Genomic DNA, 55154 nt, shown 5'->3' on the forward strand with positions numbered 1-55154 from the left:
TGTAGGACTTCCAGTTCGTCGTGCGGTAGCGTACAGCCTCAGGGTTGCTCATGCATACACGCTTACCCTACCAGCCAGCCCACGTGAATCCCGCGGCAGGCTGGAGTTTTGCAACAACGCCCTTGATACCCAACAGCAGATCCTGATCGAACAGCGCGTCACCAATGACGGGAAGTCGGCCGTCATCGCCTATCTTCTCCTGGTGTTTCTGGGAGCCTTCGGCGCGCATCGCTTCTACCTCGGCAAGACCGGCACGGGCGTTGCGATGCTGCTGCTGTGGATCGTGGGCCTTCTGACGCTTGTGCTGGGTGTGGGCCTGATCGCGTTGGCGGCGGTCGGCATCTGGGCGTTCGTCGACCTGTTCCTGATCCCCGGCATGATCCGCGAGGATCAGGAGCGTCTGAGGGCGCGGCTAGCCTTCGACATGAACCTTCGCCCAGCGCCGGCGATTCCGGCCTGATCGGCCACAGAACCGTCTGCCTATGCGGCCGGACCAGGCGCTGTAGAGCGAGGCTATGGCGTCACTCGGCGCGTTCAGCCAGCGTCTTTGTCTGGCCCATCCGGTAAAGCTGTACTTCGCGCCACAGCTTCAGCGACGGCTTCATCAGGAACAGGACCGACCCGATGGTGAACAGCCAGGTCGCGAGGGTCTGCAGGCTTTCGAAGAAGAACAGGATCGAGCCGATCAGGAAGGACACCGCCGCGCCGAAGTCGACGCAGGTGTGGGCCAGCTCGACCCGTGCATAGAGCCGGCGCGTCGCCGCGTTGGCGTCGCGCCGGTGATGGCGGAAGATGCCCGACCAGAAGCTCACCGGCTGAGGCCGCCGGCGATCGTCGGTACGTCGCCCGCCGCGAAACCGTAATGGCGCAGCCAACGCAGGTCGGATTCAAAGAAGGCCCGCAGGTCGGGGATGCCGTATTTCAGCATCGCGATGCGGTCGATGCCCATGCCGAAGGCGAAGCCCTGCCACTGGTCGGGATCGACGCCGCCATCGCGCAGGACGTTGGGATGGACCATGCCCGACCCTAGGATCTCGAGCCAGGAATTGCCCTCGCCGATCTTCAGCTGGCCGCCTTCCCAGGAACAGCGGATGTCCACCTCGGCCGAGGGTTCGGTGAAGGGAAAATGGGACGCGCGGAAGCGCAGCTCGACCGATGGGACCTCGAAGAAGGCGCGACAGAATTCCTCGAGCGTCCATTTCAGCTGGGCCATGCTGATGTCGCGGTCGATGGCCAGCCCCTCGATCTGGTGGAACATCGGTGTGTGCGTCTGGTCCATGTCCATGCGATAGACGCGGCCCGGCGCGATGACGCGGATCGGCGCCCCCTGCGCCTGCATGGCGCGGATCTGGACGGGCGAGGTGTGCGTGCGCAGCACATGCGGCGGGCGGTCGTCGCCCGGCGCGCGATGCATGAAGAAGGTGTCATGCTCCTGCCGTGCGGGATGTTCGGGCGCGATGTTCAGCGCGTCGAAATTGTACCAGTCGCTTTCGACCTGCGGACCCTCGGCCACGGCAAAGCCCATGTCGGCGAAAATTGCGGTGATCTCGTCGGTGACCTGGCTGATCGGATGGATGATGCCCTGGCGGCGCGGGCGGCCGGGCAGCGTCACGTCCAGCCATTCATCCTTCAGCCGCGCGTCCAGCGCCGCATCCTCAAGCGACAGCTTGCGGGCGCGCAGCGCGGCGTCGATCTCGTCCCGGATCTCGTTCAGGACGCGGCCGGTGGTCTGGCGCTCCTCGGGCGTCATCTTGCCCAGTTCGCGCATCTTCAGGCTGATCTCGCCCTTCTTGCCAAGGGCGGCCAGGCGCACCTCCTCGATCTGGGCGGGGTCGGCGGCGGAATTGATGCGGTCAAGCCATTGCTGGCGCAGCGGGGTCAGATCGTCCATCGGGGGGCCTCATTCCAGTTGGCCCCGCGTTAGCATGGGCAGGCGCGCGGGAAAAGCCTGTCCCCCGCGCACGTCGGTGTCACTTCCAGATGCCGAAGGCCACGCCCTTCGACAGGTTCGGATGGTCGGCAATGTGGAACCGCGGCTCGTGCCCGGCCTTGCGCTGGCGCAGATAGTCGCGGGTCAGCGTTACAACCGTTCCCGACAGCAGGACGATGGCAATCAGGTTGATCGTGGCCATCAGGCCCATGCTGGCATCGGCAAAGTTGAAGACCGTCGTCACCGCCTGAAGCGATCCCCAGATGACCATCGCCAGCGCCGCCAGCCGCAGCACCAGGATGCCCGCTGGACCCGCGCCCAGATAGACCAGCGAGTTTTCGGCATAGCTGTAGTTGCCGATGATCGACGTGAAGGCGAAGAAGAAGATCGCCACCGCAACGAAGATGTGCCCGAAACCGCCGAAGTGGTCGGTCAACGCCGCCTGCGTCAGGTTCACGCCGGTCAGCTGATCGGACGGCATGACATCCGCCAGCAGGATCATCACGGCGGTGGCCGTGCAGACCAGGATCGTGTCGATGAAGACGCCAAGCGCCTGCACGAAACCCTGCGATGACGGGTGGTGCGGGTTCGGCACGGCCACCGCTGCGATATTGGGGGCCGAGCCCATGCCGGCCTCGTTCGAGAAGAGGCCGCGCTTGATGCCGTTCAGGGCCGCCGCCATCACGCCGCCGGTGACGCCGCCCACAGCCTCCTGCAGGCCGAAGGCCGAGCGGACTATGCCCAGCAGGATGCCTGGCACCTCGGTCACGTTCATCACCACGATGATGACCGCCGCCAGAAGATAGAGCCCCGCCATGATCGGGACGACCAGCTGAGAGATGCGCGCGATCTGCGGGATGCCGCCGAAGATGATCACGCCGGACAGCAGCGCCACGCCAAGGCCCACCAGACCGGCACTGAGGCCGAACGACCCCTCGACCGCCTGCGCGATAGAATTGGCCTGCACGGCGTTGAAGACCAGCCCAAAGGCGATGATCAGCGCCACCGCGAACAGCGCCCCCAGCCAGGGCAGTCCCAGCCCGTGCGAGATGTAATAGGCCGGCCCGCCCCGATACATGCCATCGCGGCCATGCACCTTGTAGAGCTGCGCCAGCGTCGATTCGGCATAGGCCGTGGCCATGCCGACCAGCGCCACCATCCACATCCAGAAGATCGCGCCCGGTCCACCAAGCGTCAGCGCCACCGCGACGCCCGCAATGTTGCCGGTGCCGACGCGGCTGGCCAGCGACACCGCCAGCGCCTGGAACGGCGAGATGCCGTCCCGGTCGGTCACGCCGGACCCGCGCACGCAGCGCAGCATCTCTCCGAAGTGGCGGAACTGGATCATGCCCAGCCTGGCGGTGAAGTAGATGCCGACGGCCAGAAGGCCATAGATCAGCACGTACCCCCAGAAGATCGTGTTGAGGAAATCGATGATGGCGGTCATGGCGCCCTCCGCTGCCTGTTCATGCGCAGTCTGTAACAGGCACGTGATCAGCCGCAACCTTTAGTCGCGCGGGCGAACCGTCAGCCAGACTCCGCCATGGGGTCGCAGGGTCAGGATCATGCGCGGCTGCGGGCTTTGACCCGCGATGCGGTCGAAGCGGAAACGGGACAGCAGGGTTGCCAGGATGATCACCGCTTCCTGCAGGGCGAAGCTGGCGCCGATGCAGATGCGCGGCCCTGCGCCGAAGGGCAGGAAGGCATAGCGGTCCGGCGTGGTCAGGAAGCGGTCGGGGTCGAAGGCATCGGGGCGATCCCACAGCAGATGGTGCCGATGCAGCGCATAGATCGGCATCATCACCGTGTCGCCGGGCCGCACCTGCCGCCCGCAGAGCGTATCGGGCGCCTGCGCCGTGCGCGACAGGAAAGCCGCCGGAGGGTAAAGGCGCAGCGTCTCGTTCACGATCCGCAGCGTCAGTGGCAGCACGCCGACATCTCCCGATGTGGCGGCGCGACCCTGCAGTACGCCGCGCGCCTCTGCCGCCGCGGCCTCTTGCACCTCGGGGGCGAAGGCCATCAGGTAAAGCGCCCAAGCCAGCGTCAGCGCCGTCGTCTCGTGCCCCGCCACAATGAAGGTCAGCAGGTTGTCGCGCAATTCGGCCCGGTTCATGGCGCGCCCGGTTTCCGGGTCCTGCGCGTCCAGCAGCAGGTCCAGAAGGTCCGGGGGGCCGTCCTTCTGCGCCGCCTGCGCGCGTGCGGCAATGGCCTGGTCGGCGATCGACTTCATGCGTCGGATCCCCGCCCCAGAAAACAGCCGCCCTGGCCGCGGCAACCAGGCCGGCAGCCCGATCACGTCCATCAGCGACAGCTTGGCCGTCTGCGCGATATACGCGTCGATCGACTGGTGCACCGCGTCGCGGTCGAAGACGCCGTCGCCAGAAAATGTCACGTCAGAGATGACTTCAAAGGTCGCGGCCACGGTTTCCTCGAACACGTCCACCGGCCCCCGCGCCGCCGCCAGCCGGCGGCACGACGCCTCGGCGGCGGCGGTCATGACAGGCCCCAATGCCTCGACATGGCGCTGTGCGAAGGCTGGCGCGGCGGCCCGGCGCTGCCAGCGCCAATGCGCGCCCTCGGCCACGAACAGGCTGTCGCCGATGGCCGGGTTCAGGATCAGCTTGGTCGTGACCGACTTCGGATAGTCATCGACGCGCTCTTTCAGGATGCGGCGCAGGCTTTCGGGGTCCATGACCATGTGCCAGCGCAAGCCGGTCTTGCCAGACACGATCGGCTGCCGCGTCGCGATCCCCGGAATCAGCTCCAGCACGTTGCGCCGCGCCGTCGCGGCCGTGCCGAGGATGCCCAGAGGGCGCATGGCCAGCGCCACCTTGGCTGGCTCGGCTTGCGGCGGCATGGGCATCTGGCACCTTTACTTAGCAGGATCACCCCAGGCTGGGGCCGCGCGGCGCGGCGGTCAATCGCCCCGATGTCGCGGCCCGCGCCCCTCAGGCGGTTGCGCCCAAAGCGACCTGCGCGTGCTGGACCACGCTCCAGTCCTCGTGCGCCTTGCGCCGATAGACCGAAGTGCAGGCGGCGTCGAAGCGCGTCTCGCCCTTTTCGGCCCTGACACGATAGCCGACGACGATCAGCCCTTCCTCGGGTCGAGAAATGGTCTGGTCGGAGAACGACACTTCGTCCCAGTCCGGTGTGCCGCTGACGGCGTCGATGGCGTCCTGGCCCTGCACCAGGAACGGCTCGTGGCTCAGTGCCATGACACATTCAGGGTCGACCCGCTCGTGATAGCGCTCCTCGGAGGTCTGCCACAGGCCCTTCTCGAAATCCCACACGCGTTGGTCGTCCATCCTAAGCTCCTTCGGTTTGCCTCGACCACAACCGCGGCCGGTGAAGGCGGTTCCGGAGGGCGGATGCGACAAAGGCCCGCCCCCTTGCGGGAACGGGCCTTCGCGAAGCAACCGGAATTGCGATCAGGCGGCGGCTTTGGCCTGGGCCACGATGGCGCCGAAAGCCTCGGGCTCGTTCACGGCCAGGTCGGCCAGCACCTTACGGTCAACCTCGATGCCGGCTTTCGACAGCAGGTTGATGAAGCGCGAATAGGTCATGTCGGCGTCGACCAGACGGACGGCCGCGTTGATCCGCTGGATCCACAGGGCGCGGAAGTTGCGCTTGCGGGCCTTGCGGTCGCGGGTGGCGTACTGGTTCGCCTTGTCGACGGCCTGCGTGGCGGTGCGGAAGTTCCGCGAACGGGCGCCGTAATAGCCCTTGGCTTGATCAAGGACCTTCTTGTGGCGGGCGTGGGTAACCTTGCCGGATTTAACTCGTGCCATTGTTCAGTCCTCGGATCAGCGGTTGTAGGGCATGTATTTCTTGACGATCTTGGCATCAGCGTCCGACAGGACGGTGGTGCCGCGCGCGTCGCGAATGAACTTCGTCGTGCGCTTGATCATGCCGTGGCGCTTGCCGGCCTGGGCGGACTTTACCTTGCCCGAGGCCGTGAACGAGAACCGCTTCTTGGCAGCGGATTTGGTCTTCATCTTCGGCATTTTCATCTCCTTCATCAGAGTGAACGCGCGACTCGGCAATGCCATATCGGCCGGCCGCACGGGAACGGAACGCGCCGTATAGGCGCGGCCCGGAAAAATGGCAAGAGGTCAGGCGCCGTATTGCCCCGTCACCCGCCCGAAGGCGGCCGGGATATCGCCGGGCGCGAAGGGCTCGGGGCTCAGCGCAGCGCCGGCGAACAGGGCCACGATGCCGGCCACCAGGCAGATGGCCGCGGCGCGCGGCGGCCGCGTCTGCAAAAGCTGCACCACCGCCACCACCACCGAAAGAACGCAGAGCAGGACGCCCAGCACCAGAAGAAGATCGGACATGACTGCCACCTTGTTGTTCGTCCTGTCCGGGTTATTCCGGGTCGGTGGCGTAAATCAAGCGTTCATCGCAGGGGGCAATGCGCAGGATGTTGGTAGTGCCGGCCACGTTGAACGGCACGCCCGCCATGACCACGACCTTGCGCGATTCGTCCGCGAAGCCATAGTCGCGGGCGGCGCGGGTGCCGTTCACCACCGCCTCCTTGAAGCGCGACAGACGGGGCACGATGACGCAATGCGTGCCCCAGGTCAGCACCATGCGGCGGGTCACCGACTCGATCGGGCTTAGCGCGATGATCGGCACGCGCGGGCGTTCGCGGGCCACCAGCCCGACGGTGGTGCCCGATTGCGTAAACGCGCAGATCGCCGCCACGTCGGTGGTCTCGGCGATCTCTCGCGCGGCGGTCACGATGGCGTCGGGGACCGACGACAGAGACGCCTTCCGCGCCGCTTCAATGATCGAACGATAATTCGGGTCAGCCTCGACCGACCGGGCGACGCTGTCCATCGTGCGCACCGCGTCGATGGGATAGCTGCCGGCGGCGCTTTCGGCCGACAGCATCACCGCGTCTGCGCCTTCGTAAATGGCGTTGGCGACGTCGCTGACTTCGGCACGCGTAGGCATCGGGCTGTCGATCATCGACTCCAGCATCTGTGTCGCCACGATGACCGGCTTGGCGGCGCTGCGGCACAGGCGCACCAGCCGCTTCTGGATCGGCGGGACCGAATGCACCGGCAGTTCGACCCCCAGATCGCCCCGAGCAACCATGATGCCGTCGGACGCCTTCAGGATCTCGTCGAAGGCCCGGACCGCGGCCGGCTTCTCGATCTTCGACAGGATCGCCGCACGGCCCTGGGCCAGGGTCTTGGCCTCTTCGACATCCTCGGCCCGCTGCACGAAGGACAGCGCCAGCCAGTCGACGCCCAGTTGGCAGGCGAATTCAAGGTCGGCGCGATCCTTGTCGGACAGCGCCGCCAGCGGCAGCACCACGTCGGGCACGTTCACGCCCTTGCGGTCGCTGATCGTGCCGCCCACGGTGACCGTGCAATCTGCGAAATCGGGGCCGCACTTCTCGACCCGCAGGCGGATCTTGCCGTCGTTCACCAGCAGCTCGGACCCCTCGATCAGCGCGGCGAAGATCTCGGGATGCGGCAGCTGCACCCGATGGCTGTCGCCCAGCTCGGGCGACAGGTCAAAGCGGAACTGGTCACCCTCGTCCAGCTCGTGCGCGCCGGCCGTGAACTGCCCGACGCGCAGCTTCGGCCCCTGCAGGTCGGCCAGGATCGCGATGGGCCGGCCGGTCTCCGCCTCAATCTCGCGGATGGTGTCATAGCGGGCGCGGTGGTCGTCATGGCTTCCATGGCTCATGTTCAGGCGGAAGACATCGGCGCCAGCGTCGAACAGGGCCCTGATCACGTTTTTCGAGGACGATGCCGGTCCCAGCGTTGCCACGATCTTCACATTGCGATGCCGTCTCATCATCCTGCCCTCGTCTTTCGTTTAGCGCTACCTATGCCGCAATTGCCGCGCGGCGGCAACTGGCGTCTGTCCCTCAAGCGTCGTACACAACCTGCACCATGACCGATGACCTTTCCATGACCGACCGCCCCTTCTGGTCCGAGGGAGAGAGCCGCCCCTCGCGCTGGCTGATCACCTGCGACCACGCCACGAACCGCGTTCCCGACTGGATCGGCGGCGGCGATCTGGGCATCGCGCCCGCCGACATGGCGCGCCACATCGCCTATGACGTCGGCGCCGCGGGACTGGTGCGCAGACTGGCCGCGCTGCTGGACGCGCCCGTGATCGGGTCCGACTTCTCGCGCCTGGTGATCGACCCGAACCGAGGCGAGGATGACCCGACCCTGCTGATGCGCCTCTATGACGGCACGGTCATCCCGGCGAACAAGCATGCCGACGCGGCCGAGCGACTGCGCCGACTGGACCACCTGCACCGCCCCTATCACCGCGCCCTGGCCACGCTGGCCAACCGGCACGAAGACCGCTGCATCTGCGCCGTCCACAGCTTCACCCCGCAACTGCGCGGACGCCCGCCACGCCCTTGGCAGATCGGCATCCTCTACTCCCACCTCGATGCGCGACTGGGCCCGCCGATGGTCGCCGCCTGCCGTGAAGAAGGTTGGATCACGGGTGAGAACCAGCCCTATGACGGCCACCTGCAAGGCGACTCGATCGACCGTCACGCCCTGGCTCGCGGCCGCCCGAACCTGCTGATCGAGGTCCGCAACGACCTTATCACCTCGGCCGAGGGTCAGGCGCTCTGGGCCGAGCGCCTTGCCCCGGTGATCGACCAGGTCCTGGCCCAAAGCGCGCTCTAGCCCCGGCCCGGCCAAAGCGCGCTGATGCAGCCCTCGACGACAGCGGGGGGTCCGGGGGGCCGGCCCCCCGGCCGTCGCGGGACGCAATCACACCGCCAGCTTGCGGCTTTCCTCGATATAGATCTCGCGCAGACGCTTCGCCACGGGGCCGACCGTCCCGCTGCCGACCGCCGCGCCGTCGATCTCGACCACCGGCATCACGAACGCCGAGGCCGAGGTGACAAATGCCTCGTCAGCCTCCTGCGCCTCGGCGATGGTGAAGGCGCGCTCCTCGACCTTCATCTGCGCTTCCTGGGCAAAGCGCAGCACCGCGGCGCGGGTGATCCCGTGCAGGATGTCGTGGCTCAATTCCCGAGTGACGATGGTCCCGTCCTTGACGATATAGGCGTTGTTCGAAGTCCCTTCGGTGACCTTCCCGTCCTCGACCATCCAGGCGTCGTCCACCCCCCGCGCCTTCGCCTCCATCTTGGCCATGGACGGGTAAAGAAGCTGCACGGTCTTGATGTCGCGACGGCCCCAGCGGAGGTCCTCGACGCTGACGACCTTCCATCCGGTCCTCGCTGCAGGCGCGTCCGCCAGACCCGGCTTCGCCTGCGTGAACATCACGACCGTCGGCACCGTGTCCGCCGGGGGATAGGCAAAATCGCGATCGCCGGGGTTGCCGCGCGTCACCTGCAGATAGACCAGGCCGTCGCCGATTCCGTTTCGGGCGACCAGCTCCCGATGCGCCGCAAGATAGTCCTCGTCCGAAAGCGGGTTCGTGATCGACAGCTCGGACAGCGACCGCTTCAGGCGGACCAGGTGCCCGTCGAAGTCGATCATCTTGCCGTCCAGCACGCTGACGACCTCATAGACGCCATCCGCCATCAGGAAGCCCCGGTCGAAGATCGACACCTGCGCCTGATCCTCGGGAAGGTATTCGCCGTTCACATACACTGTCCGCGCCATGTCTGCCTCCGTGCCGTCGCATGTCACGCCCGGTCCTGCGCCCAACGCGGCGCTGCGTCAAGAACCGCCCGCCGATGCCGCGGCGCAGAAAAAACAGTTGCCGCGTCAGTCGCGCAACATTATTGCTGATAGTGAGCGCAGAAATGAAGAACTGGACCCGACGGATGAGCTTTCGCACCCAACCCCTGCCCCCGGCCCGCCTAAACCGCTGCCAGCTTTTCGGTCCGGGTTCGCGTCCTGCCCTCTTAGAGAAGATGGCGGCCTCGGCCGCCGACGTCATCAACCTAGACCTCGAGGATTCGGTCGCGCCCGCCGACAAGGCGCAGGCGCGCGCCAACATCATCCGGGCCATCGACGACGTCGACTGGGGCAACAAGACGCTCTCGGTGCGCATCAACGGGCTCGACACGCCCTTCTGGTACCGCGACGTCGTCGACCTGGTCGAGCAGGCTGGCGACAGGCTCGACCAGATCATGATTCCCAAGGCCGGCTGCGCCGCCGACATCTATGCCGTCGACGCCTTGGTCAGCGCCATCGAATCCGCCATGGCCCGCGGCAAGCGCCTGGCCTTCGAGGTCATCATCGAAAGCGCGGCCGGCATCTGCCATGTCGAGGAGATCGCCGCATCGTCTGACCGGATGCAGGCGATCAGCCTCGGCGCCGCCGATTTCGCCGCATCGATGGGCATGGCAACCACCGGCATCGGCGGGACGCAGGAAAATTACTACATGGTCCGCGACGGCCAGAAATACTGGCCCGATCCCTGGCACTGGGCCCAGACCGCCATTGTCGCGGCCTGCCGGACGCATGGGCTGCTTCCAGTCGACGGACCCTTTGGTGATTTCAGCGACACCGAAGGCTTCGTGGCGCAGGCCCGCCGCTCGGCGACGCTCGGGATGGTCGGCAAATGGGCGATCCATCCCAGCCAGATCGCCCTGGCGAATAAGGTCTTCTCGCCCGACGAAGCAGCCGTCGCAGAAGCGCGAGAGATCCTCAGCGCCATGGAGAAGGCCAAGGCCGAAGGCGCCGGGGCGACCGTCTACAAGGGCCGACTGGTCGACATCGCCTCGATCAAGCAGGCCGAGGTCATCGTCCGCCAGGCCGAACTGATCTCTGGCTGACGGCCGGCAGGCGGTTCAGGCGCGGCGCAGCTTTCGGAACCCGGCCGAGGCGCCCCAACCGGCCGCCACCGCCACCGCCAGCGACATCAGCCCGTAGAGGAACGGCTGGTCGAAGGCCAGCCGATAGAGCCATCGTTCCAGCCCCACCTTGCGGACCTCGATCGCGGCGCGATAGGCGTCGATGACCTGCCCGTCCCGCAGCAGGAAGATGCGCGTCTTGTAGTCGCCCTCGACCAGGTTGGCGGGCAGGCGGATGTCGGTGCGGAACAGCGTATCCTCGACCAGCGTAACGGCCCCCTCGTCCAGCCGGTAATGGCCGTTCTGCTGGCGGATGCGGATCAGCGCCTCGGTGAAGGGCACGCTGTCGGTCACGTCGGGCGCGCCGGCGAAGGCCCGCAGCGCCAGCGGAAGCGAGATCCGATAGCGGTCGTCCCAGTCTGGCGCCAGGATCTGGTCCAGCGGCCCCGTCGTGGCGACGGCGTAATAGCTGGGAGCGGCCCCGACCTCGACCTGGGCCGCGTTGATCCAGATGCCCGCACGACGCTCCTTGCGCCAGATCGTCAGCGGCTCGGACGGGGCCTCGATGGTGACGATCACGTCCAGGGGTTCGTCGGGGATCGGGGTCTCGCGCTTGATGGCGCCATAGATCAGGATGTCGGACCCGTCGAAGCTGGTGGTGATCGCCACCGAGCTGTCCGAAAGTCCCGCGACCACCTGTTCAGGCGGCGCGGTGGCGTTTTCCGGCACCGCCGCGCGGGGGCGGCCGGGGTCGGGAAACAGCGGATAGGGCTCTGGCGCGGCAAGCGGCGGCAGAAGCCCCGCGCCGGGGTGCGTCGGCATCGTCGACTGTGCCAGCGCGCCCACGGGACCGAACACCACGGCGCAGACCAGCAGCGCGCGCATCAGCTGTTCCTCGACGCGATGGAATAGATGTCCTCGGGCCGCAGGAACAGGTCCAGCGCCAGCCGCCCGCAGACCGCCAGCACCAGCAGCGCCAGAAGGATGCGCAGCTGTTCAGCCCGCAGCCGCGCCCCAAGCGTCGTGCCGACCTGCGCCCCCAAGACGCCGCCGACGATCAGCAGGACCGCCAGCATTACGTCGACCGTGTTGTAGCTGACCGCATGCATCAGCGTCGTGAAGGCCGTCACGAAGGTGATCTGGAACAGCGAGGTTCCGACAACCACCTTGGTCGGCATTCCCAGCAGATAAATCATCGCGGGCACCATGATGAAGCCGCCGCCGACCCCCATGATCGCCGCCAGGACGCCCACCGCGACCCCTACCAGAAGCGGCGGGATGACGCTGATGTAGAGCCCCGAGACGCGGAACTTGACCTTCAGCGGCAGCCGGTGCGCCCAGCTGTGCTGGTGCGACCGCCGCCGCGTCGTCGCCTTGCGCGACCGCATCAGCGCCCTGACGCTTTCCTGCAGCATCATCGCGCCGATCAGCCCCAGGAAGACGACATAGCAGAGCTGGACGACAAGCTCGACCTGGCCGATGCTTTGCAGCAGGTTGAAGACGATGATGCCGAGGCCGGACCCCACGAGGCCGCCGGCCAACAGGACACCTCCCATCCTGAAGTCGACGGTGCGGCGCTTCATGTGCGCCAGCACCCCCGACACCGAGGACGCGACGACCTGGTTCGCGCCCGTGGCCACCGCGATGGCTGGGGGAATGCCGATGAAGAACAGAAGCGGCGTGATTAGGAAGCCGCCGCCGACCCCGAAAAGCCCGCTCATGATGCCGACGATGCCGCCCAGTCCCATCAGGGTGAAGGCGTTGACCGAAACCTCGGCGATCGGAAGATAGATTTGCATCTCGGCGCGGCCCGTGTCGTTGCCGCCAGCATGCAACGCTGACCGGGTCCGCGTCAAACCGCTTTGGACGCGGATCGGGCGGCATGAACGGGTTGAAGCGAAGCCGGGGCACAGCTAAGCAAGTCAGGTCACGACCGCGTGCAGGGCGGACTTCCGCTTAGGGGCCGCGGCAGCGATCCACCAAGGGGGCCTGATGCGCATTCTCATCACCAATGACGACGGCATCAACGCACCGGGTCTCGAGGTCCTGCACGAGATCGCGACAGACCTCGCCGGCCCCGAGGGCGAGGTCTGGACCGTCGCCCCCGCATTCGAGCAATCGGGTGTCGCGCATTGCATCAGCTATTCGCATCCGACGATGATCGCCCGCCTGGCCCTGCGTCGCTATGCCGCCGAAGGCAGCCCCGCCGACTGCATCCTGGCCGCCCTGGGCGACCTGATGACCGACACCCCGCCCGACCTGGTGCTGTCCGGCGTGAACCGCGGCAACAATGCCGGCGAGAACGCGATGTATTCCGGCACCATCGGCGGCGCGATGGAGGCGGCGTTGCAGGGCCTGCCCGCCATAGCCCTGTCGCAATACCTCGGCCCGCAGACGGCCGATCTGGCCGATCCGTTCGAAGGTGCGCGCCGCCACGGCGCCACGGTCATCCGGCAGCTGCTGGACCACGGCGACTGGACGTCGGACGCCGACTTCCGGCTGTTCTACAACGTGAACTTTCCGCCGCTTGCGGCAGCCGACGTGCGCGGCGTCCGCGTCGTCCCGCAGGGCAAGCGGCAGGGGTCGCGATTCGGCGTCGTGCCCTATACCGCGCCCAACGGGCGGCGCTTCATGTGGGTGTCGGGCGGGTCCCAGCAGGCGCCGGCGCGCCACGGCACCGACGTGGCCGCAAACCTCGACGGCTTCATCTCGGTCACGCCAATGCGGGCCGATCTGACCTGCCACGCCTCGCTTCGTGATCTTGCCGCGGCGCTGGACGACACCGACCTGACCGCACGGGCAGCCGAATGAGCGACGAGGACAGCCCCGCCGAGCGCAAGATGCGCTTCCTCTTCCAGCTGCGGTCGCGTGGCGTCACCGATCCGCGCGTGCTGGAATCGATGGAGGCGATCGACCGGGGCCTGTTCGTGCGCGGCCAGTTCGCCGACCGCGCGTATGAGGACACGCCCCTGCCGATTCCCTGCGGCCAGACGATCAGCCAGCCCTCGGTCGTGGGGCTGATGACGCAGGCGCTGGAGGTCGGCGCCCGCGACACCGTGCTGGAGGTGGGCACCGGCTCGGGCTATCAGGCGGCGATCCTGTCGGGACTTTGCCGGCGCGTCTATACAGTCGACCGGCACCGCCGGCTGGTGCAAGAGGCCGAGAGGATCTTCAGCGACCTGGGGCTCTACAACATCATCGCTCAGGTCGCCGACGGCTCTCGCGGGTTGCCGGACCAGGCGCCCTTCGACCGAATCCTGGTGACCGCCGCGGCCGAGGACCCTCCCGGCCCGCTGTTGGCACAGCTGAAGATCGGCGGTATCATGGTGGTGCCTGTCGGGCAGTCGGACGCGGTACAGACGCTGATCCGGGTGACCCGGACCGAGGACGGGTTCGACTATGACGAGCTTCGGCAGGTGCGGTTCGTTCCGCTGGTCGAGGGGTTGGGCCAGACATGACCCCCGGCCGTCCAGAGGCAGGCTGAGGACAGGACCATGAGAACAGGTTTTCCCGACACCGCCGTTGCGCTGGCGGCACTGCTGGCACTGGCCGGATGCGGGGCCCACGGCGTCTTCGACCCCGATCTGCGCGGGCTGATGGGCGGGCTGGACACGGCCCCCGCGGCGGCCTCGGCCGGACCGCGACCCGAGCCAGATGCCCGCGGCGTCATCACCTTCCCCTCGGGCCAGGTGGCAGTGGCGCAGGCGGGCGACACGCCTGCGACGGTGGCGGCGCGGCTTGGCCTGCAGCCGGATGCGCTGGCGTCGCACAACGCCCTGCCGCCGGATGCGCCGCTGCGGGCGGGGGCGGTGCTGGTCCTGCCGCAGCAGGTGGCCGCCGTCGCCACACCGGGCGCGTCCATCGTGACGGACCCCTTCGCGAACCAGGGCGCACCGGAGACCGTCGCTCCCACTGGCGCCCCGGCCAGCACGCCTGCCCCGGTAGATCCGCGCGAACATGTCGTGGCCTCGGGCGAGACCGCATGGTCCATCGCGCGCCGCTATGGCGTGACAGTCCAGGATCTTGCGGCCTGGAACGGGCTGCCGGGAGACATGGGTCTAAGGGTCGGCCAGCGGTTGATCGTCCCGCAACCGGGGCAGCGGCCGGATCGGCTGGCCACGACGGCCCCCGGCGCCGGCAGCCCGACACCAGAGCCGCCCTCGGCCTCAGACCCCCTGCCGGACGAGGAAACGCCCACGGCCGGGGCAGCCGCACCCGCCGCGCCCACCACCGACCTTGGCGCGACCCGGACTGCCGCCTCGAGGAGCGGAGGGCTGCGGATGCCGGTGAACGGTCCGATCATCCGCGTCTATGACAAGGGCGAGAATGACGGCATCGACATTGCCGCCCCCAGCGGCACCCCGGTGAACGCTGCAGGGTCCGGCACGGTGGCGGCGATCACCCGTGACACCGCCGGAACCCCGATCGTGGTCGTCCGTCACGACGGCGACCTGATGACGGTCTACGCAGGCCTTGATGACGTCAGCGTGGTTAAGGGCGACAGCATCGGGCCAGGGGAAAGTATTGGCACCGCCGGCAATGACGGCTTCGTCCATTTCGAGGTCCGCCGCGGGTTCGAAAGCGTCGACCCTGAAAGCATGCTGAACTGACGCTCGGCCATCACAGCCGGTCGTCGACGGCCGTCGCGACCTCTCGCCGGATGACGGCGCGGATGTTGCTGGAGAAGCGGGCTCCCATCTCACCCTGAAGCTCCTCACGGATCATCTCGTTGAGGCGGTCACGAAGGGTTCCCTCGTCCAGCATGCGCTGAACGCTGCGTGTGGCAGCCTCTTCCGGGCAGGCGCGGGGCGTGGCAGGCGCGGGGGTTTCGGGCTCCACCCGCGGGGCAGCAGGCAACACCGGTTCCGCAGGGACGGCAATTTGGGTGTCGACCCTCGCCGCGCGGGCAGCGGCGGCAGCAAGTTCGGCGCTGGTCGGAATGCGGGGGGCCTGCAGCTTCCACAGGATCCACTGCCACCATCCGCCGATTACCGATCCCAACGTCAATCGCGCCATTTCGGGCGCTGGCACTGATGCAGGTTCGGCATGTGGCGATGCCCCGCGCGGGGCCGGGCTGCGATAGGGTACGATGGGTGAGATCGGTGGAAGCACCTCGAAGGTCACGTGCTCGTCGCGAAGATCGCTCAACGGCAACGGACCTGATCCGAAACGGCGCGACAGGAAGGTCTCGACGTCCTCCTCGACCACGGTCGCAGGGGTGTCGTCGATCAGGCGGCGGATGTCCTGCAGGGTCGCGTTGATGCGGGCAACTTCCGGCGCGGCCCGGGAGCTTTCGGGCACCGGGCGCATGGCATCGTCGAGCGGGGGTTTGCGGCGCGGCCTAGACATGGCGCACCGCCGAGGCGTCAGTTGCGGCCGATGGCCCGGAGGACGCGGTCCAGGCTTTCGCCCTGCTTGCTGGTGTAGGGCGCGCTGCGCACGGCCTTGTAGTACTGCGAAGGGTCATAGGTCGGAATTCCCAGGTTCAGGTTTTCTACCGTCAACAGACCCATAGCCGAAAGAAGTTGATAATGAGCTAACTGCAGGTTGCTTTGCGCCGTCACCCGGTCCGCCCGCGCCTCGAGCAGCGTCTGCTCGGCGTCCAGCACGTCCAGCGTGGTGCGAGCGCCCAGCAGGGCCTCCTCGCGCACGCCCTCGTAGGCCTGCTGCGCCGCCCCGACCTGTTCGTCCAGCGCGGTGATCTGCGCTCGCGCAACGGCGATGTTGGCCCAGGCCTCACCCACCGTCTGGTTGATCTGGCGTGCCGTATTCAGCAGCGCCGCCCGCGCCTGGTCGCGCTGCGCCATCGCCCGGCGGTGCGACGCCGAGAGCCGGCCCCCAGAATAAAGCGTCTGGCTCAGCTCCAGCCCGACCGAGGCCGTGTTCTGGTTGCTGGAATCGCCGCCCAGTACGGCCCGTGGGGCGCGATCGATGCCGATCCCGGCAGTCCCCGACAGTATCGGGTTCCGCTCGGCGGCGGCGGCCGCCACGGCGATCTCTGCCGCAGCGGTCTGGCGCTGCGCCTGCAGGATTGCGGGGTGGTTGCGCTGCGCGATCATTCGCGCCTCGTCCACGGTCGGCGGCAGGCTGGGCAGCGGCGGCGGGGCGTCCAGCGTGCCCGCCCGGCGTCCGGTGATCGCGAGATAAGCCTCTCGGGCGACTTCGAGCTGGCCGTTCGCAGCAGCCAGCGCCGCACGTGTGGCGGCCAGCTGCGAATCGGCAAGCGCGACATCGGTCACGGTGATCTCGCCTACGTCGAACCGGTCCTGGGCCGCCTGCCGCGTCCGGCCCAGAACCTCGACCGAGTTCTGCTGCAGCGAAACCTGCTCCAGCGCCTCGAGGATCTGGAAATACGCCTGCGTCGCAGTCAGCAGGACGTCCTGCTCGACCCCGACAAGGGCCTGGCGGGTGGCCAGCACCTGTTCCTTGGCGCCATCGATGGCCAGCTGAGACCGGCCGAAGTCGTAGAGCGTCAGTGACGCGTTCAGCGCCATCGAGGTCGAGCGGACGGTGCTTCCCCCCTCGATCCGCTGCGCGCTGTGGCGGGCGACCCACTGCACGACCGGGCGCAGCGCCGCGACCGACGCGGCCACGTCCTCGTCCGCGGCGCGCAGGACGGCGCGGTTCTGTTCGATCAGCGCGGAATGGCGATAGGCGGCGACCATCGTGTCGGCCAACGATTCGGCGCGCGCCGGCAGCGCCGCGGCCAGCGACAGAAGGGCCAGGCCGGCCAGGCGCGCCAGCCGGCTCATAGCGAGAACCCGCGTTCGCGTTGGAACCCCGGCAGCATCGGCGCATGGGCGTTGAAGGCATAGCGCCAGGTCACATGCCCGCCCGACAGCGTGCCGATCCGCGCGACGCCCAGCGAGCCTTCGCGGAACAGCGCGGCGATGCGGCCGCCTTCGCGCAGCTGGCCGATGATGGCGGGGGGCACCTCCTCGACGGCGCCCTCGACCAGGATCACGTCATAGGGACCCTGCTTGGGGGCGCCTTCGGTCAGCGCGGCCTGCAGCACGGCCACGTTGAAGATCCCCGCATCGGCCAGCCGCCGTTCCGCCTCTTGCGCCAGTTCGGCGTCATCCTCGATGGCGACGACCGCCTCGGCCATGCGGGCCATGACCGCGGCCGAGTATCCATAGCCGCAGCCAAGGTCCAGGACCAGTTCGTCAGGCTGGATGTCCAGTCGGTCGACCAGCTTCGACAGCGTCCAGGGCGAAAGCATGACCCGGCCCTGCCCGATCTCGAGGTTCTCGCCGGAATAGGCGACGGACCGGCGGTTGGCCGGCACGAAATCCTCGCGCGGAATGGTCAGCATCGCCTCGATGACGGGAAGGTTGGTGACATCGGCGGGCCGGACCTGCGTGTCCACCATCATCGTGCGTCGCGCGGCGAAATCGGTCATTCTCGGGGAACCTCTGCTCGAGCTCTTTGCATTCTTATTGCCATGTTTTCCCACCCCCGGCAACGTCGGACATCGTCCGGCGGGGCATCTGCGGGGCATCCGGCGGATCGCGTCTTGCAAGCGGCGCGGCGATCAATTATCACACCACCACTCTCGACGGCGGTGGGTTGGCGGAGAGGTTACGCACCGGATTGCAAATCCGTGAAGACCGGTTCGATTCCGGTACCCACCTCCAACAAACCGATGCGAGGGTGTCTTCCGCATGCTCTATGAAGCCACGACCCGCCTTGCCGAGGCCGCGCTGCGTTGTCGCGCGCGATTGGGGGGTTCGGCGGCGCTGAGCGAACGGCTGGTGCGCGGCGACCGGCCCGGACGTGCACGGATCTGGCTGCATGCCGCGTCCGTGGGCGAGCTGACCTCGGCCCGCGTGGTCGTCGAGGCGCTGGCGGCCCGCCACCCCCTGCAGGTCACCACCAACAGCGAGACGGGGCGCGCGCTGGCGCAAAGCTGGGGACTGCCCGCGCGACTGGCACCCCTGGACCTGCCGGGCGCTCTGGACCGCTTCCTGGCCGCGACCGAGCCGCAGCTGGCCCTGACCGTCGAGGGCGAATACTGGCCGCTTCGGTCGCGCAGGCTGGCCGAACGCGGCGTGGCACAGGCGATGATCGGGGCGCGGATGTCCGAACGCTCTGCCGGGACATGGGGCCGGCTGCCTGGCGTCATCGGGCCGATGCTGGGCCGCATTGACGCGCTGTCGGCGCAGGATCAGGCCAGCGAGGCGCGGCTGCTGACCCTGGGCCTTCCGGCGCGGGCCCTGCTGCCGAGGCTGGATCTGAAGCTGCTGGCGCCTGCCGCCGAACTGGCGCCCGACGACGACCCGCTGCGCGACCGGACCATCCTGGCGGCCTCGACCCACGAGGGCGAGGATGCGCCGATCCTCGACGCCTTCGCGCATCTGCGCGGAAAGCACCCCGACCTGCGCCTGATCATTGCGCCCCGCCATCCGCAGCGCGCCGAGGCGATCGCGGCGCTGATCGCCGCCCGCGGCCTGTCCTTCGCGCGCCGCAGCCAAGGTGCCGCCGGCGCCGCGGATGGCGCGGTCCTTCTGGCCGACACACTGGGCGAGATGCCGCGCTGGTATGCCGATGCCGGGATCTGCCTGGTGGGCGGCAGCCTCACCGATCATGGCGGCCATACCCCGTGGGAGCCTGCGGCCCGGCGCTGCGCTCTGCTGCGCGGCCCGCATCACGGCAATTTCATCGAGGCTTTCGATGCGCTTCAGGCGGCGGGCGCGGCGCAGGCGGTCAGTGCCGATACGCTCGCGGACGCGCTGGCCCGGCTGATCGACAAACCGACGCTGGCGCGCGACATGGGCCGGCAGGCCCGCGAGGTGCTGCAGGCGCGCGCGGGCGATCCGGCGGCGCTGGTCGCCCGCCTGGACGATCTTGCGCAGGGCCGCGCCAGGCCCGATATGAAGGGCAGATGACAGGAGCGTTTCGATGATCCGCTATGCCTTGCGCTGCGAACAGGGACATGACTTCGACGGCTGGTTCCGCTCGTCCGGCGGGTTCGAGACGATGCGCGATGCGGGTCAGGTCACCTGTGCGGAATGCGGGTCGGCCAAGGTCGATCGCGCCCTGATGGCACCTGCCGTGACCGAGAAGCGCGCCCTCCTGACCACCCCGCGCAACAAGGCCGAGGCCGCGCTGGAGGCACTGCGCCGCAAGGTCGAGGAGAATTCGGACTATGTCGGCCTGCGCTTCGCCGAGGAGGCGCGCGCCATGCATGACGGCGACCGCCCGGCCCGCGCCATTCACGGCGAGGCCCGCCCCGACGAGGCCCGCAAGCTGATCGAGGATGGCGTCCCCATCGCCCCCCTGCCCTTCATCCCCCGCCGCCAAGCCAACTGAGCCCGACCGCGCGCAAGCCGTTGCGGCCTCTTGCTCTTTGACGCGGCAGCCCATAGAAGCCCCGCCGACACCAAACCCCTGGCTGGAGGCCCGTGATGCCGCTTCTGGTGATGAAATTCGGCGGGACCTCGGTCGCCGATCCCGACCGGATCAAGAACGCCGCCCTGAAGGTGCAGCGCGAGGTCGAGCGCGGCTATGACGTCATCGTCATCGTCAGCGCCATGTCCGGCAAGACGAACGAACTGGTGGGATGGGTCGAACAGACCTCTCCGCTGTTCGACGCGCGCGAATACGACGCGGTCGTCAGTTCCGGCGAGAACGTGACCGCCGGCCTGATGGCGCTGACGCTCCAGGAAATGGGCGTACCCGCGCGCAGTTGGCAGGGCTGGCAGGTTCCGATCAACACCACCGCCGCCTATTCGGCCGCGCGCTTCGTGGACATTCCCAGGAAGAACATCGACCAGAAATTCGCCGAAGGCTTCAAGGTGGCGGTGGTCGCGGGCTTCCAAGGCCTTTCGCCGGAAGGCCGGATCACGACGCTCGGCCGTGGCGGGTCCGATACCACCGCCGTGGCCTTCGCCGCAGCTTTCGGCGCGGAACGCTGCGACATCTATACCGACGTGGACGGCGTCTATACCACCGACCCGCGCATCACCTCGCGCGCCCGCAAGCTGGACCGCATCGCCTTCGAGGAGATGCTGGAGCTGGCTTCGCTTGGCGCGAAGGTGCTGCAGACCCGGTCCGTGGAGCTGGCGATGCGATACAAGGTGCGGCTGCGGGTGCTATCCTCGTTCGAGGATACCGACCAGAACTCGGGCACGCTGATCTGCGATGAGGATGAAATCATGGAATCGAAAGTCGTCAACGGCGTCGCCTCTTCGCGCGACGAGGCCAAGATCACGCTGGTGACGGTCGAGGACCGGCCCGGCATCTCGGCCGCGATCTTCGCGCCGCTGGCGGATGCTGGCGTGAACGTGGACATGATCGTCCAGAACATCTCCGAGAAGGACTATGAGGATCATCCGGGTTCGGTGACCGACATGACCTTCTCGGTGCCGATCAACCAGGTGGAACGCGCCAAGCGGGCCATGGAGGATGCGCGCCAGGCCGGGCACATCGCCTATGACGAGTTGGTCGTGGACACCGAGGTCGCCAAGGTCAGCGTCGTCGGTATCGGCATGCGCAGCCACACCGGCGTCGCGGCCCGCATGTTCAAGGCGCTGGCGGACGAGAACGTCAACATCAAGGTCATCGCCACATCCGAGATCAAGATTTCGGTGCTGATCGACAGGAAATACATGGAATTGGCCGTGCAGGCGCTGCATGATGCCTTCGAGCTGGAAAAGGCGTAAGCCCTTCCGGTCCGGTCCCTGAAGGGGGCGAGGCAAGGTCAGAAGGCGGGCAGGCGATGCAGGATCGCACCGATAGCGACTCTCGCAAGCTGCTGCGGCGGCTGAAGGAGATCCTGGCCGCCGCTGGCGGAGGCCAGGACCGGCTTGACCAGATCACCCACCACATCGCCGATTCGATGGGGACCGAGGTCTGCTCGATCTACCTCTTCCGCGATGCCGACACGCTGGAGCTGTGCGCGACCGAGGGCCTGCGCCCCGAGGCCGTCCACCAGACGCGGCTGCGCCTTGGCGAGGGATTGGTGGGCCGCGTGGCCCGCACCGGCCGCCACGTGAACACCGCCGATGCGCCATCCTCGCCCGGCTTCCGCTTCATGCCCGAGACGGGGGAAGAGGTCTTTCCTGCCTTCCTGGGCGTGCCGATCCAGCGGGTTGGCGAACGTCTGGGCGTGCTGGTCGTGCAATGCGCCGCCGCGCGGCAGTTCACCGACGACGAGGTCTATGGCCTCGAGGTCGTCGCGATGGTCTTGGCCGAGATGACCGAGCTGGGCGCCTTCCAGGGCAGCCAGTCCGACAGCATGCCCCCCGCGCACCGCTTCCCCTTGATGATTCGTGGAGCCACCGGCCAGGAAGGCGCCGCGCAGGGCCGCGTCTGGCTGCACGAGCCGCGCGTGGTCGTCGCCAACCCTGTCGGCGACGATCCCGACAAGGAACTAGCGCGGCTTCACGATGGCGTGGACAGGCTGCGCAGCACCGTCGACACGATGGTCGCCGCCGCCGACATGGACGGCGAGGGCGAACACGCGGCGGTCCTGGAAACCTATCGCATGTTCGCCCACTCGCGCAGCTGGCTGAAGCGCATGGAGGAGGACATCCGTCTTGGCCTTTCGGCCGAGGCTGCGGTCGAGAAGGAACAGTCCGCCGCCCGCGCCCGGCTGGAGATGGCCGCCGATCCCTATCTGCGCGACCGCCTGCACGACCTGGACGACCTGTCGAACCGCCTGCTGCGCATCCTGACCGGCCAGGGCATCGACACCGGGGCCGCGATGCCCGACGATCCGATCCTGGTCGCGCGCAACATCGGCCCGGCCGAGCTTCTGGAATACGGCCGGCGCCTGAAGGGCGTGGTGCTCGAGGAAGGGTCCGTCGGCAGCCATGCCGCCATCGTCGCGCGGGCGCTGGCGATTCCGCTGGTGATCCATGCGACCCGCATCACGGCCGAGGCGTTGAACGGCGACGCGATCCTGGTCGATGGCGATCAGGGCGTCGTCCACCTGCGCCCCGAGGAGGCCGTCGCCAAAGCCTTCCTCGACAAGATCGCCATGCAGGCCGAGGCGCAGGACCGCTATGCCAGCCTGCGCAACCTGCCAGCCACCGCGACCTGCGGCGCGACGGTGCAGCTCTACATGAACGCCGGGCTGATGGCCGACCTGCCTTCGCTGGACGGATCAGGGGCCGAGGGCGTCGGCCTCTTCCGGACCGAGCTGCAATTCCTGATCCGCAGCCACGTCCCCCGCCGGGCCGAGCTTGCGGGGCTATATGCCCGCGTCATGGACAACGCCCATGGCAAGCCGGTGATCTTCCGAACGCTGGACATCGGCTCGGACAAGGTCCTGCCCTACATGAAGCCCCAGGACGAACCGAACCCGGCGATGGGATGGCGCGCGATCCGTGTGGGTCTGGACAAGCGCGGCGTGTTGCGGATGCAGCTGCAGGCGCTGATCCGGGCATCGGTCGGCCGGCCGCTGCACGTCATGTTCCCCTTCATCGCCGAGATCGGCGAATATCAGGATGCCCACCGCATCCTGATGCAAGAGCTGTCGCGCGAACAGCGTCTTGGCCACCCCATGCCAAGCGACATCCGCGTCGGCGCCATGCTGGAGACGCCGTCACTGGCCTTCGCCCCCAAGCGCTTCTTCGAGATGTGCGACTTCGTGTCGATCGGCGGCAACGACCTGAAGCAGTTCTTCTTCGCCGCCGACCGGGAGAACGAACGCGTCCGCCGCCGCTATGACACGCTGAACGTGGCGTTCCTGGCGATGCTCCGCCAGATCATCGCGCGCTGCGAGGAGGCGCGCGTGCCGCTGTCCTTCTGCGGCGAGGATGCCGGGCGGCCGATCGAGGCACTGGTCTTCGCGGCCCTCGGCATCCGGCGGCTGTCGATGAGGCCCGCGTCGATCGGGCCAGTCAAGCACCTGATCCGCCGCGTGTCGCTGTCCGAACTGCGCGCGGTCATCGACGAGGCCGAGGCGCAGGGCCTGACCTCGGTTCGGGGTCCGGTGACTGCCTGGCTGGCAAGACAATAGGCATTTGTCGCGCATCGGCGCTTGCCCGCCCGGCCGATATTGGCCGATAAGCTGACGTGTTGGTGAGCGCGCTTGCTGCATCGCGGCGGCCCGCGTATATTCCACAGGATTTTCTCGAGACATCTCCGGACATGAAGCGTCGTCAATTTCTCAATGCTGCCACTGCATTGGCCGCCGGTGGAGCGCTTGCGGCGGTCCCGGCCAATGCACAAACCCCCGCCCCACAGCCCGAGGGCTTCGGCCCGCCGATGCCTGAACCCTTCGGCTTCGAGCAGGTGGCCGCACTGGCGGCCGAGCGGGCGACCCAAGTCTATGTCCAGCCTGTCTCGGAGCTTGTCGGAAGCTTCGCCGACCTGAACTATGACCAGTATCGGGCAATCCGCTTCCGCCGCGACCGCGACCCTTGGGCTGCCAGCAAGGATTTCGGCATCGACCTGCTGTCGCCCGGCAGCATCTTCTATGAGCCGGTGCAGATCAACCTGGTGCGAGACGGCATCGCGCGGCCGATCCCCTTCGACCCGGCGCTGCTGGACTTCGACCCGTCGCACTTCCCTGACGGCCCCGACCTTCGGACCATCGGCAACATGGGCTGGTCGGGCTTTCGCGTCCGCACCTTCCTGAACCGCCCCGGCGTCATGGACGAGTTCCTGGTCTTCCAGGGCGCCAGCTATTTCCGCGCCGTCGCGCGCGGCACGCTCTATGGCCTGTCGGCGCGTGGCCTTGCCATCAAGACCGGCAGCCCCGATGGGGAGGAATTCCCGCTGTTCACCGATTTCTGGGTGCACGAACCCGAACCCGGTGCCGATACCGTCCGCATCCACGCGATCCTTGACAGCAAGTCCGTCGCGGCGGCCTTCCAGTTCGACGTCACGCCCGGCGCGGTGACCATGGTCCGCACGCGTCTGGCGCTGTTCCCACGCGTCGATCTGCGGGAAACGGGCCTTGCGCCCCTGACATCGATGTTCTGGTTCAGCCCGGCCTCGCGCCGCGCCGTCGATGATTACCGCCCCGCCTGCCACGACAGCGACGGGCTGCAGATGCATACCGGTGCGGGGCAGAGCCTGTGGCGGGGCCTGATGTCGCCGCGAAACCTGCAGATCTCCAGCTTCATGGACCGCGACCCGAAAGGCTTTGGCCTGATCCAGCGGGCACGCGATTTCGAGAGCTATCAGGACGCCGAGGCGATGTACCATCTGCGCCCGTCGGCTTGGATCGAGCCCGAGGGCGACTGGGGCGCCGGAGAGGTCCGCCTGGTCGAGATCCCGGTCGAGAACGAGTTCAACGACAACATCGTCAGCTATTGGGTCCCGAAGGACGTGCTGACGCGCGGCGAACGGCGGGAATTCAGCTATCGCCTCAGCTTCGCGGCGCTGCCGCCGAGCGACCTGCCACTGGCCAAGGTGCGCCAGGTCCGGTCCGGCCGGTCCATCAACGTCGAGACGACGCGCAGCTACATCATCGACTTCGACCTCGGGATGTTCCGAGAGACGCTGCCGAACTTCCAGGTCAGCACCTCCGAGGGCCGGATCGTCCATTCCTACATCAAGCCCCTTCCGGACCAGAACGCCCTGCGCCTGGCCTTCGAGTTCGAGCCGGGGAACACCAAGCTGGCCGAGCTTCAGGCCGTGCTGACCGATCCGGACGGCCTCGCCCTCAGCGAGACCTGGCTGACGCGCTGGACGGCATGACCACCGTCCTGGACATGGCGCAGGCCCTGCGCGTCGAAGCCGACTTGCCGATCGTGCCTCCGCCGGCGCCGCTGGCGATGCCGGTGCAGGATTTCGGCCGTGCGCCCGAGGGTGGTCCGGGGCGCCGGAACGACAACATGCGCGTCTGGATGGCGCGGCTCGTCGCCTTCGGCGGCACGGCGGCCCTGGCCGTGACCGGCTTCTGGCAGATGCTGGCGGCCTTCGGCACCGATCCGACGGCGATGCAGATCGCGCTGCTGGTCCTGTTCGTCCCGACCTTCGCCTGGGTCGGATTTTCCTTTTGCAGCGTGCTGGCGGGCTTTCTGGCGCCGCGCCTGCTGACGCCCGACGGGCCGAACCACGCCCGCGTCGTCGTGGTCATGCCGATCTATCACGAGGATGTCGCCGTCAGCACCGGCCTTCTGGTGGCGCTGTCGCGCGAGATGGCGGCGGCCGGCATGGCCGATCGATCCGAGATCTTCGTTCTGTCCGACACCCGCGATCCGGCCATCGCCATCGCCGAGACGCAGGTGATCCATCAGGCGCGCGACCTGTCGCCGCTGACCATCTGGTATCGCCGCCGCTTGACGAACGAGGATCGCAAGTCCGGCAACATCGCCCAGTTCCTGCGCCACTGGGGCGGTCGCTACGACCAGATGGTCGTGCTGGATGCCGACAGCGTCATGTCCGGAGAGACGGTGCGCGCCCTGTCGGCCCGCATGGCGGCGGAGCCCCGCCTTGGCCTGATCCAGACCATCCCGATGCTGGTCGGCGGAGACACGATCTTTGCCCGCCTGACCCAGTTCGCCAGCCGCGTCTATGGCCCAATGATCGCGCGCGGCGTCTCGGCCTGGTCGGGCAGCACCGGCAACTATTGGGGCCACAACGCGATCATCAGGGTCGAGGCCTTCGCACAGGCCTGCGGACTGCCCCGCCTGGCGGGACAGCCGCCCTTTGGCGGCACGATCCTCAGCCACGACTTCGTCGAGGCGGCGGCGCTCTGCCGCGCGGGCTGGGGCGTCCGGCTGGACCACGACCTGCGCGGCAGCTTCGAGGGGTGCCCGCCCACGCTTCTGGACATGGCCGCCCGCGAACGGCGTTGGGCACAGGGCAACCTGCAGCACGGCCGCCTGCTGGGCATCCGCGGTCTGCGCGGCGTCAGCCGGGCGCATTTCATCATTGGCATCATGGGCTTCCTGATGAGCCCGCTGTGGCTGGCGCTGATCCTGGTGGGCCTCGTGCTGTCGGCGACGGTGCTGCTGTCAACGCCCGAATACTTCCCGAACGCCTACCAGCTGTTTCCCGAATGGCCGGTCTTCGACAGCCGCCGGATGCTGTGGCTGTTCGTGGCCGCCATGACACTGCTGCTGCTGCCCAAGTTCATCGCCACATTCCGCGCCTGGATGCGCCCGCTGGCGGCCAACAGCGGCGGCCGCGTGCGGATCTTCGCCAGCGCCCTGTTCGAGACCGTCCTCTCGGCGCTGATCGCCCCGGTGCAGATGCTGGTCCAGACGCGCCAGATCTTCGAGATCCTGTCGGGCCGCGACAGTGGCTGGGACGCGCAGACCCGCGCCGGCCGGATGCCGCCTTGGGGCACGGTGCTGCGCCACCACTGGGCGCATGTCGCCCTGGGCGTGCTGACGCTGGTCGTGCTGACGACGTTCTCGCCCGCGCAGCTGATCTGGCTGTCGCCGATTCTGGCGGGCTTGATCCTGTCACCGCTGACCTCGCGCCTGTCGGCAAGCCCTGTCTTCGGGCGTTGGGCCAGGCTGCGCGGCCTACTGGTCACCCCCGAGGAGCGGACGCCCCCCGCCATCCTGACCGAGGCCGCGGCCATCGCCCGCAGCCTGCCGCACCCCGTCGGCGGCCGTGCGGGCCTGCTGCGCCTTGGCAGCGACCCTGCGGCGCTGGACCGCCACATGCGGATGCTGGCGCCCCTGCCCAACGACCTGCCGCTGGCGCTGCGCCTGGCGCGCGTGACGGCCGCGGCCAAGATCGGCCACGCGGCCACGCGCAGCGAAGCGCTGGAATTCCTCGACCGCGCTGAAACCGACGCGATGCTGCTGGACCCGCAGCTGCTGACCCGCTGGAGCAGACTGCCCGAATGAACCGACTTATCGCGCTGGATATGCTGCGCGGCTACGCGCTGCTCAGCATCATGGTCAACCACATGCCGATCTCGGTCATGCGGGGGATCACGCTTCCCAATTTTTCTATCTTCGACGCCTCCGAATTGTTCGTGCTGCTGTCGGGGTTCCTGGTCGGCATGGTCTGGCGCAGCGTCGAGGCGCGCAGCGGCCGTCGCGCGGCTCAGGCCCGCTTCGCGCGACGCGCCTTCGAGGTGTGGCGCGCCATGATCATCGGCGCGGTACTGGTGGCGCTGCTATCGGCGGCATTGTGGGCCAGCGGGCGTCCGCACACGGCGATCTGGAACCAGTATGCTGTATGGATCCTGTCGAACCCCCTGGGCTTCATGGCGACAGTCGGCACCTTCTGGCTGCAGCCGAACATCATCGACGTCCTGGCCGTCTATGTCGTGCTGATCGCATCTGCCGTGGTCGTGATGCCGCTGATGCTGCGCTGGCCGCTGGTCGCCGCAGTGGGGTCGGTCCTGCTGTGGTGGCATGCGCCGCAGCTGAACGCGCTGATCCCGAACCACCGCTCGGCAGGCGGCTTCCTGTTCAACCCGTTCGGCTGGCAGATGCTGTTCTTCACCGGCGCCGCGATGGGCGCGTTCCGTCCGCAGCTGATGACGCGGCTGTGGCCGTGGCGGCATCTGCTGACGGTGCTGGCACTTGGCATGTTCGCCTTCGGCTGCGCCATCGTCATCGGCGCCCGCATCGGAGAGCCTGCCCTGGCCCTGCGCGAGGCGCTAAAGTCGGTCTATGGAGAGATCGACAAGTGGAACCTGGACGGCACGCGCTATCTGGCGATCATGGCGGCGGCCTGGCTGGTCTCGGTCCCGCTGGCGGGCGTCATGCAGTGGCTGGCGGCCAGCCGCCCCGGCATCGCCATGCAGCAGATCGGGCGCGGCGGCCTGTGGTCCTTCATCGCCTGCGCGCTGCTGTCGGTGCTGGGCGATGCGTTCCAGATGACGCCGCCCGACCAGCCGACGTGGCAGCGGCTGGCGGTCGATCTATGGGCCTGCCTCGCCCTCTGGTGGGTGTCGGCGCTGTGGCTGGACTACGGTGCCCCGTGGCAGCGGGCGCGCAAGGACCGTCAGGCCGCGCGGCAGCAGACGAAACTTGCTGGGGGCCGGCCCACACCTTAGAGCGCATTGCATCTGAGCGGCTTCATATCCGGCGGCTCTGGAGGATCGCAGCAGTCCTCATCGCTGAAAGGATCGCAGCCCTGCCGGTCAGCGTACCAGAGAGCCTCGCAGGTTCGCGAGGCGGCTCTTCGGATCAGGGCCTTGAGCTTTGCAAATGTGAGTGCGTGGACGCCGTTGGTCCGAGTGAACGCCAGAATGATCTCGATTGGGTTCAGATCCGGGCTGTAGGGAGGCAAGACCAAGAACCACGCGCCGACGGCGCTCATGGTCGCCACGGCCGGTCGGGTTTCGCCATGGAACTCGTACAGTTCGCGGTTCATTGCACCGTCGAGCACCCCAGGGCGCGTCCAGCCGGTGATGGCGCAGGGCGGCGATGAAGGTCCGGGTGTTGCAGTGGCCGAAGGTCGCATGGTCGACAAGGCGCGCCTTTTGGATGGCCATCCGGTGGTCCTGGCCATGTTCGTCTTCGGCGACGTCTCGTCGATGAAGCCGAGGCGCGTCAACGCGCTGCGCATGAACGGTTGGCGTCCTGTGATCCAGATATGGCGTGCCTGCCGGATCTCGGGCCGCTTCTGCTTGAGGGCTTGCAAGTCCCTTTGTGGGTCAGCCCGAGGCCGCGCAAAAACCGCCGAACCGAGACACGGTGAATGGCGATGCCGTGATGATCTGCAAGTTCGCCCATCAGGTCGTTCGGGGTCGATCCGGAGAGTGTCCTGAACTTTGTGTATCCGGCCCGGTCCATGCGGTTTGGGACACTCAAGCGTCGAAGCGTTCGCTAAACGTTATGGCGAACTGATTGCGGACTGCAAACCACTCGCGGACATTCCGGCCGTCCTTCTCGTAGTTTCGGATGGTCAGGTAGATCAGCTTGGTCGCCGCCTCGTCTGTCGGGAATGACCCACGGGTCTTGATCGATTTCCGGATCACCCGGTTCAAACTTTCCATAGCATTGGTGGTGTAGATGATCTTGCGGATCGCCGGATCGCCGGATCGCCGGATCGAAGGCGAAGAACGGGATCACCTCGCCCAAGCTCGACGCCACGCCGGAGCGATAGACGCGTATTTCCCGGCCCATTTCTCCTCGAAATCTTCGAGTTCGGCGGCGGCCATGTCGGCGGTCGGGGCGCCGTAAATCCGGCGCAGGTCGGCGGCCACAGCCTTGCGGTCCTTCCAGGAGCAGAAGTTCAGGCTGTGGCGCGCCAGATGCATCGAGCCATGGAAACGCCACTGGTCCGAGTGACCATGGCGAGGACCATGGCAGGCGGGAAGGCGGCGGTGATAGCCTCGGGGAAGCCCTTCAGCCCGTTCACAACCGTGATCAGGATGTCCTGGACGCCCCTGTTCTTCAGCTCGTTCATCACCGACAGCCAGAATTTGGCGCCTTCGTTCTCGGCAATCCACAGGCCCAGAACCTCGCGCAGGCCGTCTCGGGTGACGCCGAGGGCGACATACACGGCCTTGTTCTTCACCGTTCGGCTGTCTGCGTCGCGGACCTTCACCCGCAGCGCGTCGAAGATGGAGGAGGATCAGGAAATGGGGGCGGGGCCCCATTTTCCCGACGGCGGATCGGATACATCCGCTCCAGCGCCCGGCTCTGCCGTTCCCGAACCTCGTCCAGGACCGCATCGGTGACGCGGCTAATCAGGTCAGGCGACATCTTCAGACCATAGAGATCGAGCAGATGCGCCTGGATGTCCCGCACCGTCAGCCCGGCAGCATAGAGCCCGTCCGCCATGGGCCTCGGTGGCGGCCTGCATGGCGAACTCTTGTCATCCATCCCGTCAATCCCGGTCTGGCCCTTCTTCACCAGCCCGGGCCCAAAGCTGCTGTCGCGGTCGCGGGGCACAGCCAGCGGCATCTCGCCGTCCCGCCCCTTCAGCACCTTCGTCGAAGTGCCATTCCGGCGGCTGCCTTGGCCCCATGGAGCTTCTTTGCCCTCTTCATAGCCCAGATGCGCCGTCAACTCGGCCCCCAGCATCCGCTCCATGAGCCTGATCTTCAGCTCTTTCATCAGCCCGGCATCGCCGAGCAGGTCCTCAGGGCGCTCTACGCCCTTCAGCAATTCGTCCAGCAGTTCCTTGGAGATCGTCATGCATGCTTCCTGTCGAAGAAGCATGAACCAGATCACTCATACACAGAAAATCTGACACTCTCCATCGGGCTTCGCCTTCATTCGCGCGGTGATCCGGTCTCCCACACCAACCAATTTTCCATGACCACCGCCATGGCCTTGGACAGGCGGGGCCAACCTGCCCGTCTCGCGCTTCTGGATCACCATGTCGTTGACGAACTTCACCAAAACCCGGAACCGCGCAGCGGCTGGACGGTACGAGCTCCCTTTTTCCACAAACGTCACGACGCGCTGTCGGAATGCCATGGGACGCGGTCTGCCCGTATCATCCCTTCACCTGTCATGCAGCCAGGGAACCACAGATCGAGCCACAGAGTCATCCTGAAGCGGGAAAACCGCAATATGGTCTAGCAGCCCACCGTTCGTGTCGACGCGTTGGAACGGCTTCCGTGTTGTTCGGACCGGCGGACGTCAGTGTTGTTCGGGTCGTCTCCACGCGTGAGACGCGCTCCCCGAGCCCGATAGCGGGCTCATGCTGCCAACAGCCGGGGCCGGCGAGGTCGTTGGCGGCCATTGTCAGGATGAAGCGGAAACGCACCCCGCTTGACGGCGCGACAGACGGTCTGGGCCATGCCGCCGACAGTCTTGGCCTAACCAAAAGCCTCTTCGATCCGCTTGCGGCGCTTCACGAAAAGCGCATAGCCGTCGTGCCGGGTGGTTCGTCCATCGATCGCTGAGTGCCGCGATTTCTGCGCGACATGCGGGGTCACGCAGGCCTGCCGCAGATCGGCCACGAACTCGGCCGCGTCGAACCCCTTGTCTGCCCCGAGGGTCAGACAAGGGGTTGATCCGGGGGTATGGCGCTGGATCATGTCCAGCGCTGCCTCGCGCTCTGCCTGGCCGTCGTTTTGAACGATCGACCCGTGCCGGTTTTCCATCAAGGTATGGCCCATGAAGCACGCCATCGCGCCAGTGCCGGGCGACTTCTTGTAAAGCCGGGCCTCTGGGTCGCTGGTCGAGGCATGGGTCGCGTTGGTGCGCTTCTCGCGCCGCGGACCTCGACCTCGTTGTTGCGGTTGCGGCGGTTGTTGTGGGGCATCGGGGCGGTCGCGGCTTGGGTCTCTTCGGGCGCATTCTCGGGGGTGGCGTCTGGTGCGGGTGGATCGCCCGGCCCATCGCCATCGGGCGGGGTGACGTCGGGCTTCGGCTGAAAGCTCTTCATCGACGCCCAAGCCTTGACCAGCGTGCCATCGACCGAGAAGTGATCGTCCGACAAAAGCGGCGCGACTTCACGGTGCGCCAGGATCGCCGCCATCACCTTGCGCGACATCTCCGTGGTCAGCAGCCGGTCGCGGTTTTTCGTGAAAACCGTCGGCACCCAGGCCGCATCATCGATGCCCAGCCCCACGAACCAGCGGAGCAGCAGGTTGTACTGCAGCTGCTCCATCAACTGCCGCTCGGAGCGCACCGAGAACAGGATCTGGATCAGGCTGGCCCGGTTCCGTCACTTCCAGACGGTCTGCTCCGAGATGCCATAGCGCTCCGTCACCCTCCAGGCCGGTTCCGTGCTCGCCAGAATCGCGGCCCAGATCTTCGGTGTGGTCGTTGCCTGCTTGTGAAGAGAGATTAGCATCCTCGCTTCCCGTCCCAAAACTCGCCCAGGATCGATCTTGCAACGAAAAGTGTGGTCCGGCGAGGGTCTATGTGATCATCCCGGATGGAATACCTATGTCGCTGCGATCAACCGGCTGAAGGCGGAACGCGGAGCGCTGGTTTGGCGCACAATTGAATGGCGCCCGACATCTATTACGGTATTTCCGACTTGGCGGGCGACCGCCTTCAACTCGCCATCGAGGCGACGCGCGTGGATGCCGACACTATCGTGCGACGCGGCGTGCATTTTGCGGCCGAGATCTCGAAGATCCTGAACCCGGCCAAGGCCGTCCAGATGCCCGACATGGAGGCCGGCTGTTCGCTGGCCCAAAAGCTTCACCGCAGACGGCATTGCACGGACGCGCGTCCGGTATCGCGGCACCCCCGTCGTCAGCTATGTCAACACCACCGCCGAGGTGAAGGCGGCGTGGGACATCTGCTGCACCTCGTCAAATGCCGCGCAGATCAGCGGCGATGCCCGGGGACTCGGTCATCATGACGCTAGCCAAGCGGCTGGCGCAGAACGTGGCCGCACACGTGCCCAAGAAGCGGATCGTCTGGTGGGACGGGGCCTGCGTCGTGCATCAACGCCTTAACCTCCAGATGTCGCCGGCTTGCGCGTCAGCAGGCCGACGCGGATGAGGGCATCGCCGGTGATTTGGCCCCGCCTGCGGATGACGCAGGCGTCGCCTTCGCTTCGGCAGGCCTGATGCTGGCCCGCATGGCGCGGGGCCTGTGGCCGGGCCCCGCTCTCCCGGCCGCGATCTTCAACCGCGACCAGTCACGTTCCACGCCGCGGCGCCTCAGGCTTCGAGCGTCACAGTGCCGCGAGGGTTCGAGCAGCAGGCAAGGATATAGCCCTCCTCGACCTCGTCGTCGCTGATGCCGCCGTTATGGACCATGTGCACCTCGCCCGACAGCTTGCGGATACGGCAGCTGCCGCAGACCCCCATGCTGCAGCCGAAGGGAATGGCGACGCCGGCGGCGCGGGCGGCGTTCAGGACCGTGTCGGCGGCGGTGCAGTCATGCGTGATGCCCGAATCGGCAAAGACCAGCTGCGCGGTCTCGGCCAATGCCTCCTCGGTGGTGCCGCTTTCCACCACGGGCAGCTGCCCCGCCTCGGGTGCGCCGAAGCTTTCCTGGTGGTAATGCGCCATGTCGAAGCCCAGCCCCGCCAGCGCCTCGGAGACGGCCTGCATGAAGCCTTCGGGACCGCAGCAGAAGACTTCTCGTTCAAGATAGTCGGGTGCCATCAGGCCCAGCATCAGCTGGTTGAAGCGGCCCTTGTAGCCGGTCCAGGGCTGGTAGATGTCTCCCTCTTGCACCACCCATTTCAGGTCCAACCCCTCGATCCGGGTGGCCATGTGTTCCAGGCGGCGCTTGAAGATGATCTCGGAGGGGCGCTGCGCGCAGTTCACGAAGACGATGTCGCAGTGCCGGCCCAAGTCGTAGATCTCGGTCGTCATAGACATCATCGGGGTGATCCCCGACCCGGCCGAGATGAACAGGTATTTCTTTGCCGGAAAGTGCGTCGAGGTGAAGCGCCCGGCCGGCCCCTTGACCTTCAGCCGCGTGCCGGGACGGACATTGTCGATGATCCAGCGCGTCCCGATTGAATCGGGCTGCGCCTTGATGGTGATTGTCAGCGATTTTGGCCGAGAGGGCGAGGACGAGATCGTGTAGGTGCGATAGAGCGGGCCGCCCGGCACCGGCAGTTCCAGGGTGAGGAATTGGCCGGCCAGGAACTCGAACGGGCGGCCTGACGGCGCCTGGAAGCAGACCGTTACGACATTGGGCGATTCCGGCAGGATCGAGACGCATTCGAGGGGTTCGTCGTCGGTCCACCGCGCCGTTGCGGCCTGTTGCTGGGCGTCGAGCATCTGTACTTTACTCCGCTGCCATGGACAGGCCGGGCTGCCGGCTGCGCATCCGGTCCAGGTACCAGTTCACGAACTGGATCACGCCATCCTCATGCTTGGGCGAATACGGCCCCGGCTGGTAGGCGGGCGAACAGATGCCCTGCTGGTTGTGCTCGACCACGCGGCGATCCTCGTCGTTCGTGTGCTCCCACACCGTGGTCAGGTTCTTCAGGTCATAATCCACGCCTTCGACCGCGTCCTTGTGGACCAGCCAGGTGGTCTGGACCTCGGTCTCCATCGGGCTGATCGGGGTCACGCGGAAGGTGATCGAATGATCCGTCAGGAAGTGGTTCCAGGTCGTCGGATAGTGGAACATCAAAAGCGTGCCGGCATCGAGGAAGGGCACCCGGCCCAGGCGCTTCTGGACGGCAATCTTGCCACTGACGGTATAGCTTTCGGCCCCGTCCAGAAGCGGCATCCGTGCGACGCGGAACTGCCCGTCTTCGCCCATCCTGAAGCGCGAGGGCGCGCCGGCGCCTTCCAGGCGGTTGAAGTGGCTTTCGACCTTCTCGGGGAAGGTGCCGTCGGGGCTGACGCCGGTGATCGAGGGGTCCTCGGGATAGGTGCGGCAGAGGTCGGGATGGTTGCCGGCGCAGTGATAGCACTCACGGTTGTTTTCCCAGACCAGCTTCCAGTTGCCGTTCTCGACGATGGTGGACTGGAAGGCGATCTTGGCGTCCGACAGGTCATGCACGCCCAGATAGGGCGCGACGGTGCCGGCGAAGGTGTCGAAGTCGGGCGCCTGGTCGGCCAGGCAGATGTAGACGAGGCCCGCCACCGTGCGGCAGTGCACAGTCTTTAGGCTGTGCTGGGAGGGGTCGAACTCCTCGCCCATGTCGCGGGCCCAGACCAGTTGGCCGTCGAGGCCATAGGTCCACTGGTGATAGGGGCAGGTCAGCTTCGCCACCTTGCCTTGCGCGGCGGTGCAGATGACCGAGCCTCGGTGCCGGCATGAGTTGTGGAAGGCGCGGATCTCGCCCTTGTTGTCGCGCAGGATGATGACGTCGAAGGCGCCGATCTTCATGCGGCGGAAGCTGCCGTTCTTCTCCAGCGCGGCTGCGGGCGTGGCGAACAACCATTCACGGTAGAAGATCGTCTCCATGTCGTGCTCGAACACCTCGGCAGAGGTATAGAACGCCTGCGGCAGACCGTGGCCGGGTTTGTGCTGCGCAAGAAGGTCGGACAAGGACTGGGGATGGCCTGGCATGGCGGGCTCCTGAGGGGCGGGTTTCTCCGCACGAAGCCCAAGCGACGGTGTCTTGACAATGCGGGAAATTCTCAGCTGACATTAGAGGAGGTAATCTCAGGACTGCTGTCGCGTGGGTGCGACAATTCATGCATCGGATGCGACATCATGCCCAAGCCCTACGACCTTCCACCGCTTGGTGACCTGGCCTGCTTCGAGGTCGCTGCCCGTCATCTGAGCTTCAAATGCGCGGCAGGAGAGTTGAACGTGACTCCTGCCGCCGTCAGCCACCGCATCAAGGCGCTGGAGGAGGAACTGGGCCAGCCGCTGTTCCTGCGCCAGTATCGCGGGGTCGAACTGACCGAGGCCGGCGCGCTTCTTTTTGTCGCCCTGCAGCGCGGGCTGGAAGGAATCGCCGAAAGCGTCGGGCGCATCCGCAATCGTTCGGTCCGGTCCGGAGTGTCGATCGCGGCCACCACGGCGGTCAGCACGCTGTGGCTGATGCCGCGGCTTGCGGGCTTTCTGGCGCTTCACCCTGATGTGGCGCTGTCGCAGGTGGTGCAGGACGGGCCGGTGCCCGAGGGGGTCGATCTCAGCATCCGCTATGGCGACCCGGCCGAAATCCGAGACGAGACGGTGGTCCTGATGCGGGACCGTATCCTGGCGCTTGGTACGCCTGGCTTCGCGGCACGCCACCAGGTCCATTCACTGGAGGATCTGGCGCGGGTGCCCCTGATCCACACCAGGTCGGATGAACCCGAATGGACGACATGGCCCGACTGGTTCCGGCGTCTGGGCATGACCGAGCCGCGCGGGCCGCGCTTCACGCTGAACAACTATCTCGTGTCGCTGCAGGCGGCCGAGGACAATATCGGTGCGGTGCTGGGATGGGAGGCGCTGATCGCCCCGCATCTGCGCAGCGAACGGCTTTGCCCGCTGGTGGCGGACGCCCTGCCCTCGCCCTATCCGTTCTATCTGCGCATCCACGGCCGGCCCTCGGCAAATGCGCGGCTGCTTGCGGATTGGCTGGTCGCTCAGGGGGGTGGTGTGGCCTGACGAAGGCCCGTCGGTGGGAAGGACCAGCGAACAGACCGACAGCCGCCGCGCAGGGGCTCGCCTTCTGATTCACCTTTGGGTCCCACGCCCATGTCGTGAAGCCACGGCCGCAGAACGGCCATGGCTTGGATTAACGTCAGCTAAACTGTTGATCAGCTTCTGGGCTTGCTGTTCTCGGGGTCGTAGAGGGGGGCGTAGCCGACGCCGGCAACCTCGACGGGGTAGATCTCGTCGAAATAGCTGACCGTCAGCTTGCGGCCCTTCTCGCAGTAGTCCCAGGGCAGATAGGCCAGCGCGATGTTCTTGCCGATGCTGGGACCAAAGGCGATCGAGGTGGTATAGGACCGGCGGCCCAACTGATCGATCAGCACCTCGCCCGTGTCGGGGTCCATCACCGGCAGCGTGCCGACCGGATAGCGGGCGACGCCCTGGCTGTCCACGTTGTCGGTCATCACCAGCGTGCAGAGCATCGCGGGCTGATGCTCACGCTCGCGGTATTCCACGTGCTTCGCCTTGCCGCAGAAATCGGCCTCCTTGACCTTGGGACGGGCCAGGTCGGCTTCCAGCAGGTTGTACTGGGTCAGCAGATCGGCGTTCTGCAGGCGCAGCGACTTTTCAAGCCGGCGCGAGTTGGCATAGGTTTCAACCCCCACCGCCATGACGCCCGCACCGCGCAGCGCATCCCAGACCGCCAGACCGTCGTCATAGCGCATGTGCAGTTCCCAGCCCTGCTCGCCCACATAAGAGATGCGGAAGGCCATGACCTTGCGGCCGGCGATCTCGATCTCGCGGATGGCGGCGAAGGGGAAGTTCGCCACATCCAGTGCGTCCGGATCGGCCACCACCTTCTTGAGGTTTTCGCGCGCGTTCGGACCCCAGATGCCGATGGTGGTATAGTCCTCGGTCACGTCGGTGATGGTGACGTCAAGACCGCGGTCCTGCGCCACGCGGCGCATGTGGATCAGATCGCGCGGGCCGGCATCGGCCCCGTTCACCAGCCGGCAGCGGTCCGCCATGCGGAAGACGGTGAAGTCCGCGCGGACCATGCCCTCTTCGTCCAGCATGTGGGTGTAGATGCCCTTGCCGATATTGGCGTCGCCGCCGATCTTGGCCGCGCAGAGCCATTCCATCAGCGCGACGTGATCGGGACCGCCGATGTCGGTCATGTGGAAGTGCGACAGGTTGATGATGCCGCAATCGGCGCTCATCTCAAGCTGCTCGGCATTGGACACACGCCAGAAGTGGCGGCTGTCCCATTCGTTCTCGCGCACCGGGACCTGGTCGGCGTATTTCTCCAACAGATGCTCGTTGGCGGCATAGCCATGCGCACGCTCCCAGCCGCCCAGCTCCATGAAGTAGCCGCCCAGCTCTTTTTCCCGCTCGTGGAACGGGGACCGGCGGATGCCGCGGGCATTGGCGAAGGGCTCGCGCGGGTGGACCGGCGGGTTGTAGATCTTGGCGGCTGTTTCCTCGCAGCGGCCCCAGATGTAGTCCTCGGTCAGCTGGAAGTCGTTGAAGCGCGCGTAATCAATGCCGTGATGGTCGATCTCGGTCCGGCCCTTCGTCATCCAGTCGGCGATCAGCTTGCCCATGCCGGGGCCGTCCTTGACCCAGATGGCAACCGCGTACCACAGGCCGCGCAGCTTGCGGCTTTCGCCCATGGAGGGGCCGCCGTCGGTCGTCGTCTGCAGAAGGCCGTTGAACGAGTGGCTCTCGTTGAAGCCCAGCTCGGCCAGGATCGGCGTCAGCTCCATCGCGCGTTCAAGGGGCTCGATCACGTCGTCCAGCACCAGGTCGCGCTGCGAGGGCGACAACCGCGCCTCGTGCTTTTCCAGCAGCTCGCGCGGATGGACCATCCGCACGTCTTTCTCATAGTAATAGCCCCACTCAATCTGGCCGCCCTCGGTGGTGTTGGGATCGCCTGTGTCGCGCAGGTAGGCCGAGTTGCCCTGATCGCGCAGCAGCGGGCGCCCGATTTCCAGGCCGGTGCCGGCGAACTCGTCATAGGGACCGAAGAAGGTCAGCGGGTGATCGACCGGCATCACCGGCAGGTCCTCGCCCGCCATCTCGGCGATCAGCCGGCCCCAGAGGCCCGCGCAGACCACCACGTGATCGGCCATGATCGTGCCGCGCGTCGTGCGCACCCCGGTGATGCGGCCATTCTCGTGCAGCAACTCCAGCGCTGGAGTGTTGGCGAAAGCCTTCAGCTTGCCTGCAGCCTCGCCCATGTCGACCAGCTTTCCCGCGACGGTCTGCGAGCGCGGCACCACGAGGCCCGCGTCGGGGTCCCACAGCGCGCCCTGGATCTGGTCTTCCTCCAGCAGCGGGAACTTCTCCTTGGCCTCGGCCGCCGAGATGATGGAGACATTGGTGCCGAACGCCTTGCCACTGTCGACGCGGCGGCGCAGTTCGGCCATGCGGGCGTCATCGCCCACGCGCGCGACCTCAAGGCCGCCGATGCGCTTGTAGTTGCCCAGCTTCTCGTAGAAATCCATGGAATACATGGTCGTCCAGCAGGACAGCAGGTCATGGCTGGTCGCATAGCAGAAGTCCGAGGCATGCGCCGTCGAGCCGACATCCGTCGGGATACCGGACTTGTCGATGCCCACGATGTCGTCCCAACCGTTCTCGATCAGGTGGTGGGCGACCGAGGCACCCACGATACCGCCAAGGCCGACGATGACGACACGGGCGTGCTGCGGAAATGAGGACATCTTCTTGATCCTTGCGGCTGTGATGGCGCGGCGTCTGCGCCGGTTCTTTGAGTTGTTGGCCCGCCGCGCAAGCGGCGGGGTCGATGGCGCGGGTCGCACCTTTTTGCCCCTACGGCAGGGCGGCGATTCAGTCCAGCATCGGCGACGGAAGCCCGGCGCGGCGGAAGGCCGCAAGCATCGTGTTGTGCATCAGGGTCATGATGGTCATCGGCCCGACCCCGCCCGGCACCGGCGTAATGGCCCGCGCACGCTGGCTGGCGGATGCGAAATCGACATCGCCCACAAGACGCTTCTCGCCGTCGCGAATGACGCGGCTGGTGCCGACGTCGATCACGGTGGCGCCCTCCTTGATCCAGTCGCCCTTGATCATCTCGGCCGAGCCGACGGCCGCCACGACGATGTCGGCCTGCCCCACCTTGGCGGCCAGGTCGCGGGTGCGCGAATGGGCCATGGTCACGGTGCAGTTTTCCGCCAGCAGCAGCTGCGCCATCGGCTTGCCGACCAGGATCGACCGGCCGACGACGATGGCGTCCAGCCCTGACAGATTGCCCAAGCTGTCCTTCAACAGCATCAGACAGCCAAGGGGCGTGCAGGACACCAGCCCCGGCAGACCCGAAGCCAGATAGCCCGCGTTTTCTGGATGGAGGCCGTCCACGTCCTTGGCGGGGTCGATCGCCTTGATCACCGCCAGGCTGTCCAGATCGCCCGGCAGGGGCAGCTGCACCAGGATGCCGTCCACGGCGTCATCGGCATTAAGCCGCGCGACCAGCGCCATCAGGTCCGCCTGGGACACCGTCTCGGGCAGGACATGCTCGAAGCTTTCCATGCCCAGCTTGCGGGCCATACGGCCCTTGCTACGAACATAGACCTCGCTGGCGGGGTCTGATCCGACCAGCACCACGGCCAGCCCCGGCGCGCGTCCGGTGTGGGTGGTGAAGTCCTGCACATGATGGGCGATGCGGTCGCCCAACCCTGCGGCATGGGCTTTGCCGTCGATGATCGCGGCGGTGGCCGGACGCTGCTGCATGGCGGCTTCGGCCATCACAGCGCACGCTCCATCTCGGGCACGATGTCGAAGATGTCGCCGACGATGCCGTAATCGGCCACCTGGAAGATCGGCGCTTCGCCGTCGCTGTTGATGGCGACGATGATGCGGCTGTCCTTCATCCCGGCCAGGTGCTGGATTGCCCCCGAGATCCCGCAGGCGATATACAGATCCGGCGCGACAACCTTGCCGGTCTGTCCGACCTGGAAATCGTTCGCGGCATAGCCTGCGTCGACGGCGGCACGGCTGGCACCGACGGCGGCGCCCAGCTTGTCGGCCAGCGGGTTGATCGTCGCCTCGAACCGCTCTTTCGAGCCGAGGGCACGACCGCCCGACACCACGATCCGCGCCGAGGAGAGGTCGGGGCGGTCGTTCGCCGACAGCAGGTTCTGGCGGAAGCTGGAAAGGGCCGGCACCGTGGCAGGCTGAATGGCAACGATAGGCGCCGCGGCGCTGCCGGTCGCGGCGGGCGAGAAGCTGGCGCTGCGGACGGTCACGACGCGCACGGCTTCAGCCGATTGCACGACCTCGATCGCGTTGCCGGCATAGATCGGGCGCTTGAAGGTGTCGGGTGCGACGACCTCGGTCACCTCGGACAGCTGCATCACGTCCAGAAGGGCCGCGACGCGGGGCAGCACGTTCTTGCCGCTGCTGGTCGCCGGGGCGACGATGGTGTCGTAGTCGCCGGCGAGCTGCACGATCAGCGCGGCCGTGGGTTCGGCCAGGCGTTCGGACAGCGAACCGTCCTCGGCCAGAAGAACGCGGCGCACGCCGGTCAGGGCCGCGGCAGCTTCGGCCGCCGGGGCAGCGCCCTGCCCTGCGATCAGGATGTCTACCTCGGCGCCGATCTGCAGCGCGGCGCTCAGCGCGCGGGCGCTGTGCTCGGACAGGGAGGCGTTGTCGTGGTCGGCGAAAAGAAGGATGGCCATGTCGATGTCTCCCTGGATCAGATGACGGCAGCTTCGGTCTTCAGCTTGTCGAGCAGTTCGGCGACGCTGCCGACCCGGATACCGCTGGCGCGCGCCGCCGGTTCCTCGACTCGCAGGACGTTCAGGCGCGGGGCGACGTCGATGCCCAGATCCTCGGGGGTCTGCTGCACCAGCGGCTTCTTCTTGGCCTTCATGATGTTGGGAAGCGACGCATAGCGGGGCTCGTTCAGGCGCAGGTCGGCGGTGATGACGGCGGGCAGCGACAGCTCGATCTGCTGCAGGCCGCCGTCGATCTCTCGGGTGACCAGGGCACTGCCGCCCGACATCTCGACCTTCGAGGCGAAGGTCGCCTGACCCCAGCCCAGCAGCGCGGCCAGCATCTGGCCGGTCTGGTTGCAGTCGTCGTCGATCGCCTGCTTGCCCAGGATGACCATTCCGGCCTCCTCGGACTGCGCGACGCGCTGCAAGATCTTTGCGACAGCCAGCGGCTCGACCCGGCCCTCGGCCTGAACCAGGATGGCGCGGTCCGCGCCCATCGCCAGGGCCGTCCGCAGGACCTCCTGCGCCTGAGCGGGTCCGACCGAGATGACGACGACCTCGGATGCCTCGCCGGCCTCTTTCATGCGGACGGCCTGTTCGACGGCGATCTCGTCGAACGGGTTCATCGACATCTTGGCGTTGGCCAGATCGACGCCGGTTCCGTCAGCCTTCATGCGGATCTTGACGTTGTGATCGACCACCCGCTTTACCGGGACCAGGATCTTCATGTCGCTTCCTCTCTGTCGGTGGCGCCTTGTGGCGGCGCAGGTTCGGTTGGCGCACCCGGCCCGGTTCCTGTCGCGCGGATCTGTCGTCCGGCGGGTGTCGGCCCGGTGCCGATGGCGGCTTCGTCTTGGCTGGACCTTGCCGTTTCGGAGGCATCGGCGACAGGACATTTGCGTCATCGCGGGATTAGAGCTACGACATGAAACCGACACATTCATCCGAAGGCCCCGACATGAGCCTTGCACCCGCCCTGGCCCGCCCCTCGATGCCCCGGCCGATCCGCCGGCAGCAGGGCGAGGCCCGCCTGTCGGTCGGCTTCATCCTGGCCAAGCGCTTCACGCTCTGCGCCTTTGCGAATTTCGTGGATGTCCTGCGGCTTGCGGCGGATGAAGGCGACCGCAGCCGGCCCATCCTGTGCAACTGGACAGTGCTGTCGGACACGATGGAGGCCGTGACCTCCAGCTGCGGAATCAGCGTCCAGCCGAAAGAGCGTCTGGGCGATCCGGCGCGATTCGACTATGTCGTCGTGATCGGCGGCCTGATGGAGGACGAGGCCGTCCTGCCCCCCGGCTATCACCGGTTCCTGCACGACGCGGCAGCTGCCGGCGTGCCGCTGGTGGGCATCTGCACGGGCGCGTTCCTTCTGCACCAGGCGGGGCTTCTGCAGGGCTATCGCTGCTGCGTCAGCTGGTTCCACCACGCCGATTTTCTGGAACAGTTCGAGGGGCTGAACCCCGTAACCGACCAGATCTTCGTGGTCGATCGCGACCGGCTGACCTGCTCGGGCGGGGCCAGTTCCGCCCATCTGGCGGCCTATCTGGTGGACAAGCATGTCGGTCGCGCCCAGGCCAGCAAGAGCCTGCACATCATGATCATCGATGAGGCGCTGCAGGCCGACAAGCCGCAGCCCGGCATCACGATGGACTTCAAGACCCGCGACCCGATGGTGCTTCGCGCTCTTCTGATGATGCAGCAGAACATCGAACAGCCCTTCACCGTGGCCGAGATCGCCAAGCGGATCGGCCACAGCAAGCGCCAGCTGGAACGGCATTTCCAGGCAGCGCTCGGCACTTCGCCGCAGGCCGCGTTCCTCGACATGCGGCTGTCGCTGGCCCATCACCTGATCGTCTCGGGCGACCGGCCCATTTCCCAGATCGCGCTGGAATGCGGCTTTTGCGACAGCTCGCACCTGAGCCGCATGTTCCGCCGCCGCTATGGCCAGACACCGCAGGCCCTGCGCCAGGCGGCATGAAAAAGGCCCCCGCATGACGCGGGGGCCGGGCACTGGTGACGAACCCTCAGCGCGGTTCGCTGGCGAGCCCCTTCCAGACCGCCACGCACATAATGAGCAGCAGCACAGTGAAGGGCAGCCCGGTCGAGATGACCATGGACTGCAGCGCGGTCAGGCCGCCCGCCGACAGCAGCAGCACGACCGCGATCACGCCCGAGAAGACGCACCAGAAGACGCGCTGCAGGGTCGGCGCATCGGTCTTGCCGCCCGAGGTGATCGTGTCGATCACCAGCGAACCCGAGTCGGACGAGGTCACGAAGAACACGATGACCAGCACGATCCCGATGAGCGAGGTGATCTGCGTCATCGGCAGGTCGTCCAGCATCGCGAACAGCTGCAGCGGCAGTTCGGCGTCGCGGGCGGCGGTATAGCCCTCGGCCAGCAGCTGGTGGATCGCCTCGCCGCCGAAGATCGACATCCAGGCGACGCAAACGAGCGACGGGATCAAGAGGACGCAGATCAGGAACTCGCGCACGGTGCGGCCGCGGCTGACGCGGGCGATGAACATGCCCACGAACGGCGACCAGCTGATCCACCACGCCCAGTAGAACGAGGTCCAGCCCTGCATGAAGTTCACGTCGTCGCGCCCGACCGGGTTCGACAGCGCTGGCAGGTATTGCAGGTAGGCGACCAGGAAATCGCCCGTCTGCGTCAGCAGCAGCAGCGTCGGACCCGCGAACAGCACGAACATCAGCAGGCCGAAGGCCAGCACCATGTTGATCTCGGACATGAGCTTCACGCCCGCCTCGAGGCCGCGGACGACCGAGAAGAGCGTGATCGAGGTGATCCCGACGATGATGACGATCTGCCAGGTCGCATCGATCGGCATGCCGAACAGCTTGTTGAAACCGGCATTCGCCTGCGCCGCGCCCAGGCCAAGCGACGTGGCAAGCCCGAAGAGGGTCGCGAAGACCGCAAGGATGTCGATGACGTGGCCCGGCCAGCCCCAGACCCGTTCGCCGAAGATCGGGTAGAAGACCGAACGAATCGTCAAAGGCAGGCCCTTGTTATAGCTGAAGAGCGCCAGGCTGAGGCCCATGACGGCGTAGATCGCCCAAGGGTGCAGCGCCCAGTGGAAGATCGTCGCGGCCATGCCCAGTCGCACCGCCTCGGCCTGCGAGGGGGCCGCGGCCAGCGGTGCCCAATCCGTGCGCAGCCCCTCGGCCCCGGCGACGACGCCGCCCGCGGACGAGCTGAAGTGGCTCAGCGGTTCGCTGACGCCATAGAACATCAGGCCGATGCCCATGCCCGCCGCGAACAGCATCGAGAACCAGCTGACATAGCCGAAGTCGGGCCTGGCCTGCGCGCCGCCAAGGCGGATCTTGCCGTAGGGGCTGATCACCAGTCCCAGGCACAGGATGACGAAGACGTCCGCCGCGCCGATGAAGAACCAGTCGAAACCCTTCGTCGCACCGGAAAAGAGCGCCGAGAAGCTGTCGGCGGCAAGGGTCGGGAAGCCCAGCGTGAAGGCCACGAAGGCGATGACGCAAAGCGCCGAGATAAGGAATACCGGGTTGTGAACGCTGAAATCGAACGGCCCCAGTTGTCCTTCGATATTGTCCTGCCCCGCTTGGTAGTCGGTCTGTATCACGCTTTCCGGGGGTGGCGCGTCGGTCTGCGGAGCGGCCTCCTCGCCGTCCTTGCTCACATAGGTCAAGCTTACGTCCTCCTGAGTTGGCGTCGTGCCTGCCTGAGGGGTGTCCGTGTCGATGAACGCCGTCTTGCTTTTGACATGAAGCAAATCGCCACTCCTTCCCGGACGCGGATCGCGCCGGGCCGGACAGGGACATGGCCCCTGCGGCTTTTCATTCCATGCAGTTTGCGGCTGACTCGGGGACCTGGGACGAGACAAGCAACTTGAAGTCTGACGGTTATGTGTCGAAGTGCCGCAACGTCGCAGAACGGGTGCGACGTTCCGCCGGTAGTTTCGCGTCGCCTCAGGTCTGTCGGCGCCCGGCAGCCGCCCCGGACGCGGCGACACTGGCGCAAAGCTGCTGGCCGCGCGTCGCAAATCTTCACGCCTCCCGCCCGCCAAGCCGCTAGGCCTATGTCACTGGCCGGGGCCGTCTTTTTGGCGGTCCGGCCGCTGCCATCCCCCGACAGCACCGCGAATGAGGAAATCGCCCATGTCCCAGCTTATCCTGACTGTCTCCTGCCCCGTCCGGACCGGGATCGTTGCGCAGATCTCCTCGTTCCTCGCGGAGGCGGGCTGCAACATCCACGACAGCTCGCAATTTACCGACCTGCAGAACGACCGATTCTTCATGCGCCTCAGCTTCGCCTCGGACGGCAAGACGCGTGAGCAGCTGGACCAGGAGTTCCGGGCCGCGACGGTGGATTCGGACATCGACCACGCCTTCCACGATCCCAGCGAAAAGATGAAGGTCGTCATCATGGTCAGCCGCTTCGGGCACTGCCTGAACGACCTGCTCTACCGCTGGCGGATCGGGGCGTTGCCGATCGACATCGTCGCCGTCATCTCGAACCACATGGACTATCAGAAGGTCGTCGTGAACCACGACCTGCCGTTCCACTGCATCAAGGTCACGAAAGAGAACAAGGCCAAGGCCGAGGCCGAACAGATGCGGATCGTGCAGGAGGCCGGGGCCGACCTGATCGTGCTGGCGCGCTACATGCAGGTGCTGTCGGACGAGATGTGCCAGAAGATGTCCGGGCGGATCATCAACATCCACCATTCGTTCCTGCCAAGCTTCAAGGGCGCCAATCCCTACAAGCAGGCCTTCGACCGCGGCGTGAAGCTGATCGGAGCGACCAGCCACTACGTCACCGCCGACCTGGACGAGGGTCCGATCATCGAGCAGGACACCGTTCGCGTCACCCACGCCCAGAGCGCCAGCGACTATGTCAGCCTTGGCCGCGACGTGGAAAGCCAGGTGCTGGCGCGCGCGATCCACGCCCATATCCATCGCCGCGTCTTCATCAGCGGTGACAAGACCGTCGTCTTCCCCGCCAGCCCCAACGAATACGCCTCCGAGCGCATGGGCTGACCGCCACTCCGGGCGCCTGCAACCGTGCGGGCGCCCCTCGTCGAGGGCGAGCCGTTCCTCGAGTTTCTGCGCTTCGGCATCCATCTGATTGACTGCCGATAGCCACGGTCTGGGATCATCTGCGCCCGAGCACCAGATTGGTCCGAATGCCGCCATCTCGCTGCGGCACCCAGAACCAGACCCACATAGCCAGAGCACCGCCTTCGGACTAATGCCATGCGTCCCGAGCCTAGGATATGCCTGATCCGCTCCCGCACCAGGTATGGACAGACCGCCTGCAGGTCGTCACCAGTTCGACTATCGCGGGAGCATGCGACGCATGCGACGCATGCGAAAGCCTGCTCACCTCGATTTCAAGCGCTCACTACTCGAGCAGCAGAAGCCCCTTGCGACTTACGTCTGTGCGAGCTGCAGGACTCCCATGTGGTCATCGGAATCTACCCGCGGTCCACCTTGCGACAGGGCCCCAGAACAGGGTCGGAGAAACCGCCGAGGACGTTCGCTGCCCGAAGATAGTATGGCCTGTCTCAGGCTGAAGTGCGTCGGGTCTCATCGGTCTCATATCCGTCGGCTTTGAAGAAAATGTAGTATTGCTCATCGCTGAAAAGATCGCAGACCTGCCCGACAGCGTGCCAGGGAGCCTCGCGGATTCGCGCGGCGGCTCTTCGGATCAGGGCCTTGAGCCCATCGTCTCGGCCGATCCGCCGGACCGGATCGTCATCGACTGGGCTGGCAGCGACCGCCTGCATGGCGGAGAGGCCGCGATGCGGGAGGCGCTGGCGCGCAAGCTCGCCCTTTCCGGGATCTCTGCGCGGCTGGCCTGACCGTAGCCGGGGCGCGGCCCATGCGTTGATGGGATATGCGGCGGACGGCGCTACCATCGCGCCCCCGTGGTGCGTCGGACGCCGCGCTGACGCGCCTGCGGCGTGAGGTTCATGTGGCCAGGATCCTCGCCGACCTGTCCGAAGATCTCCCCAACATCAGGAAGCGCGGCGACGCCTTCCCCCTTACCACGGTCGGGCGACGAGTTCAGAGTGACCAGTGGAAGACACCTGGGGCCGCCGACATCGCGCGACATCTACATTCCGGATCTGCATATCAACACAGTCAGGGCACGATCGCCTCAGTGCGGCAGGATGGCGTGCAGCAGCCATCCGACACCATCACCGACCTTGTTGAAATCAAGCCCGCGCTCGAGGTCCTGGCGCAGGCCGAGGCAAGGCTTGCCGACGCTTTCGAATTGGCAGAGGTGGATTGGTCACTGCCCGCGCGTGTCGATGCCGCCCTTCCGCAGTTCGGTCTGTCCGCAGATCCGCAGGCGCCGCTTACTGTCGGGCGGTCAGCGCAGTCGCGCGGCTCTCGCCGCTCGTGCGGTTCCGGCAGCCTGACATCCCGCTGCTGGACGAGCCGATCAACCATCTGACGGGCGCGCCGTGGTGATCGATCTGCTGCGGGGCCGGGCCGGCGCCGCGATCGTCGACAGCCATGACCGCCAGCTTCTGCAGGGAATGTACGCCATCCTAGAACTCATTGACGGCGAGGCGCTATGGCGGCATTTACAGCGCGTATCGTCCGCACAAGACAGATGAACTCGATGCGGCTGCTCATGTGCCGAGTGGGCCGACAACGAAGCCGGTCGCCGCGCCCAGAGTGCCACCAAACGCAAAACCCGCAAGGACGGCATCGGGCAACGGCGCGGTCCAAGGGCCGTCAGCCGAAGATCCTATTCAATGCGCCTAGAACGGAGAAAAACCGTGCCGCGGCTCGACCGAGTCACAGGCCGCTGCGATCCCGCACGCCTTATCATTCACGACCTGACGCTGACCTTAAAAAGTCCCAAGCGGCTGGTCATCGGCGGAGCGAACGGTGGCGGAAAGTCTACGCTTCCGAAGATCATCCGATGGTCCGCCCGCGTGTCGCTTGACGTGACATGGGCCCTGCTCGACCAGCACCTGGGCCTGCTGCAGCCGGACGGCAAGCGGCGCAAGAACTTCCTCCGTCTAAAGCCCGCCTGCGACCAGCATGAGGCTCTGGCCCGGTTCGGCTTCCGGGCTGTCGCCGCGTTGCGCGCGCCGGCGACCTGAGCGGTGGCGATCGCCGGCACGCGGGGCGGCCTACGCGCCAGGTGCCACGCCCCACCGATGCTCCTGATCCTGGACGAGCCGACGAACGATCTGGACCTGGACAGAATCGCGGCACTGGAGGCCGCCTTGGCCGGCTATGACGCGGCCGTGCTGGCTGTCAGACATGACGAAGCCTTTGCCGCTGCGATGAACATGACAGGAAGGTTGGTCTTTATGGCCAGCGGGCCGTTGGCGATCCCGCTGATGTATATGCGGTGACGCCCGGTCACGGCGCATGGGGGTTCATGCGAGTCGGCGCAGTCACCGGACCGGGATAGCGGGCCGAGGCAACAAGTCTCAGCAACCAGTCCAACTATCGGCCGGGCAGGAGGACCTACCTTAGTGGCAGAGCGGCACCTTCGGGCGACACCTGCTCTTGATTTTGCTGCACTGTCTGCAAAAGCATGGAGCGGCAGATGAACATTGCGGCGACCACCGGGAATGGGCCACGCGAGGCCGTTGGAGCCTTGTTACAGGATGTCTCGGCTGCGCTTGTCGGGCATGACTGGCTTGTCGAGCGCCTGCTGATCGCCTTTCTGGCGGGGGGGCATGTCCTTCTGGAGGGGCCGCCCGGTGTCGCCAAGACGCGGGCGGTGAAGCAGTTGGCAGCGCGGCTGCCGGGGACACAGGCCCGGGTGCAATGCACGCCTGATCTTCTCCCCTCGGACTTGACGGGAAGCCAGATCTGGCGCGGAGAGAGCGGCACTTTCGACTTCGTTCCAGGTCCGATGTTCCACAACATCGTGCTGGTGGACGAGATCAACCGCGCGCCCCCCAAGGTGCAGTCGGCTCTGCTGGAGGCGATGGCCGAGACGCAGGTGACGACCGGCGGCGTGACGCGCCCGCTGCCCCAGCCCTTCATGGTGGTGGCGACGCAGAACCCGATCGAGCATGAAGGCACCTTCCCATTGCCCGAGGCGCAGCTGGATCGGTTCCTGCTGCACCTGCAACTCGGCATGCCGGATGCCGACGGCGAGCGGGCAATCCTCGACCTTGTGGAGGAAGAGAACCGCGCGTCACCTGCCCTTATTGATGCGGTAGCTGTGGATGCGGCCAGTCTTGCGAAGGCCCGTGCGGAAGTGGCCGATGTGCGGCTGGCGCCGGTGCTCAAGGACTTCATCATCCGGCTGGTGATGGCGACGCGGGCCGGAGGCAGCCTTGCGAGCGCCGTTGCACATCCCGTCAGCCCGCGCGGGACCTTGGCGCTGGCGGCTGCGGTCCGCGCCCGGGCCTGGCTTCATGGCCGCGACCATGGCCTGCCGGAAGATGTCGACGCCCTGGCTTGCGACGCATTGGGACATCGTCTCGTTGCGGACTGGAAGGTGGTTAGCGAGGGGCGTGACGGGCGCTCGCTCATCGCGGATGCGCTGCGCGAGGTGCGACCGTGGTGACGCTCGCCTGGCAGCGGGCACGAGGCATCGCTCTGGATGCCGGTGAACTGCTGGCTCTGCGAACGACCCTGCCCAGCCGTGAGAGATCCCAGACAGCGCGCCGGTCTGGGGTCATCCCATCGCGCAGACCCGGTACCGGCATGGACCTGCGCGAGATCCGCACTTATGTGCCGGGAGATGATCCTCGGCGGATTGACGCGGCGGCTACAGCGCGGACAGGCCGGCCGCATGTGCGCGCGCTGCACGAGGACTGCGATGACGTCACGCTGCTGATCGCCGACGTCAGGCCGGCGATGCTGTGGGGCACGGCAGAGGCGCTGCGCTCCGTGCGCGCCGCGAGGTATCTGGCCGGGCTCGGCTGGCAGGCGGTGCAGCGCCGGGGAAGCGTCGGCCTGGTTGTCGCCGAAGCCTCTGGCGCTCGAACGCTTGCGCCAGCGGCGGGAGATGCGCAGATGGCCACCCTCTGCCGGATGCTGGCACATCGTCACGCCGAGGCTCTGGGTGCCGGGCAGGCCACCGTCTCATTGGCCGAGGCGCTGGCTCTGGCCCATCGCGTGGCGCCTCCTGGTGCTCAGGTGACGTTGGCCACCTTGCCGGGCGGGTGGGCCGGCGCCGAGGATCAGATTGCGCGCCTGTCGCGCGGCCGGCGGCTGGAGGTGGCGCTGATCCTCGATCCGGTGGAAGTCGCGCCCCCCGACCTGGCGCTGCCGGTCGAAAGTCGTGGCCGGCAGCATGTGGCGCGCCTGCCGGTGGTAGAGCTTTCCGAACACAAAGACTGGCTTCGGGAGTTGGGCGCCAAGGCCCTCGAGGTCGTTCCATGACCCATGACGAGATGCTCGCGGCTCTTGCCCCGCCGCGCCTTCCGGCAGACTTCGGAAGCCTGTCAGTTTACGAAATGCTCGCGCTGGTCGGCATCGGGATGGCGCTCGGGCTGCTGGCTGGACTGCTCATCCTGCCACTGACCCGCCGTCGCGTGAAGCCGGGGAAAGTTCGTCTCTCCGACCTGCGGGAGCTTCCGGTGCCCGAGCGGCTTTTGGCGGTGGCGCGGCTGCTGGGCCGTCTGCCGCCTTCGCTTCGCGCTGCCGCCTACGGCACCGAGCCGCCACCGTCGGACCGCAACATAGAGCGTGCCGTCCGGCGCACACGCCCTTGGCAGCGATGAGCCTCGCTGTGCCCTATCTGCTGGCGCTGCTGCCGCTGCCGCTGCTGCTTCGGTGGCTGCTTCCCGCGGCTGATCAGGGCCGTGTGGCGCTGCAGGTGCCTGACCACCTGTCGCCTGGCGTAGCAGACGCGCAGGCCTGGCACGAGGGCGTGCCCTGGGCGGCCGCCGCAGCCTGGTTTCTCCTCATCGTGGCACTGTCTGGCCCGCAGATCGAGCGGGTGGCGAGTGCCGTTCCGGCCAGCGGCCGCGACATCATCCTGGCGATCGACCTGTCTGGCAGCATGGAGAAGGAGGACTTCGCTCTCGATGATCTGCCGGTCAGTCGCTTGGAAGCCGTCAAGCGGACCGCGGCAAGCTTCGTCGCAAGCCGCACTGGCGACCGCATCGGCCTGGTGATCTTCGGCGCCCGCGCCTATGTCGCCGCGCCGCCCAGTTTTGACGTCGCATCCGTGGCGGGGGCCATCGAGGAGGCGCAGATCGGCATCTCGGGTCGCGGCACGGCCATCTCGGATGGGCTGGGCCTTGCCACCCGGAGGCTGCTGACCAGCGACGCGCCGAGCCGGGTCATCATCCTGCTGTCGGACGGTGTCGACACGTCCGGCAGCGTGCCGGCAGTGGATGCGGCGCGGCTGGCGGCGACGCACGGGATCCGGATCTACACAATCGCGCTTGGTCCTGAGGATCTGGAAACTCAGCCTGCCTCGCGCGATGCGGTGGATGTGGCGACACTTCGCGCGATCGCCGAGGCCGCGGACGGGAAGATGTTCCGCGTCCGCACCACCCCCGATCTGGATACCGTCGCCGAGGCACTTGACCAGCTGGAGCCGAACCCCGCCGACCGCCCCCCGCTGCGCTACTGGCAGCCGCTCTGGTCCTGGCCGGCGACGGCCTCGGCGCTTCTGCTTGTGCTTGCGCTGTTGCGAGGCCGCGCATGGCGGACCTGATCCTTCTGCGGCCGTGGTGGCTTGCTGCGTTCCTGCCACTGGCCCTGCTGCTCTGGTGGGTGCTGCGGCGCCCGGCACCGGCTGGCGGATGGGAGCGGGTGATGAGCGCCGAAATGCTGACGGCCATGCAGGCGCTCGGCGCCTTCAGTGGCCGCGCCTCGCGCAGCGTCCGGCTGCTGCCCATTGCGGCGCTCGTGCCGCTGATCCTGGGACTGACGGGGCCTGCCCTGCCGCGCGAGGACCTGCCGCTTCTGGCGCGCACCGACACGGTTCTTCTGGCCATCGACACTTCTGCCTCTGTGGCAGAGGGTAAGGCGCTTTCGCAGGCGCAGCAGGCGGCGGCAGCCCTGCTGCAGCGCCTGCCGGGCCGTCCGGTCGGCTTGATCCTCTACGGAAACGAGGCTTTCGCGGCCTCTGCCCCGACAACGGACCCACGGCGACTGGAGACGCTGATCGCGGTTCTGGATGCCGGCATCATGCCCGCGCGCGGCAGCAGCCCTGGCGCCGCGATCGGGCTTGCTGCGGGAATGCTTGCCGATCCCCGGCAGTCGGATCTGATCCTGATCTCGGACGGCGGCGGCGTCGACAGGAACGCACGGGCAGAGGCGGCCCGGCTGTCAGAACTGGGCACACGCATCTGGGCGGTCAGGGTCGACGGGGTCGCCGCCGGCGCACCGGTGCCGGAGCAGGATGCAATGGCCCCCTTGGCCTCAAGCGGGAGGGTTCTGGACTGGACCGAGGCCGATGATCTCGCGGCAAGGCTCGGCGGCAGGGGCGAGCGTCAGCGCGTGGCCGAGCTTCAGGCCTTCGGCTATCGCGACCTCGGGCCGCTGCTTGCAGCATTTGCAGGATTGCCGCTTCTGATGATGTTGCGGAGGCGCTCATGATGCGGGTCTTCGCGGTGCTGATGCTGTCAGCCGCATTCCTAGCATTTGCCGGGCCGGCGGCTATTGGCGCGCTGGCCTTGCGCCTCGGGTGGGACAGGATTGCCGCTGTCACTCTCCCGGACGATGCTGCACGGGGCGTCGCCCTCTACCGGCTTGGTAATCATGCGGCAGCCGATGCGGCCTTCGCGCGCGCCGGTCGGTCGCAGACCTTCAACCGCGCCCTGTCCTTGGCGGCAACCGGGGACTATCCGCTGTCCGTCGCGTATCTCGACGCCGTGCTTTTTGCGAACCCTGCGGATGAGGAGGCTCGCGTCACCCGCGATCTGGTCGCAAGCATGTTTGAGCCGCACATGGGCGACAGCACCGCGCCGGGCCGCATCATGGGCCATGGCGGCTCGCCGGCACCCGACGAGGAGATCAAGGCGGCCCTCACTGGCGCCGCCTCGGAATATCAGCGCCGCCCTCTGGACGCGCAGGGCCTGGCGGCGAGCGACAACTGGCTGCAATCGCTGACGGACGATCCGGGCGAGTTTCTGCGGCTTCGGATCCACGCGGAATACGATCGGCGGGCGCAGCTTGGCCTGATCCGGCCAGAGGCGCAGGACCCATGGTGAAGTTGCTGAGCCTTCTCCTCCTGCTTCTGGCGAGCCCTCTGTGGGCGCAAACGGCACCACTCGAGCCGGGCGGGGCACGCCTCATGATCCTGCACGATCACTCGCGCCCTGTCGTGGCCGAGATGGTCAAGCTGACGCTGCGAGGCGAATATGATCTGACCGTCTCACTGGAGAACCTCCGCTTCCCCGACTCCGAACACTATGACTGGATGCAGATCGCGCAGGACCGGTGGTTCCAGGAACGGATCGGCGGCCGTATGATCCAGGTCTTCGAGCGCGACATCGCCCTCTTCCCCCGGCATGCGGGCGAGATAGAGGTAGGACCGGTCGTTCACGAGCTGACCCATGTGCTCCGCTCGGGCGACCGCGTCGCGCTGCAGGTGACGTCGGCACCGGCGCGCTTGAATGTCATCCAGTTTCCGCACTCCGGCCGCCCGCTGACAGCCAAGGCGCTTGTGCTGACCGACGAGCTTTCGACCCAGCCGGGCCAGCTTGGCCCGGACGAGGTACTGACGCGCCGCGTGACCATCGAGGCCTTGGGCGCACTGGCCCATCACCTGCCCGAACGCCTCGATCTGCAGCAGCCCTGGCTGATCAGCTTCACACAGCCTGAACTGCGCGAGACGACGCCCACGCCCGATGGTCCGGTCTCGCGCGTAGTGTGGGAATGGCAGTTGCGCCCGCGCACGGGCGAGCCTGGGGTCCTGCCATCTGTCGCCTTTGAATGGTTCGATACCGACACCCGGCAGATCGAGGTCGCCGCGATGCGGCCCATCCCGTTCGGCCTCGCCGGGTTCGGCAGCAATGTTAGCTCTGGAGCAGCTGACAGGGTGAGGCAGACTGGCTTGGCGGCGATCATCGCATTGGCAGGCTTCGCCGTTGCCGCCGCGGTCGTGCTCTGGGGGCGCCTTCCATCTATCGCCCCACTCAACCGCAGGCTCCGGTCCAATCCGTACGATGCAGAGTTGGAGCGGGCGGCTGAAAGAGGCGATCTTCTCGCGCTTCGGGCCGCTGCAGAACGTCATGCCTTCTGGAGTGGCGGCGGCACCGCGGACCAGTGCCGACTGCTATCGCTCCTCGACAGCGCCATTTTCGATACAGCGGCAGATCATCCATTCCAGCCAAATGAATGGTTGGCTCATTTCCGTCGGAAGCGAAGGCGCCGCATTCGCTGATCAAGTGGCCGCAGTCTCTTCTACAAGACAGACCCGAGAGAGGTGACCGATTGCGACAATGCTTCTGCCAGCCGACTGGTACGATGCAGAGACGATACCGTTTTAGAAGTGCCACACTGCAGCGTGTGATAAGGGTCGACGTTCCGCGATGGCCGGGTGCGATCACACCGTCCAATCCGCCCAGAGATCGACATGAAGAGCCCAAACTCGCTAGTCGCGCCGGTTGCGGTAAAACATGGTCGGTTTAGGAATGCGGGGTTCGCGGATCATGGCGATGAATTTGCGGCCCCTGAAATGGCTCGTAAGTCTTACCTCATTAGGGGCCATTTTTCAGGGAAGACCAGCATCGCATGAAGTCCCTCTATGCCTTATCAGTCATGGAAATGTAGCCGGCCGTCTCGTCCCAGTTCTTTGGAACGAGGACGGGCCCATCCCGACCCCGCCTGTAAAACATATTGCCGCCACCGGCTTTGCGGCCGCATTGCGCAGCCTAGGTGTCACATCCCGCGTGATTATACGGCCGCTTCTTGAAGATGTCCGGCCTTTGCCTTTGCCAGTCCTTGAGCGCGTTGATGGGCGTTTGCCCCTTCAACACTGATTGGGGGAGTTG

The 55154-nt window shown here is 66.7% G+C and carries 53 protein-coding genes, 1 tRNA gene and 4 pseudogenes; 30 read left to right on the forward strand and 28 right to left on the reverse strand.

Annotated features, from left to right (window positions below; genetic code table 11):
- Positions 1-460 (forward strand): TM2 domain-containing protein (locus OC184_RS09170; RefSeq protein ID WP_265506906.1); only part of this gene is annotated, 460 nt, incomplete at its 5' end.
- A gap of 61 nt (positions 461-521) precedes the next feature.
- Here OC184_RS09170 and OC184_RS09175 read toward each other — a convergent pair.
- From OC184_RS09175 to pyk, 9 genes are all read right to left on the reverse strand, one after another.
- Entirely contained in the window at positions 522-812 is a 291-nt protein-coding gene (locus OC184_RS09175) for a YrhK family protein (protein WP_265506907.1), read from the reverse strand.
- Positions 809-1891, reverse strand: coding sequence for a phenylalanine--tRNA ligase subunit alpha (pheS, locus tag OC184_RS09180; RefSeq protein WP_265506908.1), 1083 nt, complete (start codon positions 1889-1891; stop codon positions 809-811). The genes OC184_RS09175 and pheS overlap by 4 nt, the downstream gene beginning before the upstream one ends.
- Positions 1892-1970: 79 nt before the next feature.
- The gene (locus tag OC184_RS09185) at positions 1971-3377 is read right to left on the reverse strand and encodes an alanine/glycine:cation symporter family protein (protein WP_265506909.1); all 1407 of its coding nucleotides are present in this window, start codon (positions 3375-3377) and stop codon (positions 1971-1973) included.
- A 60-nt stretch (positions 3378-3437) separates the two neighbouring features.
- A complete protein-coding gene (locus tag OC184_RS09190) occupies positions 3438-4793 on the reverse strand; it encodes a cytochrome P450 (protein ID WP_265506910.1) in 1356 nt (451 codons plus the stop codon).
- An 85-nt stretch (positions 4794-4878) separates the two neighbouring features.
- Positions 4879-5235 (reverse strand): hypothetical protein, encoded by a 357-nt coding sequence (locus OC184_RS09195; RefSeq protein WP_265506911.1) that lies wholly within the window; start codon positions 5233-5235, stop codon positions 4879-4881.
- Positions 5236-5358: 123 nt separating this feature from the next.
- Positions 5359-5718: a 50S ribosomal protein L20 gene (gene rplT / locus OC184_RS09200; protein ID WP_265506912.1), complete on the reverse strand. Its 360-nt coding sequence runs from the start codon at positions 5716-5718 to the stop codon at positions 5359-5361.
- A gap of 15 nt (positions 5719-5733) precedes the next feature.
- A complete protein-coding gene (gene rpmI / locus OC184_RS09205) occupies positions 5734-5934 on the reverse strand; it encodes a 50S ribosomal protein L35 (RefSeq protein ID WP_187793478.1) in 201 nt (66 codons plus the stop codon).
- Positions 5935-6042: 108 nt separating this feature from the next.
- Positions 6043-6264 carry a hypothetical protein gene (locus tag OC184_RS09210; protein WP_265506913.1) on the reverse strand — a complete coding sequence of 74 codons (222 nt, stop codon included), beginning with the start codon at positions 6262-6264 and terminating at the stop codon, positions 6043-6045.
- A 31-nt stretch (positions 6265-6295) separates the two neighbouring features.
- A complete protein-coding gene (pyk, locus tag OC184_RS09215) occupies positions 6296-7741 on the reverse strand; it encodes a pyruvate kinase (protein ID WP_265506953.1) in 1446 nt (481 codons plus the stop codon).
- Positions 7742-7857: 116 nt separating this feature from the next.
- Between pyk and OC184_RS09220 the strand changes: the two genes are divergently transcribed.
- Positions 7858-8598: an N-formylglutamate amidohydrolase gene (locus OC184_RS09220; RefSeq protein WP_265506914.1), complete on the forward strand. Its 741-nt coding sequence runs from the start codon at positions 7858-7860 to the stop codon at positions 8596-8598.
- 87 nt (positions 8599-8685) lie between these two features.
- Here OC184_RS09220 and OC184_RS09225 read toward each other — a convergent pair whose 3' ends face one another.
- Positions 8686-9546, reverse strand: a complete 861-nt coding sequence (locus OC184_RS09225; RefSeq protein WP_265506915.1) for a D-amino-acid transaminase — start codon at positions 9544-9546, stop codon at positions 8686-8688.
- Between the two features lie 164 nt (positions 9547-9710).
- Here OC184_RS09225 and OC184_RS09230 point away from each other — a divergent pair, with 164 nt between their 5' ends.
- Positions 9711-10667 carry an L-malyl-CoA/beta-methylmalyl-CoA lyase gene (locus OC184_RS09230; RefSeq protein WP_265506916.1) on the forward strand — a complete coding sequence of 319 codons (957 nt, stop codon included), beginning with the start codon at positions 9711-9713 and terminating at the stop codon, positions 10665-10667.
- A 15-nt stretch (positions 10668-10682) separates the two neighbouring features.
- Here OC184_RS09230 and OC184_RS09235 read toward each other — a convergent pair whose 3' ends face one another.
- Both OC184_RS09235 and OC184_RS09240 read right to left on the reverse strand, forming a co-directional pair.
- On the reverse strand, positions 10683-11570 hold the full coding sequence (locus OC184_RS09235) for a TIGR02186 family protein (RefSeq protein ID WP_265506917.1): 888 nt from the start codon (positions 11568-11570) through the stop codon (positions 10683-10685).
- The gene (locus OC184_RS09240) at positions 11570-12484 is read right to left on the reverse strand and encodes a sulfite exporter TauE/SafE family protein (protein ID WP_265506918.1); all 915 of its coding nucleotides are present in this window, start codon (positions 12482-12484) and stop codon (positions 11570-11572) included. The genes OC184_RS09235 and OC184_RS09240 overlap by 1 nt, the downstream gene beginning before the upstream one ends.
- 193 nt (positions 12485-12677) lie before the next feature.
- Here OC184_RS09240 and surE point away from each other — a divergent pair, with 193 nt between their 5' ends.
- The 3 genes from surE to OC184_RS09255 are packed head-to-tail and all read left to right on the forward strand — an operon-like array spanning position 12678 to position 15295.
- Positions 12678-13496, forward strand: a complete 819-nt coding sequence (surE, locus tag OC184_RS09245) for a 5'/3'-nucleotidase SurE (protein WP_265506919.1) — start codon at positions 12678-12680, stop codon at positions 13494-13496.
- Positions 13493-14143 carry a protein-L-isoaspartate(D-aspartate) O-methyltransferase gene (locus tag OC184_RS09250; protein WP_265506920.1) on the forward strand — a complete coding sequence of 217 codons (651 nt, stop codon included), beginning with the start codon at positions 13493-13495 and terminating at the stop codon, positions 14141-14143. Before surE ends, OC184_RS09250 begins: the two co-directional genes overlap by 4 nt.
- Positions 14144-14179: 36 nt before the next feature.
- A complete protein-coding gene (locus OC184_RS09255) occupies positions 14180-15295 on the forward strand; it encodes a LysM peptidoglycan-binding domain-containing protein (RefSeq protein WP_265506921.1) in 1116 nt (371 codons plus the stop codon).
- 10 nt (positions 15296-15305) lie between these two features.
- Here OC184_RS09255 and OC184_RS09260 read toward each other — a convergent pair whose 3' ends face one another.
- Genes OC184_RS09260 through OC184_RS09270 form a run of 3 tightly spaced genes read right to left on the reverse strand, consistent with a single transcriptional unit; the run spans position 15306 to position 18087 of the window.
- On the reverse strand, positions 15306-16034 hold the full coding sequence (locus OC184_RS09260; protein WP_265506922.1) for a flagellar biosynthesis protein FlhF: 729 nt from the start codon (positions 16032-16034) through the stop codon (positions 15306-15308).
- 17 nt (positions 16035-16051) lie between these two features.
- Entirely contained in the window at positions 16052-17437 is a 1386-nt protein-coding gene (locus tag OC184_RS09265) for a TolC family outer membrane protein (RefSeq protein WP_265506923.1), read from the reverse strand.
- Positions 17434-18087 carry a protein-L-isoaspartate O-methyltransferase family protein gene (locus tag OC184_RS09270; protein ID WP_265506924.1) on the reverse strand — a complete coding sequence of 218 codons (654 nt, stop codon included), beginning with the start codon at positions 18085-18087 and terminating at the stop codon, positions 17434-17436. The genes OC184_RS09265 and OC184_RS09270 overlap by 4 nt, the downstream gene beginning before the upstream one ends.
- A gap of 161 nt (positions 18088-18248) precedes the next feature.
- On the opposite strand from OC184_RS09270, the gene OC184_RS09275 reads away from it, so the two are divergent.
- The 8 genes from OC184_RS09275 to opgC all read left to right on the forward strand — a co-directional run bounded on the left by OC184_RS09275 (position 18249) and on the right by opgC (position 28611).
- A tRNA-Cys gene (locus tag OC184_RS09275) sits at positions 18249-18322 on the forward strand.
- A 27-nt stretch (positions 18323-18349) separates the two neighbouring features.
- The gene (locus OC184_RS09280; RefSeq protein ID WP_265506925.1) at positions 18350-19573 is read left to right on the forward strand and encodes a 3-deoxy-D-manno-octulosonic acid transferase; all 1224 of its coding nucleotides are present in this window, start codon (positions 18350-18352) and stop codon (positions 19571-19573) included.
- Between the two features lie 13 nt (positions 19574-19586).
- Positions 19587-19997 carry a DUF1178 family protein gene (locus OC184_RS09285; protein WP_265506926.1) on the forward strand — a complete coding sequence of 137 codons (411 nt, stop codon included), beginning with the start codon at positions 19587-19589 and terminating at the stop codon, positions 19995-19997.
- A gap of 95 nt (positions 19998-20092) precedes the next feature.
- On the forward strand, positions 20093-21349 hold the full coding sequence (locus OC184_RS09290) for an aspartate kinase (RefSeq protein ID WP_265506927.1): 1257 nt from the start codon (positions 20093-20095) through the stop codon (positions 21347-21349).
- A gap of 56 nt (positions 21350-21405) precedes the next feature.
- A complete protein-coding gene (gene ptsP, locus OC184_RS09295) occupies positions 21406-23652 on the forward strand; it encodes a phosphoenolpyruvate--protein phosphotransferase (protein ID WP_265506928.1) in 2247 nt (748 codons plus the stop codon).
- A 131-nt stretch (positions 23653-23783) separates the two neighbouring features.
- Entirely contained in the window at positions 23784-25340 is a 1557-nt protein-coding gene (locus OC184_RS09300) for a glucan biosynthesis protein (protein WP_265506929.1), read from the forward strand.
- Positions 25337-27448 carry a glucans biosynthesis glucosyltransferase MdoH gene (mdoH, locus tag OC184_RS09305; RefSeq protein WP_265506930.1) on the forward strand — a complete coding sequence of 704 codons (2112 nt, stop codon included), beginning with the start codon at positions 25337-25339 and terminating at the stop codon, positions 27446-27448. The genes OC184_RS09300 and mdoH overlap by 4 nt, the downstream gene beginning before the upstream one ends.
- Entirely contained in the window at positions 27445-28611 is a 1167-nt protein-coding gene (opgC, locus tag OC184_RS09310; RefSeq protein ID WP_265506931.1) for an OpgC domain-containing protein, read from the forward strand. Before mdoH ends, opgC begins: the two co-directional genes overlap by 4 nt.
- Here the strand turns inward: opgC and OC184_RS09315 are convergent.
- The 6 genes and pseudogenes from OC184_RS09315 to OC184_RS20705 form a co-directional block, all read right to left on the reverse strand.
- Positions 28608-29201, reverse strand: a complete 594-nt coding sequence (locus OC184_RS09315) for a hypothetical protein (protein WP_265506932.1) — start codon at positions 29199-29201, stop codon at positions 28608-28610. The two genes, opgC and OC184_RS09315, sit on opposite strands and share 4 nt — an antisense overlap.
- 166 nt (positions 29202-29367) lie before the next feature.
- A pseudogene (locus OC184_RS20460) lies at positions 29368-29820 on the reverse strand (transposase).
- Complete coding sequence (locus OC184_RS20465; protein ID WP_378927226.1) at positions 29796-30110, reverse strand: transposase; 315 nt, start codon at positions 30108-30110, stop codon at positions 29796-29798. The pseudogene OC184_RS20460 and the gene OC184_RS20465 overlap by 25 nt, the downstream one beginning before the upstream one ends.
- The gene (locus OC184_RS20470; RefSeq protein ID WP_378927228.1) at positions 30107-30703 is read right to left on the reverse strand and encodes a transposase; all 597 of its coding nucleotides are present in this window, start codon (positions 30701-30703) and stop codon (positions 30107-30109) included. The genes OC184_RS20465 and OC184_RS20470 overlap by 4 nt, the downstream gene beginning before the upstream one ends.
- Before the next feature lie 532 nt (positions 30704-31235).
- Positions 31236-32180, reverse strand: a pseudogene (locus tag OC184_RS09325) (IS5 family transposase); the annotation flags it as partial.
- 9 nt (positions 32181-32189) lie between these two features.
- Positions 32190-32315 (reverse strand): annotated as a pseudogene (locus OC184_RS20705) (IS481 family transposase); the annotation flags it as partial.
- A gap of 94 nt (positions 32316-32409) precedes the next feature.
- Between OC184_RS20705 and nadA the strand changes: the two are divergent.
- Positions 32410-32926 (forward strand): annotated as a pseudogene (gene nadA, locus OC184_RS09330) (quinolinate synthase NadA); the annotation flags it as partial.
- A 212-nt stretch (positions 32927-33138) separates the two neighbouring features.
- On the opposite strand, the gene OC184_RS09335 reads toward nadA, so the two are convergent.
- Both OC184_RS09335 and OC184_RS09340 read right to left on the reverse strand, forming a co-directional pair.
- The gene (locus OC184_RS09335) at positions 33139-34215 is read right to left on the reverse strand and encodes a hybrid-cluster NAD(P)-dependent oxidoreductase (RefSeq protein WP_265506933.1); all 1077 of its coding nucleotides are present in this window, start codon (positions 34213-34215) and stop codon (positions 33139-33141) included.
- Between the two features lie 7 nt (positions 34216-34222).
- The gene (locus OC184_RS09340) at positions 34223-35461 is read right to left on the reverse strand and encodes an aromatic ring-hydroxylating oxygenase subunit alpha (RefSeq protein ID WP_265506934.1); all 1239 of its coding nucleotides are present in this window, start codon (positions 35459-35461) and stop codon (positions 34223-34225) included.
- Between the two features lie 147 nt (positions 35462-35608).
- Between OC184_RS09340 and OC184_RS09345 the strand changes: the two genes are divergently transcribed.
- A complete protein-coding gene (locus tag OC184_RS09345) occupies positions 35609-36496 on the forward strand; it encodes a LysR substrate-binding domain-containing protein (protein WP_265506935.1) in 888 nt (295 codons plus the stop codon).
- A 152-nt stretch (positions 36497-36648) separates the two neighbouring features.
- On the opposite strand, the gene OC184_RS09350 is transcribed toward OC184_RS09345, so the two are convergent.
- From OC184_RS09350 to OC184_RS09365, 4 genes are all read right to left on the reverse strand, one after another.
- The gene (locus OC184_RS09350; RefSeq protein ID WP_265506936.1) at positions 36649-39210 is read right to left on the reverse strand and encodes a GcvT family protein; all 2562 of its coding nucleotides are present in this window, start codon (positions 39208-39210) and stop codon (positions 36649-36651) included.
- A 127-nt stretch (positions 39211-39337) separates the two neighbouring features.
- Positions 39338-40252: a bifunctional methylenetetrahydrofolate dehydrogenase/methenyltetrahydrofolate cyclohydrolase FolD gene (gene folD / locus OC184_RS09355; protein ID WP_265506937.1), complete on the reverse strand. Its 915-nt coding sequence runs from the start codon at positions 40250-40252 to the stop codon at positions 39338-39340.
- The gene (locus tag OC184_RS09360; protein WP_265506938.1) at positions 40252-41184 is read right to left on the reverse strand and encodes an electron transfer flavoprotein subunit alpha/FixB family protein; all 933 of its coding nucleotides are present in this window, start codon (positions 41182-41184) and stop codon (positions 40252-40254) included. Before OC184_RS09360 ends, folD begins: the two co-directional genes overlap by 1 nt.
- Before the next feature lie 17 nt (positions 41185-41201).
- Positions 41202-41951 carry an electron transfer flavoprotein subunit beta/FixA family protein gene (locus tag OC184_RS09365; protein WP_265506939.1) on the reverse strand — a complete coding sequence of 250 codons (750 nt, stop codon included), beginning with the start codon at positions 41949-41951 and terminating at the stop codon, positions 41202-41204.
- Positions 41952-42214: 263 nt separating this feature from the next.
- On the opposite strand from OC184_RS09365, the gene OC184_RS09370 reads away from it, so the two are divergent.
- A complete protein-coding gene (locus OC184_RS09370) occupies positions 42215-43201 on the forward strand; it encodes a GlxA family transcriptional regulator (RefSeq protein ID WP_265506954.1) in 987 nt (328 codons plus the stop codon).
- A 46-nt stretch (positions 43202-43247) separates the two neighbouring features.
- On the opposite strand, the gene OC184_RS09375 is transcribed toward OC184_RS09370, so the two are convergent.
- Complete coding sequence (locus tag OC184_RS09375) at positions 43248-44888, reverse strand: BCCT family transporter (RefSeq protein ID WP_265506955.1); 1641 nt, start codon at positions 44886-44888, stop codon at positions 43248-43250.
- A gap of 478 nt (positions 44889-45366) precedes the next feature.
- On the opposite strand from OC184_RS09375, the gene purU reads away from it, so the two are divergent.
- From purU to OC184_RS09440, 13 genes are all read left to right on the forward strand, one after another.
- Entirely contained in the window at positions 45367-46248 is an 882-nt protein-coding gene (purU, locus tag OC184_RS09380) for a formyltetrahydrofolate deformylase (RefSeq protein WP_265506940.1), read from the forward strand.
- Between the two features lie 590 nt (positions 46249-46838).
- On the forward strand, positions 46839-47072 hold the full coding sequence (locus OC184_RS09385) for a hypothetical protein (RefSeq protein ID WP_265506941.1): 234 nt from the start codon (positions 46839-46841) through the stop codon (positions 47070-47072).
- A gap of 113 nt (positions 47073-47185) precedes the next feature.
- On the forward strand, positions 47186-47671 hold the full coding sequence (locus OC184_RS09390; RefSeq protein ID WP_265506942.1) for a hypothetical protein: 486 nt from the start codon (positions 47186-47188) through the stop codon (positions 47669-47671).
- A gap of 10 nt (positions 47672-47681) precedes the next feature.
- The gene (locus OC184_RS09395; RefSeq protein ID WP_265506943.1) at positions 47682-47837 is read left to right on the forward strand and encodes a hypothetical protein; all 156 of its coding nucleotides are present in this window, start codon (positions 47682-47684) and stop codon (positions 47835-47837) included.
- 165 nt (positions 47838-48002) lie between these two features.
- Positions 48003-48332 carry a hypothetical protein gene (locus OC184_RS09400; protein WP_265506944.1) on the forward strand — a complete coding sequence of 110 codons (330 nt, stop codon included), beginning with the start codon at positions 48003-48005 and terminating at the stop codon, positions 48330-48332.
- A 57-nt stretch (positions 48333-48389) separates the two neighbouring features.
- Entirely contained in the window at positions 48390-48590 is a 201-nt protein-coding gene (locus OC184_RS09405; protein ID WP_265506945.1) for a P-loop NTPase family protein, read from the forward strand.
- A 197-nt stretch (positions 48591-48787) separates the two neighbouring features.
- The gene (locus OC184_RS09410; protein WP_265506946.1) at positions 48788-49762 is read left to right on the forward strand and encodes an AAA family ATPase; all 975 of its coding nucleotides are present in this window, start codon (positions 48788-48790) and stop codon (positions 49760-49762) included.
- A 140-nt stretch (positions 49763-49902) separates the two neighbouring features.
- The gene (locus tag OC184_RS09415) at positions 49903-50583 is read left to right on the forward strand and encodes a DUF58 domain-containing protein (RefSeq protein ID WP_265506947.1); all 681 of its coding nucleotides are present in this window, start codon (positions 49903-49905) and stop codon (positions 50581-50583) included.
- Positions 50580-50924 (forward strand): hypothetical protein, encoded by a 345-nt coding sequence (locus OC184_RS09420; protein ID WP_265506948.1) that lies wholly within the window; start codon positions 50580-50582, stop codon positions 50922-50924. The genes OC184_RS09415 and OC184_RS09420 overlap by 4 nt, the downstream gene beginning before the upstream one ends.
- A gap of 8 nt (positions 50925-50932) precedes the next feature.
- The gene (locus OC184_RS09425) at positions 50933-51868 is read left to right on the forward strand and encodes a VWA domain-containing protein (RefSeq protein WP_322630195.1); all 936 of its coding nucleotides are present in this window, start codon (positions 50933-50935) and stop codon (positions 51866-51868) included.
- Complete coding sequence (locus OC184_RS09430; RefSeq protein ID WP_265506950.1) at positions 51856-52755, forward strand: VWA domain-containing protein; 900 nt, start codon at positions 51856-51858, stop codon at positions 52753-52755. Before OC184_RS09425 ends, OC184_RS09430 begins: the two co-directional genes overlap by 13 nt.
- Positions 52752-53369, forward strand: a complete 618-nt coding sequence (locus tag OC184_RS09435; RefSeq protein ID WP_265506951.1) for a hypothetical protein — start codon at positions 52752-52754, stop codon at positions 53367-53369. Before OC184_RS09430 ends, OC184_RS09435 begins: the two co-directional genes overlap by 4 nt.
- A 122-nt stretch (positions 53370-53491) precedes the next feature.
- The gene (locus OC184_RS09440; protein ID WP_265506952.1) at positions 53492-54544 is read left to right on the forward strand and encodes a hypothetical protein; all 1053 of its coding nucleotides are present in this window, start codon (positions 53492-53494) and stop codon (positions 54542-54544) included.
- Positions 54545-55154 lie beyond the last annotated feature (610 nt).

Origin of the sequence: Paracoccus rhizosphaerae (assembly GCF_026162645.1) — a bacterium.
In the GTDB taxonomy this organism is placed as follows: domain Bacteria; phylum Pseudomonadota; class Alphaproteobacteria; order Rhodobacterales; family Rhodobacteraceae; genus Paracoccus; species Paracoccus rhizosphaerae.

Excerpts from the sequence above, each read along its gene's own strand:
- OC184_RS09345 (WP_265506935.1), top strand. The coding sequence starts at position 35,609 with ATGCCCAAGCCCTACGACCTTCCACCGCTTGGTGACCTGGCCTGCTTC.
- OC184_RS09415 (WP_265506947.1), top strand. The coding sequence starts at position 49,903 with ATGGACCTGCGCGAGATCCGCACTTATGTGCCGGGAGATGATCCTCGG.
- OC184_RS09420 (WP_265506948.1), top strand. The coding sequence starts at position 50,580 with ATGACCCATGACGAGATGCTCGCGGCTCTTGCCCCGCCGCGCCTTCCG.
- OC184_RS09370 (WP_265506954.1), top strand. The coding sequence starts at position 42,215 with ATGCCCCGGCCGATCCGCCGGCAGCAGGGCGAGGCCCGCCTGTCGGTC.
- OC184_RS20470 (WP_378927228.1), bottom strand. The coding sequence starts at position 30,703 with ATGACGATCTCCAAGGAACTGCTGGACGAATTGCTGAAGGGCGTAGAG.
- folD (WP_265506937.1), bottom strand. The coding sequence starts at position 40,252 with ATGGCCGAAGCCGCCATGCAGCAGCGTCCGGCCACCGCCGCGATCATC.
- OC184_RS09405 (WP_265506945.1), top strand. The coding sequence starts at position 48,390 with ATGCTCCTGATCCTGGACGAGCCGACGAACGATCTGGACCTGGACAGA.
- OC184_RS09185 (WP_265506909.1), bottom strand. The coding sequence starts at position 3,377 with ATGACCGCCATCATCGATTTCCTCAACACGATCTTCTGGGGGTACGTG.
- OC184_RS09280 (WP_265506925.1), top strand. The coding sequence starts at position 18,350 with ATGCTCTATGAAGCCACGACCCGCCTTGCCGAGGCCGCGCTGCGTTGT.
- OC184_RS09255 (WP_265506921.1), top strand. The coding sequence starts at position 14,180 with ATGAGAACAGGTTTTCCCGACACCGCCGTTGCGCTGGCGGCACTGCTG.
- OC184_RS09290 (WP_265506927.1), top strand. The coding sequence starts at position 20,093 with ATGCCGCTTCTGGTGATGAAATTCGGCGGGACCTCGGTCGCCGATCCC.
- mdoH (WP_265506930.1), top strand. The coding sequence starts at position 25,337 with ATGACCACCGTCCTGGACATGGCGCAGGCCCTGCGCGTCGAAGCCGAC.
- rplT (WP_265506912.1), bottom strand. The coding sequence starts at position 5,718 with ATGGCACGAGTTAAATCCGGCAAGGTTACCCACGCCCGCCACAAGAAG.
- OC184_RS09240 (WP_265506918.1), bottom strand. The coding sequence starts at position 12,484 with ATGCAAATCTATCTTCCGATCGCCGAGGTTTCGGTCAACGCCTTCACC.
- OC184_RS09410 (WP_265506946.1), top strand. The coding sequence starts at position 48,788 with ATGAACATTGCGGCGACCACCGGGAATGGGCCACGCGAGGCCGTTGGA.
- OC184_RS09230 (WP_265506916.1), top strand. The coding sequence starts at position 9,711 with ATGAGCTTTCGCACCCAACCCCTGCCCCCGGCCCGCCTAAACCGCTGC.
- OC184_RS09365 (WP_265506939.1), bottom strand. The coding sequence starts at position 41,951 with ATGAAGATCCTGGTCCCGGTAAAGCGGGTGGTCGATCACAACGTCAAG.
- OC184_RS09220 (WP_265506914.1), top strand. The coding sequence starts at position 7,858 with ATGACCGACCGCCCCTTCTGGTCCGAGGGAGAGAGCCGCCCCTCGCGC.
- OC184_RS09300 (WP_265506929.1), top strand. The coding sequence starts at position 23,784 with ATGAAGCGTCGTCAATTTCTCAATGCTGCCACTGCATTGGCCGCCGGT.
- purU (WP_265506940.1), top strand. The coding sequence starts at position 45,367 with ATGTCCCAGCTTATCCTGACTGTCTCCTGCCCCGTCCGGACCGGGATC.
- OC184_RS09190 (WP_265506910.1), bottom strand. The coding sequence starts at position 4,793 with ATGCCCATGCCGCCGCAAGCCGAGCCAGCCAAGGTGGCGCTGGCCATG.
- pheS (WP_265506908.1), bottom strand. The coding sequence starts at position 1,891 with ATGGACGATCTGACCCCGCTGCGCCAGCAATGGCTTGACCGCATCAAT.
- OC184_RS09250 (WP_265506920.1), top strand. The coding sequence starts at position 13,493 with ATGAGCGACGAGGACAGCCCCGCCGAGCGCAAGATGCGCTTCCTCTTC.
- ptsP (WP_265506928.1), top strand. The coding sequence starts at position 21,406 with ATGCAGGATCGCACCGATAGCGACTCTCGCAAGCTGCTGCGGCGGCTG.
- OC184_RS09440 (WP_265506952.1), top strand. The coding sequence starts at position 53,492 with ATGGTCAAGCTGACGCTGCGAGGCGAATATGATCTGACCGTCTCACTG.
- OC184_RS09265 (WP_265506923.1), bottom strand. The coding sequence starts at position 17,437 with ATGAGCCGGCTGGCGCGCCTGGCCGGCCTGGCCCTTCTGTCGCTGGCC.
- surE (WP_265506919.1), top strand. The coding sequence starts at position 12,678 with ATGCGCATTCTCATCACCAATGACGACGGCATCAACGCACCGGGTCTC.
- opgC (WP_265506931.1), top strand. The coding sequence starts at position 27,445 with ATGAACCGACTTATCGCGCTGGATATGCTGCGCGGCTACGCGCTGCTC.
- OC184_RS09195 (WP_265506911.1), bottom strand. The coding sequence starts at position 5,235 with ATGGACGACCAACGCGTGTGGGATTTCGAGAAGGGCCTGTGGCAGACC.
- OC184_RS09335 (WP_265506933.1), bottom strand. The coding sequence starts at position 34,215 with ATGCTCGACGCCCAGCAACAGGCCGCAACGGCGCGGTGGACCGACGAC.
- OC184_RS09270 (WP_265506924.1), bottom strand. The coding sequence starts at position 18,087 with ATGACCGATTTCGCCGCGCGACGCACGATGATGGTGGACACGCAGGTC.
- rpmI (WP_187793478.1), bottom strand. The coding sequence starts at position 5,934 with ATGCCGAAGATGAAGACCAAATCCGCTGCCAAGAAGCGGTTCTCGTTC.
- OC184_RS09340 (WP_265506934.1), bottom strand. The coding sequence starts at position 35,461 with ATGCCAGGCCATCCCCAGTCCTTGTCCGACCTTCTTGCGCAGCACAAA.
- OC184_RS09350 (WP_265506936.1), bottom strand. The coding sequence starts at position 39,210 with ATGTCCTCATTTCCGCAGCACGCCCGTGTCGTCATCGTCGGCCTTGGC.
- OC184_RS09260 (WP_265506922.1), bottom strand. The coding sequence starts at position 16,034 with ATGTCTAGGCCGCGCCGCAAACCCCCGCTCGACGATGCCATGCGCCCG.
- OC184_RS09225 (WP_265506915.1), bottom strand. The coding sequence starts at position 9,546 with ATGGCGCGGACAGTGTATGTGAACGGCGAATACCTTCCCGAGGATCAG.
- OC184_RS09210 (WP_265506913.1), bottom strand. The coding sequence starts at position 6,264 with ATGTCCGATCTTCTTCTGGTGCTGGGCGTCCTGCTCTGCGTTCTTTCG.
- OC184_RS09360 (WP_265506938.1), bottom strand. The coding sequence starts at position 41,184 with ATGGCCATCCTTCTTTTCGCCGACCACGACAACGCCTCCCTGTCCGAG.
- OC184_RS09430 (WP_265506950.1), top strand. The coding sequence starts at position 51,856 with ATGGCGGACCTGATCCTTCTGCGGCCGTGGTGGCTTGCTGCGTTCCTG.
- pyk (WP_265506953.1), bottom strand. The coding sequence starts at position 7,741 with ATGAGACGGCATCGCAATGTGAAGATCGTGGCAACGCTGGGACCGGCA.
- OC184_RS09435 (WP_265506951.1), top strand. The coding sequence starts at position 52,752 with ATGATGCGGGTCTTCGCGGTGCTGATGCTGTCAGCCGCATTCCTAGCA.
- OC184_RS09285 (WP_265506926.1), top strand. The coding sequence starts at position 19,587 with ATGATCCGCTATGCCTTGCGCTGCGAACAGGGACATGACTTCGACGGC.
- OC184_RS09235 (WP_265506917.1), bottom strand. The coding sequence starts at position 11,570 with ATGCGCGCGCTGCTGGTCTGCGCCGTGGTGTTCGGTCCCGTGGGCGCG.